The organism is Micropruina sp. (assembly GCF_047606665.1).
Lineage (GTDB): Bacteria > Actinomycetota > Actinomycetes > Propionibacteriales > Propionibacteriaceae > Micropruina.
Window position 1 is genome coordinate 1 of sequence record NZ_JASGEF010000068.1, and the last position, 57427, is coordinate 57427.

A 57427-nucleotide genomic window follows, 5' to 3' on the forward strand; every position below is an offset into this window, starting at 1 on the left:
CGAGGCCCGGCGCGAGGCGTCCGAGGCACGCGCCGAGGCCGCCGACGCGCGCGCCGAGGCGTCCGCCACCCGTGCCGAGCTGGCCCGTGCAGGAACCGACGTCGAACGTGCCCGCGTTGAGGCCGCGGACGCCCGCGCCGCGGCGTCCGCCGCGCAGGCCGATGCCGCCGAGGTCGCGGCACAGCTGGCCGCCGCCGTCGCCCAGCGCGATGCCGCCACCCAACGCGCCGAAGAACTGGCAGCCGACCGCGAGTCGCTGGTCGCCCAGTTCAAGGTGCTGTCGGCCGAGACCCTGGAACGCCAGGGCAAGGCTGCCGACGACACCGCCGAAAAGCGGCTGCGAGCCACCGAACTGCTGCTCAAACCCGTCCACGAGACCCTGGAGGCGTTTCGCACCCGGCTGGGCGAGGTCGAGCAGCAGCGGGCGGTGCTGGCCAACGAACTCGCGAATCAGGTCCGCAACGTCCAGGCGACCGGCGAGCAGTTGCGGCTGGAGACCCGCGCCCTGGCCACCGCGCTGCGCAAGCCGCACGTCCGCGGCAACTGGGGCGAGCAGCAGTTGAAGCGAGTGGTCGAGTTGGCCGGCATGGTCGAGCATTGCGACTTCGTCACCCAGCAGACCACCAGCACCAGCGCCGAGCAGGTGATCCGGCCCGACTTGAAGGTGCTGCTGGAAGGCGACCGCTACGTCTGGGTCGACTCCAAGGTGCCGTTGGCCGCCTTCCTGGACGCCAACGAGACCGACGACGAGCAGGCCCGCGAGCACGCGTTGAAGCAGTTCTCGAAGAACGTGCGCAGCCATGTCGACCAGCTGTCCGGCAAGGACTATTTCAAGTCCGACCTGGGCACCCCCGAGTTCGTGGTGATGTTCGTGCCGAGCGAGGCGTTGGCGGCTGAGGCGCTGAGCCGGCAGCCCGACCTGCACGAGTACGCCTCGCGGCGCAACGTCATCCTGGCCACGCCGACCACACTGATCGCGCTGCTGCGGGCCGTCGCGTATGGCTGGAAGCAGGTCGCGCTGGCCGAATCGGCCGCCGAGGTGTTCGAGTTGGCCCGCGAGCTGTACGACCGGCTGGGCACCCTGGGCGGCCACTTCGACAAGGTCGGACGCATGCTGGGCGCCTCGGTGACCGCCTACAACCAGGCGGTCGGCTCGATCGAGGGACGGGTGTTCCCGACCGCCCGCCGGCTGCGCGAGCTACATGTCACCGGCAAGGAGTTGGCGCCGGTGAAGGCAGTCGACGCCGCCGTCCGGCCGTTGACCGCCCCCGAGCTGATCGACGACGCCGTCCAGGTCACCCCGCTGATCGGCGGACGTCCCGACGATCCCGAAGAGCTGACTCGGCCGCAGCCGGCGCTGGACGAACTGATCGCCGGCGAGCTGGAACCGCCGGCACCGTCTCGGCGGCGACGCACCGCGGGATGACCCGGCGACGAAGGGAAAGAATGGATCAATGAGCGTCACCGCGCAGGGCAGCAGCACCACCAGCCTCACCGCGCAGAGCGTCGAGGAGGCGGCCGAACGATTGGCCGGGGTGGTGATCGAGACCCCGTTGCAGTTCAACAAGCGGCTGTCGGACGCCACCGGCGCGCAGGTCTGGCTCAAGCGGGAAGACCTTCAACCGGTCCGTTCGTACAAGCTGCGCGGCGCCTACAACCTGATCAGCCAACTCGACGCGGCCGAACGCGCCGCGGGAGTGGTGTGTGCCAGCGCCGGCAACCACGGCCAGGGTGTCGCCTTCGCCTGCGCCCGGCTGGGCATCCAGGCCAAGATCGTCGTTCCGACGACTACCCCGCGGCAGAAGCGGCAGCGGATGCGCCAACTGGGCGAAGGCTGGACCGAACTGATCGTCCATGGTGAGACCTATGACGAGGCGGCCGCCCGTGCCGACGAGATCGTCGCCACCGAGGGCCGCACCATGGTGCCGGCCTTCGACGACATCCGGACCATCGCCGGCCAGGGCACGGTGGCGGCCGAGATCGTGCGTCAGCTGGGACGCGCTCCCGAAACCCTGATCGTCCCGGTGGGCGGCGGCGGCATGATCGGCGGCTGCATGACCTGGCTGGCCGAACGGCATCCGGGCACCAAGGTGGTCGGTGCCGAACCGTCCGGTGCGGCGTCCATGGCGGTCGCGTTGGAGGCCGGACGCCCCCGCGACCTGGTCAAGCTGGACACCTTCGTCGACGGCGCCGCCGTCCGGCGCGTCGGCGAACTGACCTTCGACATCGCCCGCCGGCTGAAGCCGCACATGTTCTCGGTGCCCGAGGGCCGGATCTGTTCGGAGATGCTCGAGCTGTACCAGGTGGACGGCATCATCGCCGAACCCGCCGGCGCCCTGGCGTCCGCCGCACTGGGCGTCTACAAGCCCACACCGGGTCGGGTGGTGGTCGCGATCGTCTCGGGCGGCAACAACGACCTGTCCCGCTATGCCGAGATCGCCGAACGGGCGCTCGTCTACGAAGGTCGCAAGCACTACTTCCTGGTCAACTTCCCGCAAGAGCCGGGAGCCCTGCGCCGATTCCTCGACGAGGTGCTCGGTCCGGACGACGACATCACCCTGTTCGAGTACGTGAAACGATCGAACCGGGAGACCGGCCCCGCCTTGGTCGGCGTCGAACTGGGCGACCCCGCGGATCTCCAGAGCCTGCTGGATCGGATGCGGAGTAGCCGCCTGATCGTCGACCGGATCGCGCCCGACAGCCCGTTCTACCGATTCCTGGTCTGAGAGTTCCTGGCGATTGAGTTCGTCGAGCCAGGATCTCGACAAGCTCGATCGACGGCTGCTCAGGCCTGGGCGCGCCGCATGTCCTTGCGCAGCTCGGGGGGCAGCGCGAACACCAGGTTCTCCTCGGTGAGCCGCTCCTCGACAGCGGCGGGATACCCACGCTCTTCCAGGAAGGCCAGGACGCCCTGCACCAACTCGTCCGGGACCGACGCCCCGGAGGTGACACCGACCTTCCCGACACCGGCCAGCCAGGACTCATCGATCTCGCCGGCATTGTCGACCCGATGGGCAGCCTTCGCACCGGCCTCCAACGCGACCTCGACCAGACGAACCGAGTTGGACGAGTTCCGCGAGCCGACCACGATCACCAGGTCGGAATCCGCCGCGATCTGCTTCACCGCCGACTGCCGGTTCTGCGTCGCGTAGCAGATGTCGTCGCTGGGCGGATCGATCAGGTCGGGGTACTTCTCCCGGAGCTTGCCGACGGTCTCCCAAGTCTCATCGACGCTCAGCGTGGTCTGCGACAGCCAGGCCACCCGCGCCGGGTCGGCGACCTCGATCGTGACGACGTCCTCGGGATGCTCCACCAAGGTGATGTTCTCGGGCGCCTCACCGGTGGTGCCTTCGACCTCTTCGTGGCCGGCATGGCCGATCAACAGAATCTGCAAACCCTGATTGGCGAACCGGCGGGCCTCGTTGTGCACCTTGGTGACCAGCGGGCAGGTGGCGTCGATGGTCTTCAGGCCCCGCTCGGCGGCCTGGGCATGGACGGCCGGCGACACCCCATGCGCCGAGAACACCACGGTCGAGCCCTCCGGCACCGCGTCCAGTTCGTCGACGAAGATCGCACCGCGGGCTTCGAGGTCTTCCACCACATGCCGGTTGTGCACGATCTGCTTCCGCACATAGACCGGCGGCCCGTACAGATCGAGCGCCCGCTCGACCGTCACCACTGCGCGGTCGACCCCCGCGCAATACCCGCGGGGGGCCGCGACGATGACACGTTTGGAGTCGGACACGACCGCAAGTCTATCGATCGCGTCGCGCTCTCTCCTCCACCGCCCGATCCTCGCGCTCCCCGAACCTGAGCGCTCCCGGGCGAGTTCAGCGAGCGCCAAATAGTTCGGGGAGCGCGGAAGTGTGGGGGTCAAGTGGTGTCAGCCCCGGCCAGTATGGTCAGGGCCATGGCCCTGACCAGCAGCCCCGAACAGCCGCAACCGCTGCGGACGATCCTGGCCGCGACCAAGAGCTGGGTCGAGCGGCTCGGCAGCGTCTGGGTCGCCGGGCAGCTGCTGGAACTGAAACGCCGCTCCGGCGCAGCTACCCACTTCCTCACCCTGCGGGACGCCTTGGCCGAGGTCTCGGTCACCCTCACCGCGTCCACCGGCGTCCTGGACGCCGCCGGCCCGATCGCCGAGGGCATGGAGGTGGTCGCTCTGGTCCGGCCCACCGTGTGGAGCCGCAACGGCTCACTGACCTTCGAATGCGGCGACCTGCGCGCCTCCGGCGAAGGACGGCTGCTCGCCCAGATCGAACGGCGCAAACGCATGCTGCAAGCTGAAGGGCTGTTCGACCGAGCCCGCAAACAGGCCCTGCCGTTCCTCCCACGGGCGATCGGCCTGATCACCGGCGAAGGCAGCGCCGCCGAACGAGACGTCCTGCAGGTCGCCCGCGGCCGCTGGCCCGCCGTCCGGTTCGTCGTCAAACACGCGTTGATGCAGGGACCCTCGTGCGTCGAGCAGGTCCGGGACGCCCTGACCGCTCTCGACCGCGACCCGGACGTCGAGGTGATCGTGATCGCCCGCGGCGGCGGCTCGCTGCAAGAGCTGCTGCCGTTCTCGGACGAATCCCTGGCCCGTGCCGTCTTCGCCAGCCGGACGCCGGTGGTCAGCGCGATCGGCCACGAACCAGACACCCCGATCCTCGACCTGGTCGCCGACATCCGCGCCGCCACCCCGACGGACGCCGCCAAGCGGATCGTGCCCGACGTCGCCGACGAGCGGGCCCGTGTGACACAGGCCGGTCAGCGGGTCCGGGCGGCCATGCTGCGCCTGCTCGACCGCGAGACCCAGTTCCTGGCCACCGTCCGCTCCCGCCCGGTGCTGGCCGACCCGCTCGGCCCGGTCGCCGTCCAGGCCGGACAGGTCGCCGAACTACGGGCCCGCGCCGAGCGGGCGATCCGCGGCCGGCTGCGCGAAGAGGCGTCCTGGGTGGAGCATGCGCTCGGCCGGGTCCGTGCCCTCTCGCCGAGGGCGACGCTGCTGCGCGGCTACGCGATCGTCAGCACGGACGCCGGCGAACCGGTCGATTCCACCACCATCGTCACCACGGGCGACACCGTCGTCACGATGCTTGCCGACGGCCTGTTCCGGGCCGAGGTCACAGAAGTGGAAAGCAGGAGGGAATCCGATGACTGAACAGCCGCAGAGCTACGAGCAGGCCAGGCAACGGCTGGTCGAGGTGGTGCAGGCGTTGGAGGCCGGCTCGGTGCCGCTGTCGAAGGCGATGGAGCTCTGGCAGGAAGGCGAGGCATTGGCCCGTCGCTGCGAGGAATGGTTGGACGGCGCTCGCGCCACCATCGAAGCAACGGCGGCCCCCGTCCGATCCGAGGCATCTTCGGAAGGCTGAGCGCCTGCAATCGCTCACTCGCGTTTGGTCGCCGCGGTGGTGAGGGAGTGCCGCGCCGCCCCCTTACGGCCCGCTGACGCGTGCCTCCAGACGCCCACCTACCTGCCGCGGTCCTCCCTCACCACCGCTTCAGCGTCACCTCGGCATCGGAAGAGCGAATCCGGCAGTTGAACACAGATAGCGGGCGATTAGCCAGATATCCAACGGTTAAGGTGTCGCGGTGCCCGAACTGCTCGAAGAGATCCCCGATCTGACCGGTCACCGGCGCCGCACGCTGGCGGTGTTGTCGGCCGGACAGGTGCTGAGCGGGATCAGCTTCGGCGCCACCGTGTCGCTGGGCGCCGTCCTGGCCGCCACCATTTCGGGCGACGACGCGCTCTCCGGGCTGGCAACGGCGGCGATCACCCTGGGCACCGCGACCTTCTCGATGCCGCTGGCCGCGATGGCCGGACGCCGCGGCAGAGGGCCGGCGCTGGCGTCCGGAATGGCGGTCGCCCTGATCGGCGTCGGTCTGGTGATCGGGGCCGTGGCGGTCAGATCGTTCCCGATGCTGCTGATCGGCTTCGCCTTGGTCGGCGCCGGCCAGTCCGCCAACCTGCAGGCCCGGTTCGCCGCCACCGACCTGGCCACGGACGCCTCCCGCGGCCGCGACCTGTCGCTGGTGGTGTGGTCGACCACCCTCGGCGCCGTCCTCGGCCCGAACCTGGTGGGTCCCGGCGAGACCCTCGGCCAGCTGGTCGGCATGCCCGACCTCACCGGTCCCTACCTGTTCACCATCGTCGGTCAGCTCGCCGGCACCGCGCTGTACTGGTTCGGCCTGCGGCCCGATCCGCTGCTGCTCGCACAGCGGATCGCGATCCGGGACGCCGTGACGGGCACCTCGGTCGAGCGGGCCGATCGTCCGGTCGCGGCCCGCTACGCGATGCTCGCGGTGGTCGGTGCCCACACCGTGATGGTGTCGGTGATGGCGATGACGCCGATTCACCTGCTGCACCACGGGGCCACGCTGACCATCGTGGGCCTGACCATCAGCCTGCACATCGCCGGCATGTACGCGCTCTCGCCGGTCTTCGGCCTGCTCGCCGACCGTTGGGGACGGCTCCGGACGATCGCGCTCGGCTACACGACGCTGGCCGCCAGCGCGGCGGTGATCGCGCTGGGCGCGTCCGACCCGCGGTGGGTGACGGTCGCGCTGATCCTGCTCGGTCTGGGCTGGAGCGCCGCCACGGTCTCCGGTGCCGCACTGCTCACCGAGGCGTCCGCGCCCAGCCTGCGAGTCCGCCGGCAGGGCCGCAACGACGCGGCGATGAGCCTGCTGGGCGCCATCGGCGCGATCGCCGCCGGCGGTGCGCTCGGCTGGTTCGGCTTCGCCGGACTGGCGCTGTGCACCCTTCCGCTGATAGTCGCGGTGGTTGTCCTGGCTCCTCTCGGACGCCGCTGACCGACCGACTTGACTCTAATTTCTAGTCATTTAGACTAATAAATGTCATGCCCGGACCGGAAGAGAGATGAATCAGATGTACACCTACGACTGGCGCCTGGTGACGAGCCTGCCCGACGGGCGCGCTCACAAGCGCGCCACGAACCTCGCGAGCGAGCTCCGCGAAGAGCTGGCGGCCCAGCTTTCGCAGTGACCCACGACGAACCAGGTGAACCTGGCGTGAGGGCCCCCGTCCGATCCGGACGGGGGCCCTTCTCATGTCATGTCGCTCGGGACGATGTCGCGACTCAATCCTCCAGTGTGGTCAGGTCGCCCTCGTCCTGGCCGAGCGCGCGCGCCTTCAGGACGCGGCGCATGATCTTGCCCGAACGGGTCTTCGGCAGCTTGTCGGGGAAGTCGATGGCGTCCGGTTTGGCGATCGGCGACAGATGGGACGCCACATGCGCCCGCAGCTGCTCGGCCAACTCCTGACTGCCCTCGACACCCACCCGCAGGGTGACGAAGGCGTGGATGGCTTGGCCTTTCACCTCGTGCGGCAGTCCGACCACGGCGGCCTCGGTGACGTCCGGGTGCGAGACCAGCGCCGACTCCACCTCGGCGGTGCCGAGCCGGTGACCGGAGACGTTGATCACGTCGTCGGTGCGGCCGATGATCCAGAAGTAGCCGTCGGCGTCGCGGCGGGCGGCGTCCCCGGCCAGGTAGACGCCGGGGTACTTCGACCAGTACGTGTCGATGTAGCGTTGGTCGTCGCCGTACAGCGTCCGGCACATGCCCGGCCACGGATTCTTCAGCACCAGGAAGCCCTCGTCGCCGTCCGACACCTCTTCGCCGGCCTCGTTGAAGATGGCGGCGTCCTGGCCGAAGAACGGCTTGCCGCCCGAGCCGGGCTTCTGCGGCTCACCGGGCACCTGGGTGATCTGGAACATGCCGGTCTCGGTCTGCCACCAGGTGTCGATCACCGGGCAGCGCTCTTTGCCGATCACGCGGTGGAACCAGTGCCAGGCCTCGGGATTGATCGGCTCGCCGACCGAACCGAGCAGCCGCAGCGACGACAGATCGTGCCGGTTCGGCCAGGCCTCACCGAAGCGCATCAGCGACCGGATCGCGGTGGGCGCAGTGTAGAACTGGGTGATCCCGTAGTACTCGACCAGCTGCCACCAGCGGCTCGGGTACGGGTAGGTCGGCCCGCCCTCGAACATGAACGTGGTGGCACCGGTGAGCAGCGGCCCGTAGACCAGATAGGAATGCCCGGTCACCCAGCCGGGATCGGCGGTGCACCACCAGCGATCTTCAGGACGCATGTCGAAGGAATACTTCAACGTGGTGTAGATGCCGACCATGTAGCCGCCGTGGGTGTGCAGGATCGCCTTCGGCTTACCGGTCGAGCCGGACGTGTACAGAATGTAGAGCGGATGCTCGGAGTCGAGCTTTTCGGTCGGGCAATTCCCCTTGGCGATCGGCAGCGCCTGCAGGTCGTGGTACCAGTGATCGCGCAGCGGATCCATGGTCACCGACGACCCGGTCCGCTTCACCACGATGACGTTCTCGACGGTCGGCGAGAATTTCACCGCCTTGTCCACGATCTCTTTCAGCGGGAAGACCTTGCCGTTGACCCAGGAGCCGTCGGCGGTGATCACCAGCTTCGACTTGGAGTCGTCGATCCGGTCAGTCAGCGCGTCGGAGGAGAACCCGGCGAAGATCACCGAATGAATGGCGCCGATCTTGGCGCAGGCCAGCATCGCGAAGAACACCTCGGGAATGCGCGGCAGGTAGATGGTGACCCGGTCGCCCTTGACCACACCCATGGCCTTGAACACGTTGGCCATCTGGTTGACCTGCCGATTGAGCGAGAAGTAGCTGAAGGTGCGATGCTCCTTGCCGTCCTCGCTCTGCCAGATCAGCGCCAACTTGTTCTTGTTCGGCCCGGCGACCTGCCGGTCGAGACAGTTGTGCACGATGTTGACCTCGGCGCCGGTGAACCACTTGAAGAAGGGCGCGTTCGAGTCGTCGATGACGTTCTCCCACGGCGAGAACCACTCCAGTTCGCGGGCCCGGTCGGCCCAGAACCCCGCGGGGTCGGCGAGCGCCTCGGCCCGGAGCTTGTCGGGGTCGGGGACGTGGGATTCGGCCGCGATCGAGGGATCGGGGTAGACGACGTCGCCTTCGAGCTGTGCCATTGCGGGCTTCTCCTCCGTTGGAGCGGGTTGACGTTGCGAGACTAATCCCGCCGGGCACTCCGTGGAAGGACCGCACCCCACGGTGTTCCATGTCGGACGCCCCACGCCACCGTCGGCGTCCGGGGACACGCCCGGCCGCGGAACCTACCCTGGACCGATGGACGAGGCCGATTCCGACCGGGTACGACAGGAACTGCTGGCGGTGGAGCCGCTCACCCACCGGCTGCCACCCGGTTCCGGCCAGGACGCCGTCGAAGCCCTGCTCGCCACGGGCTACTGGGAGGTCGGGGCGTCCGGCGCGGTCTACCGGCGCGACCTGGTGGTCGAGGTGGTCACCCAGCGGTACGCCGACGGCAGCGATCCGGACGACGACGCTTGGCGCGTCGAGCAGTTCGCGGCCCACCCGGTCGCGGACGCCGTCTGGCTGGCCAGCTACCTGCTCTTCCAGGGCGATCGGCGCACCCGGCGCGCCACCCTGTGGGAGCGGACGCCGGACGGCTGGCGAGCGCTCTACCACCAGGGCACCCTCGCCCCCGCACCCGAGCGGTGACCGGAAGAACCGTCCCCGGTGATCCAGAGCGCGGTACGCGGGGACGGTTCTTTTCGTTCCACAAGGCGCTGTTTGTGGAACGAAAAGAACCGTCCCTCCGTACCACTTACCGGAGGGTGGTGGCGAACGCCTCCAGCGCCTCGTAGGGCAGGTCGCCGCTGATCACCACGGTGCTCTGATCGTCGCTGCGGACCAGCGCGCGGGTGCGGTCGTCGTCGCTGACGAATCGTTGCCAGCGCACGCCGTCCAGGATGCTTTCGCCATCGGCCCGGCCGTTGCGGCTGGCGGTCCGGATCAGGCCTTGCGGGTCGGCGTCGCGCTGGTCGAGCCCGATGTAGATCTGGTCGGGGGTGAGGAAGCCGAGTTGAAAGGTGTCGCCGACCGCTGGCTGCCGGTCGAGCCCGGCCTCGCCCTTCGGCGTCCAGCGGGCCCGGACGGCCGTCCAGGTCTCGGGAAGGTTCTCCGGCGCCGCCACCGGGTACGGCGCCTCGGCACGTGCCGTGGCCACCACCGGCTGCCAGTCGACGGCGCGCACCTCGGGCTCGGGGATGCGGCTGAACCAGAGGTAGATCAACACCACCGGGATGAGCAGAGCGGCCACGGCGACCACCATCTGGGGCACGGTGGGACTCGGACGACGGGCTGCCACCCGCCTATTCTCCACCACTACGCTCACCGACATGTCACGGATCCTGCGCGCGGCCACTGTCGTCGGCGGTCTGGTCACCGCCAACGTCCTGACCGGACGCCTGATCACCGGTCCACTGCGCGATCTGCCGGTCGAGCATCGGCTGAATCATGACCTTCGCCGCCGCGGCGGCGACACCGCGAGGCGGCTGGCCGCAGCCGCCTCGCAAAGCTCGGACACCGCGCCCGCCGTCGGGATGGCGGTGGGCCTCACCGCGCTGTTGTTGGCCCGCGGACGCCGCGCCGAGGCCGCCGTCCCCGCGCTGGCGATGGCATTGGCCTCACTCACCCACGTGACCAGTTCCGCCCTGGTCGGACGCCCTCGGCCGGCCCTGGAGCGGCTCGGCACCCGGCAGCCGACGTCCAGCTTCCCCAGTGGGCACGTCGGCGCGATGACCGCGTTGGCCGTGGTATTGGGGCGAGCAGCCGACATCCTGCCGCGGACGGCAGCGGTCAGCGTCCGGGTCGGCCTGGTCGGCTACCTGGGACTGCTCGGCTGCTCCCGGCTGTACAACGGCCAGCACTATGCCAGTGACGTCCTGGCCGGATACGTCAACGGCTGCGCCTGCGGAATGCTCGCGCGGCAACTGCTCAGCTCCGACGGCGGCGACCGGTGAGCCAGCTGCCCGCGGTCGAGATAGCACGGGCGGCCACCCCTCAAGGCGAGATCGCGCTGCGCCGGCGCGGCGCGGTCGTCGAGCTGATCGTCAACGGGGTTTTCGCGATGGACTCGGCCGAGGTGGCCAGCGAGATCGCCCTCGCGGACGCCGCCGGCCCGGCCCCCGGACGGGTGCTGGTCGGCGGTCTCGGCCTGGGCTACACCGCGGCCCGGCTGTTGGACAACGGCGTCCGCCACATCGATGTCGTGGAGCTCGCCCGGCCGCTGATCGACTGGGCGGTGCAGGGGGTAACCGACCAGTTGGAACGGGTCGCCCACGACCCGCGCGTCCAGCTGCATCACGGCGATGTCGCCGAGTGGCTGCCGCGGCGCCCGGACGCCTTCGACGCGATCCTGCTCGACGTCGACAACGGACCCGCCTTCCTGATCCACGACCGCAACGCCCGGATCTACGCCGCCGACTGGCTCCGTTCCGCGCTAGACCGGCTGGCGCCCACCGGGGTGCTGGTGATCTGGTCCGAGGACGCCGTCCCGGCCCTGGCCTGGACGCTGGCCACGCTGGGCAACCTGGAGGAATCGGTGGTCGCCGTGCAGCGCGAGGGACGCCGCTTCGACTACGTCCTGTACCGACTGCGCCGGGGCACTAACGTGCAGTCATGACCCGCATCCCCGGCGCCGTGCTCACGGTCTCCGATCGGGCCAGCAGCGGCGGCTACGCCGACCGCTCCGGCCCGCTCGCGGTCAGCCTGCTCGCCGCACACGGCATCGACGCGAGTCTGACGGTGGTGCCGGACGATCCGGCCGAGATCCGCCGCGGCATCCGGGCCGCGATCAAGCAGGGCGCCCGCGTCGTCCTCACCACTGGGGGCACCGGGATCGGGCCCCGTGACGTCACCCCGCAAGTCACCGCCGAGATGCTGACCCTGGCACTGCCCGGTGTGGTGGACGAGATCCGCCGCCGGGGCGCCGAGCACGTCGCGACCGCAGTGCTGTCCCGTGCCGAGGCCGGCATCGTGACCTCCACCAAGCGGCCGTCCGCATTCGTGGTGAACGCCCCCGGCTCGACCGGCGGCGTCCGGGACGCAGTGGCCGTGATCGGGCCGCTGGCCGGCCACCTGATCGACCAGCTGGACGGCGGGGATCACTGAATCTGTATTGCCTGAGACTGAGGAAGCGCTGATCATTCACGTCATCGGGCTCCGACCCGGGATCTCAGGCGGTTAGCGCGTCCAGTCACCGCTGCGTCCGCCCGATTTGGCGATGATCCGGCAGTCGGCGATCACCGCGGAGCGGTCGACGCCCTTCACCATGTCGACGATCGCCAGCGCGGCGACGGTAACCGCGGTGAGGGCCTCCATCTCCACCCCGGTGCGGTCGGCGGTCCGGACGGTGGCGGTGATCGCCACCCCGACGTCGGTGATCGCCAGGTCGAGCACCACGCCGTGCACGCCGATGACATGGGCGAGAGGGAGCAGATCGGGCACCTTCTTGCTGGCCGCGATGCCGGCGACCCGTGCGACGGCCAGCACATCGCCCTTGGGCACGGTGCCGCTGCGCAGCGCCTCGACCACCCCGGCCGAGCAGGCGACCAGGCCGGTGGCCGTCGCCTCGCGGACGGTGGGCCGCTTGCCGGTGACATCGACCATCCGGGCGGCGCCGGAGTCATCCAGGTGGGTGAAACGCATCCGCTCACACTGCCATGACTTCGAGCAGATCGCCGACGCCGACCGCCTCGCATTCCTCGGGCACGATTGCCAGGGCGTCCGCAAGGTGCAGCGACGCGACCAGGTGCGAGCCGGAACCGAGCGGGTGGCTGAGCCGGACGCCGGATGCGGCGGTGACGACCGGGACATACTGCCGGCGTCCGGCCGGCGACGGCCAGGCGTCCAGTGCCGGCAGCAGCCGGCGCGGCACCGATCGCCGGACGCCGGCGAAGGCGTCCAACAGCGGACGCCCGAACACCTGGAACGACACGAACGAGCTCACCGGATTGCCAGGGAAGGCCAGCACCGGGACGCCGTCGAACATTCCGCAGCCCTGCGGCTTGCCAGGTTGCATGGCTACCGAGCAGAACTCCAGCGCGGCACCGAGCTGGCGCAGCGGCTCGTAGGCACCGGCCGACACTCCCCCGGTGGTGAAAACGACATCGGAGGCGGGCAATGACGCCAGCAATGCGGCCAGCGCGCCCGGATCGTCCCCGCTGCGCTCCACAGCGACGACCTCGGCACCGGCGGCAGCGGCCAGCGCCGCCACCATCACCGAGTTCGAGTCCGGGATCTCCCCGGCTGCCAGCGCACGACCCGGTGCGACCAGTTCGGCCCCGGTCGCCACCACCGCCACCCGCGGACGCCGCCGCACCGGCAGCAGCCCGTAGCCGATGCTCGCCGCGGCGCCGATCGCCGCCGGTGTCAGCACCGCGCCGGCCGGCAGCACCGGGTCGCCGGCCGCCAGATCGTCGGCCGCCCGCCGGACGTGGCGTCCGGGACCGACCGATTCCAGGACGCGCACCCGGAGCGGCAGCGGTACCGCGCCGGCCTGCTGATCGGTCTGTTCGACCGGCACCACCGCGTCGGCGCCCGGCGGCACCCGTGCCCCGGTCATCACCCGGACTGCGGTGCCCGGCGCCACCGCCGGAATATCGCCGCCGGCCGCCGCACTCTCGCCGACCACGATCAGCTCGGCAGGGACGTCCGAGACATCGGCAGACCGAACGGCGAAACCATCCATCGCGGAGTTGTCGAACGGCGGGACAGCGAATCGTGCCGTCAGGTCCTGGGCCAGAATTCGACCGAGGGCGTCCGCCAATCCGATCTGCTGCGTGCCCAACACGCGGCCGGCGGCGAGATTTACCACCCGGTGACGATAATCTTCAACAGAGATCATCTGTTACCCCTGGAGATTTCGGCCACCCCCAAGGCACGGTCATTTTGCATACGCTCAACATAACCTCAGGCTCTGCTCATCGCGGCCTGATACTGTCACGCCAGCACTCGTGGACTGGGGGGCCGCGTTGAGCGAAAGATCATGGAGCACGCCGTTGGCGGCGCTGTTCGTCACGCTCGGATTGGCGCTGACCTGTCTTCCAGCAGCGGCCGACCCCCTCGCTCCCCCCAGCACCTCCGTCACCACGCCGTCCCCCACTCTGGGTAGCAGCGCGCAGCAGGAAACGGCCCAGCCCTCGATCCCGGCACCATCGCAGAGCCCGACCGAGCCCGCGCCGGCGCTGCAGCCGGTGCTCGGCGAGCCCACCGCGCGGGCCACTCTGATCGCAGCCTCCTGGACGCCGGTTGCCGATGCCGTCGGCTACCGGGTTCAGCTGAAGACCAGCGCCGGCGGTGCCGCCACGCAGGAACTCACCACCACCCGGACCGCGGCCGCCTTCGGCGCGCTGAAGGCCCACACCGACTACTGGGTGCAGGTCTACGCGGTCGGCGCCGACGGGCTCCCGCTCGGGACGGCGTCCGCTGAGGTCGCGGTCCGCACGCCCTACCCGTTCCTCGCCCCGGTGCTGCAGACCACGACGCCTTCGTCGGTCCGTGCCGAGCTGTCATGGGCGAAGCCGGCCAAGGGTGCACACCTGCAACTGGAGTGGACCGCGCCGAAACGCAAGCCGAAGCGGAGCCAGCCCAGCGGCACCCGCCTGGTCGCCCGCAATCTGCGTCCGGGCACCACCTATCGGGTGCGGGCGCGGCTGGTAGACAGTCGGACGCCGCTCAGCGACTGGAGCGCGTCCCAGAAGGTGGTCATGCCCGACGGCGATCCGCTGCGGGTCGGCAGCTACAACATCCAGTGCGCCAACTGCCGCGACTGGCAGCCGCGCCGCCGACAGGTCGCCGCCACCATCGTCGACGCCAAGCTCGACGTCATCGGCATCCAGGAGGCCTCCCACGCCCTGGTCAAGGGCACCAAGCGGACGCAGTTCGAAGACCTGGCCCGGCTGCTGGCGCCCTCGGGCTACCGGCTCACCAACCTGAACCGGTTCAACTGCCGCAACGCGGACAGCCAGAAGAAGTGCCGGCCAGTCTCCCGCGGCGCCTCCGGTGCGGTCCGGATCGCCTACAACCCGGCCACCGTGCGGTTGATCAGCCAGGGCTCCCAGCAGCTGGCCGATCTGCCCGGCATCGGACGCGACCGCTACGTCGCCTGGGCGATCTTCGAGCACCGGATCAACGGCAAGCGGTTCCTCTTCACCAGCACCCACCTGGAGCCGCGCAACGACACCCCCGGCTCGCGGACGTTCTACCGGATCCGCAAGGCACAGGCACAGCACGTCGCCCGCACCATCGCCGCCCACCGCGGCAAGCTGCCGGCGATCGCGGTGGGCGACTACAACTCGACCAAGTGGGACGTGCCGTCCAACGCCCCCTACGACGTGATGCGGGCAGCCGGCTTCGTCGACCCGCTGGGCAACTCCTACCAGTCGATCAACCGCACCTCAGGCGCCACCGTGCAGAAGCGGATCAACACCGAATACTCCAGCTATAACAACCTGCAGCGGGACGGCCGCCGCACCGACGGCGTCAACGGATCCAACCCCGACTACATCTTCGTCACCCCGATGCAGGTCGTCGACTACGAGACGGTTGTCGCGCTGAACGGCAACGGCACCCTGCGCGGCACACCTCCCTCGGATCACAACCTGATCCGTGCCACCGTGCTGCTGCCCTGATTGATCGGCGTCCTTGAGCTTGTCGAAACCCTTGTCAACGACACATGACTCGGGGTTGTCGACAGGCTCGCCCCCACACACCGATCGCCAGCCGGCGCCTCCTGATCGAGACCTTCTCAGTCTCATCCCAGAGTTGAGATTCGACTGGCGCGCCGCTACTTAGTCCCGGTAGGTTCTGTCGGGTCCAACCGTTCCATCCACCCCCAGGGAAATCCTGAGGTGAGATGTGCGCACACTGACGACCCGCCGCCTGCTGGGGCTCGCTCTGGCACTGGTGACGCTGACCGCCGCCGGCCTGTTCGGCACCGCGCCGGCTGCCGAGGGCCGGTGGGTGGCTCCGGGAGCACCTTCCGCCAGCACCCGGTCGACCACCGCCGTCGCGGTCTCCTGGACACCGGTCTGGGGCGCTCCCCGCTACCGGCTGAAGTACTCCACCGACGCATCCTTCAGTTCGGCGGCATTCCTGACCACCACCAACCCGGAGGCCGAGTTGGCCGGGCTCCGGCCCGGCACCCGCTACTTCATCGCTGCCGCCGTCGCCAAGACCACCGGCGATCCACTGAGCGGCTATGGCAAGACCGGGTCCGTCGTCACCCGTGACGCGACCAGCCAGTACGCCGTGCTGCCGCCCAGTGGGCTGCAGGCGACCGCCCGTGACAACACCTCGCTGACGCTGGCCTGGAAGGCCCGCTCCGGCGCCGGCAGCTACGAGGTGCGGTATGCCACCAAGTCGAGCATGTCGCAGGCACGCTCCACCAGCGCCTACGGCACCACGCTGCGGCTGACCGGCCTCAAGAAGAACACCACCTATTGGGTGCAAGTGCGGGTGAAGTCGAGCAAGGGCGCGATCATCAGCACCTTCGGCAAATCGCTCAAGACGCGCACCACCTCCAGCACCACCGTCGCCCCGCTGCGGGCCGCCACCTACAACGTGCTGTGCGCCAACTGCTCGGCCAAGTACCCGTGGTCGAGCCGGCGCAATCGCCTGGTGAATGCGATCAAGGCACAGGACCTGGACGTGCTCGGCGTCCAGGAAGCCTCCCAGGGACTGACCACGGGCGCCGACGGCAAGCGGAAGGCACAGTTCGACGATCTGCTCTACCTGCTCGGCTCGCGCTATGCGATCACCAATTCCCATCGCTACAACTGCCAGAAGTCGACCAGTCCCAACAACTGCGCGGTGCTCAACCGCGGGGCCTCCAACGACGTGCGGATCATCTACAACGCCCAACGCGTCGTCGCCCTGCGCACCGGTTCGGTCCAGTTCGCGGCCCAGGCGGCCGGCGACACCAAGCGCTTCCTCGCCTGGGCGGAGTTCCGCCAACGTTCCACCGGCAAGCGCTTCTTCGTGATCAACACCCATCTGGACCCGCGTGACGACGCGACCGGCTCGAGGTTGCACTACAACCTGCGTGTCTCCCAGACCCGCGAGTTGGTGGCGACGATCAAGAAGCAGAACATCTCCCGGCTGCCGGTGATCATCTTGGGCGACTTCAAGGTGAACAAATACGCCGAGCCGAACAACGCGCCCTACGACATCATCACCGGCGCCAGCTATGTCGATCCGCTCGGCAATACCTACAAGTCGACGGTTCCCGCCCGTTCAGCGACCGTCGAACGCCGGATCGGCACCGAGTACAACACCAAGAACAACCTGGAATCGACGGCCCCCAAGTCGGCGTACATCAACGGTTCGGTGATCGACTACGTGTTCGTGTCGCGAGGCGTCCGAGTAAGCGAGTGGCAGACGGTGGTCGATGTCGACTCCACCGGCAGGTTCGTCGCGACGCCGCCGTCCGATCACAACATGGTGCGAATCACCGCATACCTGCCCTAGCCGGGGATGCCCGAGGGACCGCTTGTCGAGACCTGAGCCATGTGTCGCTGGCAAGGGTTTCGACACGCTCAATCAACAGTGTCGACTTCCCAACGGCGCTGCCGGGAGAGAAGTGCGTCAGTCGTCCTGACTCAGCTCCGATTCGTTCAACGAGTCGTCTCTGGAGGTCTTGACCCGGAACTGGTTGCGGATGCCGGCCGCATGATGTGCGGACTCGATGGCCAACCGTTCCCCTTCCGCGATGAAGGCCGCCAGCGGCCCGTCGGGAAGGTCGCCGAGCACGTAGCGCTTCATCTCCAGGCGCGCCGTCCGGAAGGAGTCGGCACCGAGAATGTCAGCCATGATCGTCGAGAACTGGGTGAAGTCAGCGTCCAGCAGATAGCTCGTCGCCTGGGTAGGGAAGGTCTCGACGAAATCGGTGGGGGCCATCCGGCGCGGATTGGTGATCACGATCGGACGTTCGGTGTACAGGAAGTCGGTGACGACGCTGGAGATGTCCGAGACCAGGGCATCGGCCTGGTCGAAGGCGTCGTAGAGGGTCATCGGCGATGCGGGATCGACGAACACGTGGTCGCCGCCGGCCGCGGCGAGCATGTCTGCGATCTCCACCCGTGCGGCGATCATCCCGGGCCGCTGGACGCCGGAGTTGGGGTGCGGCTTGAACAGGATCCGGACATCGGGATAGTCGGCCAGAATGCGGCGGATGAGCGTCGGGCCCATCGTCTCCAGCGAGGAGTAGTTCGACTCCTCGTAGTACCCCTCGAAGGTCGGGGCATAGAGGACGGTGAACCGGCCGCCGCCGGTGCGCGGGCCGACCGCCAGCGCGTCCACCTGCGGACGCCCCACGATCGCGTAGCGGTCGCGCGGAATGTCGATGCCGGCCGCTTCGTACCGTTCGATGGCGGCAGCGCCGGCCACCCAGAGCCGGTCGTACACCCGTGCCACCGGGTTGGCACTCGTCGACTTGTCGGAATCGCCGTGGTTGAGGAAGACGTGCCGGACGGACGCCTCGCGCAGCAGATGCACGTTGCGTCCCGCGTTGGCGAGGTAATAGGCGATCCGCACCGTCGGACGGGTCAGCTCTTCCACATGGCGGGTCTTCGGCGCATAGACCACGGGCAGCCGGGTGGGCTGGATCTGACCGAGGTGGCTGGACTCCCGCACCACCACGATGCCGTTGGCAGGCACCCGGTCGAAGGTGCCGAGCCATTGGTTCAGGATGTACTTCGCCTGCCCCGGACCGGCGGACATGTAGACGATGTGGGTCGGGTTCCACCGGTCGAGGAACTCCATCAACTCGGCGACCGACCGCTCGGTGTTCTGCTCAGCACCGAGCCGCCGCACCACCACGGACTCCACAACCGCCCAGCCCAAGCCCAAGACGACGCCGGCGACGGCCACCCAGACCCACCAGCCGCCGTCCATCCGCGGCGCCACCACCACCAGGGCGGCGACGACCAATTGGATGACCAGCAGCGGGATCGGGACACGGTGCGCGTTGAGGTAGATCCGCGCATAGCGGATCGCCTCCGGCGTCTGCCGACCGCCGGGCACGAAGAGCATCGGCGGCTGCCGGCGGGCCAAGGAACGAGCCGCCACCCGATGCAGCAGGTCGGCGAAATAGCTGGAGAGCAGCACCACCAGCTGGACCGATGCAGGCACCTCCAGCCCGTCGCGGGCGACGACCGCGGCCATGGCCGCCCCATACAGCAGGTTGCGGGTGGCGCTGTCGGCACGCATCCGGTGCAGCAGCACGGTGCGCCGGGCGAGCGCGCTGGTGGCGACCCAGTCGGCGACCGTCATGGCCAGGTAGGCGATCAGCCCAAGCCAACTCCAGCCGGCCAGCAGGGCCACCACCATCACCGCGACGCCGCCACCGATGATCGGCAGGTACAACGCGCCGATCCGGGCCCGCCATTCGCCCACCCGGCCGGTCGTCGCGTCCGCGCCGAGCACGGCAACCGCGAACTCGGTGGAACCGCCCAGCCAGATGCGCTGCGCGGCGCCCTGCCGGCTCACCTTCGGCTTTGTCTCGTCATTGCCTGTCACTCGCCCGATTCCCCTAGGTCTCGTCTGTCGCGCCCGTCACCCGCACGCCGCTCAGACCGCACGCCCCCGCCCGCCGATCGGACAGCTGGACGACGAGCGGGCCGGAGGCGGCACACCTGTGGTCAGCTGATCCGGTACGACGTGGAGGTCGCAGTGCCGGTGCTGTAGCCGTACTTCGTGGCGTATACCTTGACGCTGATCGATTTGCCGCGATCGGCGCTCGTCAGCGTATAGGTGGATTTCGTCGCACCGGAGATGTTCACGCCGTTGCGCCGCCACTGGTAGCTCATCTTGGCGTAGGTGGTCGGGTACTCGCCAGCCAGCCACGCCTTGGCGTGTGCGGTGAGCTTGTGTCCCTTGGACTTCTTGCCGGTGATGGTGACGCCGAACTTCTGCCGGAAGCTGGCGTTCTCCAGATTGGCCGGGACCTTGGACGCCTTGACGGCGTTCTGCGAGTCGGAGTACTGGTAGCTGGTCACCGTCCCGCCGGACACGGTGACCTTGATCGACCGGGCCTCGAAACCGTCGCCCAGGTTGTAGACGAAACGCAGCCACCAGGTGCCGTTCGGGATGCCGCGCAGCGCGTAGCCGCCGTCGGACTCGTTGCGAGCCTGCGCGATCACCTCGCGGCTTCCGGTGTTGCCGTTGCGGAGGCTGACATCGACCATTCCGGCCTTGGCGATCGGCTTGTTACCGGCGTCGTAGATCGTGCCGGTGACCGTGGCTCCCTTGGTCAGCGTGACAGCCGGAGCAGTGGTGGTCTGATCGTAGTTCACCTTGACCTGGGTGGCCTCGGACGGAATCCGTCCGCCCTGCGAACCGCTCGCCGCCCACAGCGAGGTGAAGCCGGCATTGCCGAGGTAGGTGGCCTGCACTCGGTAGCTGCCGGGCCTCACGGTCAGCGTGTACTTGCCTCCACTGACATTGGCGGTGTCCACCAGCCGCCCGCTGGTGCCGTAGGCGTTCACCACCACGTCGGAGGACGGCGGGCCGGACACCGTGCCGACGATGGTGCCGAATTTCGTGGGTGTCTTCGCCTGCTGCGAATCGGAGTAGTCGGACTTCTGCCGCTTCGACCCGTCGACCACCCGGACGCGCACGTAGTAGTCGGTGTTGTCGGTCAGGCCCTTCAGGGTCTGCGTCGTCGACGTCGTGGTCGCCGCGTACTTCGCCGACCGGCTCATCGTCCGGTTCAACGCGTACTGGATCTGGTAGAAGTAGCCGGTCTTGAAGTTCCCCGGAGCCTTCCAGCTCAGGGTCAGACTCTCCGCCGTCCGCGACTTGAGGATCACGTTCAACGGGGCCTCCACCGGATAGTTGGAGGTGGTCACCGTGACCGACGCGGTCGAATACGGGCTCATCCGCACGGCGGGGCTGGTTTTCGTCGCCGCCAGCAGAACCGCGACCTTGATCTTGTACCTGGTGTTCTTCTTCAACCCGCTGACCCGGCCGTTGCCGTCGGAGTTGTCCGAGTCGGAGCTGATCGAAGCGCCGCCCTTGGTCGGTGTCGCGATCAGCCGGTAGGCCGGCGCACCGAGGACATAGGGCCAGGCCAGATCGACGAAGGTGCCGCCCACGTTGGTGGTGGCGAGCGAGGTCGGCGCCGTATACAGGTACTTCGGCGTGGCGCTCTTCACATCGCTCCACACCCGCGACGAGGTGCCGTCGTTCACCGCGACCCGGAAGTAGTACTTCTTGTTCCGAGTCAGGCCCTGAACCCAGTAGTCGGTCGTGGTGGTCTTGACGGTCGTGGCGCTCTTGAACGACGAACTGGCCGCGTACTGCACGTCATAGGCCTTGGCGCCGGCAACCGACGTCCAGGTCAGTTCGACCGTGTCCATGCCCTGAGAGGTGGCCGCGAAACCGGTCGGCTTCTTGGCCGCGGCGACGGCCAGCGGCACCACGACCGCCGATCCGACCAGCACGATCAGTGCGGCGATCAGCGCGATGATCCAGCGCGGCCCAGGAGCGAGCCGGGAAGACGATGACTTCAGCTGGTCGGACACTTCGTGGCCCCCTTACTCATCTCGTACCACCCGGCCAGGAACTCGCCGTACAGCCGGCGGGCGTCCGCCACGTGCGTCGAATCGGCGGCCCTGGTGTCGACGGTGATCACGTGCTCGTCGCTGTATCGAAGGCCCGAGGTCGACATATTGGTCGTGCCGAAGAGGGCCCGGCCGTAGTTGTTGGAGTCGGAGCCGATCAGCACCGTCTTGGTGTGCAGCCGTACCGCCGAGCATTTCACCGGGATGTCGGCCTTGTAGAGCAGCTTGGCGGTCGCCGGGGTGAGGGTCGGGGCGCCGCCGCCGTTGGAAATGACGATCTGAGTATTGCAGCCGCGCTTCTGCAGCCGGGTGACGGCCTCCACCAACTGCGGGGCGCGGTTCTCGCTGAGCCGGAACATCGCGACGCGAATGGTGTTGTCGACCTTGCAGTCGACGTCATCGAACTGCTGACTGTAGAAGTCGCGAGCGGTCTGCGGCTGGGGGCTGAACGACACCGACACACCCGTCCCGTCGCCGCCGTCATGCCGATAGATGCTGTCGACCCACACGCTCCGCTGCGAATACAACGTGTTCTGCAGGGACGCCGGGAACGCGCTCTTCGTCGAACAGGTCGGGTTGTCGGCGCAGACCATCATGCCCTTGAACCGATCCGAGAACAGGTTGTACACGGTCTTGTTGTCGTACAGCACCGTCCCCTCGTTCCAGTAGGTGCGCACCTGGCCGCGCGAGATGTTGGCCGAACTGGAGTAGACGATCGGGTGCGTGCCGCCGTCATTGTCCCAGATGGTGTTACTGATGGTCAGGAACTTCTCGTGGTTGATCGAGTTCGGCCGCACCTTCGACGAGCCGTAGTCGAAGCAGCCGTACTTGCACCACTTGAGCGTCGATATGCCGCCGAGACGGGTGATCACCTGCTTCTTGGCGAACGACGAACTGATCGATCCTCCGTCGGAGACGATCTGGATCTTCACATTCCGCTTCTTGTAGACGTATTCGAGCGCGTCCCAGACCACCTCGGGGTCCGATTCTGGACGGATCGCCGTTCCGATGGCCCGGAAGAAGAACATGCCGAGTTGGATGGTGGAGCCCGACTTCGCGCCGCAGACGACCTGAGCCAGACGCTTCAGCGTCTCCCAGGGGGTCTGGTTGTCGGCGTCCTCGTAGCCGCGCTGATCCATGTCCTTGATGTTGAACCAGACCTCATACGGACGAGGTGAGCTCTTCAATGTGGGACAGGCGGTATCGGTCGGCACCTTGAGCAGGCCGTCGTCGTCGGTCGTGAAGTCGAATGCCACTGCGGGAAGAGTGCCGCAGACCACCAACAACGCGACCAGTCCAGCGAACCACCTCCCTCTCTTCCACACCGTGGGGCGACTCGACGTGTCTGGTTCACGCATGAAGCAACACCGTTTCTTTGTATCTTCCCGTTCAACGTGAGCGCCCACGCTGCTCACAGGAGCAGGTGGCGGGCGCGCCGGCCAGGTCAGCATACGTGAAGTCCCGCGCGCGCCTGACCACTACAGGCCGCGCGGCGTGGTATTCACAGCTGGCGAGGCCGCGCCGAGGAGCACACCGAGTACTCTTGGCGCACCGTGCCGCGAACCGATGGGAGGCAACGATGAAGGCATGCTGGCGGGTGCTGCTGGCATTCTGCCTAGCCGTATCGGGCGCGCTCGCTCTCCCGACGCCGCGGGCAGCGGCGGCAAGTTGGGTGGTGGGCGCCGAGCCCGGGATCCGCCAGGTGGTCAAACTCGCCCCCGGACGGGTGACCGTCGCCTTCAGCCACGCGGTCTTCAACCAGGATCCGCGGCTCTACGTCCTGGACGCCGTCGGCGAGCAGGTGTCGATCGGCTCGGTCGCCGTCGAGGGAGCCACGATCTCGGTCCTGTTGCGGTCCGGGCTGCCGCAGGGGACCTACACAGTCGAGTTCAAGGTGGCCTTCTCCGACGGCGATGTCCGGGGTGGCACCTTCCAGTTCGCCTACGGCGCGGCCGACTGGACGAAGAAGACCTCCTACTGGGTCGGCGAGGACGCCGAACCCGACATCCACAAGGGCGAGAACCCCGACCGGCCACGACGCTCCGAGGATCCCAGCGCCACCCCGAGCGAGAGCCCGACCTCGCCGGCCCCTACCGAGCCGACGCCGACCTTGTCCGAGGAGCCGTCGCCCTCGCCGTCGGCGTCCGCCGAACCCAGCGCCACCCCGCGCGTCGAGAACGGCGACTCGTCCGGGGCATGGCTGGTCGGCGGACTGCTGGTGGCGGCCGTATTCTGCGGGGTCTCGGCGTTCCTCTGGCTGGGCCGCCGAAAGCCATGACGGGCACGGATCTGGAAGAATCTCCCGCGAGAACCTCGGACTCGCCGGCGAGGCACATCCAGCCGAGGCCGGGCCGCACGCCCGGCGTCCGAGGCACACAGTCATCCTGACGGAGGAAGCATGAGGGTTATCACCTACGGCACGTTCGACCTGTTCCACGAGGGCCACCGCCGGCTCCTGGAACGCGCGAAGGCCTTGGGCGACTACCTGATCGTCGGCGTCACCACCGACAACTATGACGATTCCCGCGGCAAGCTGAACGTGCGGCAGAGCCTGATGGACCGCATTCGCAACGTGCAGGACAGCGGTCTCGCCGACGAGATCATCATCGAGGAGTACGAGGGCCAGAAGGTCCAGGACATTCAGCGGCACGGCGTCGACATCTTCGCGATCGGATCGGACTGGCTCGGCAAATTCGACTACCTGAACGACTACTGCAAAGTGATCTACCTGGAGCGGACGAAGGGCGTCTCGAGCACCCAGCTGCGCAACGAGACCGGTGGCGTCATCCGGGTGGGCGTGGTGGGCTCCGGACGGATCGCCGCCCGGTTCGTGGCCGAGGCCCGCTATGTCTCGGGCGTGTCGGTCGAGGCGGTGTACAGCCGGCGGCTGAGTTCGGCGCAGTCGTTCGCTGAGCGTCACGAGCTCGAATGGGCCAACGAGACCTTCGCGGACATGCTCAAGCATGTCGATGCGATTTATGTCGCGACTCCGCACGACACCCACTACGACTACGCCAAACAGGCCATCGAGGCCGGCGTCCACGTGTTGTGCGAGAAGCCGATGACGCTGGTGAAGGCTCAGACCGAAGAACTGTTCGAGTTGGCCGCGAAGCACGAGGTCGTCCTGCTAGAAGCGGTCAAGACGGCCTTCGCGCCGGGATTCCAGCGGATGGTCGCGGTCGCGCGCAGCGGCTCGATCGGCCAGGTCCGTTCGGTGGACGCCACCTTCACCAAGCTCGTTGCCAGCGGTCGCGAACTGCATGGGGACGACGGCGGCAGCATCTCTGAGCTGGCCACCTATCCGCTGCTCGCGGTGGTCAAGCTGCTCGGCACCGACTTCACCGACGTGGCCACCCGTTCACTGCGGCCGGACGGCTCCGAGGTCGAGGTGTTCAGCCGGATCGACATCGACTTCCCGTCCGGGATCGCTTCGGCCCGGACCGGGATCGGCGTGAAGGCCGAGGGCGAGCTCATCGTCGCCGGCAGCGCCGGCTACGTCTACGTGCCGGCCCCGTGGTGGCTCACCGAGTACTTCGAGACGCGCTTCGAGGATCAGTCGAAGAACAAGAAGTACTACTACAAATTCGATGGCGACGGGCTGCGCTATGAGCTCGCCGAGTTCGCGTTCATGATCCGCAACCACACCCCCGAGTCGTTCAAGCTCCGCGCCGCCGAGTCGATCGCCATCGCGGAGATCATCGAACGCGCGCGGGCGACCGCGTCCGTCTTCCACTGACCGGGAAGTGGGGCTCGCTCCAGTCGATCCCCCTGTGGGTGGGCTTGTCGAAATCCCTTTCCGCAGCCGTTCCCTGGGTCAGCGCCTCGCTTCCTCGTAGGCGCTGACCACCTCTTCGCAGGGGCCGTCCATCGTCAGCACGCCCTTGTTCAGCCACAGCACCCGCTCGCAGGTGTCGCGGATCGACTTCATCGAATGCGACACCAGGAAGATCGTGCCGGCCTCGTCGCGGATCTCCCGGATCCGGGCCTCGCTGCGCTGCCGGAAGCGCCGGTCGCCGACAGCAAGCGCCTCGTCCACGATGAGGATCTCGTGGTGACGGGCCGCCGCGATGGCGAATTTCAGCCGGGCCTGCATGCCTGAGGAATAGGTCTTCATCGGCAGATCGATGAAATCCTCCAGTTCGGCGAATGCGACGATGTCGTCCCGCATCTCGCTGATCTCCTTCGCCGAGAAGCCCATCGCGAGCCCGCCCAGGACGATGTTGCGTTCGCCCGACAGGTTCGGGATGAGTGCCGCCCCGACGCCGAGCAGGTTCGGCCGGGCGGCGGCGTAGACGGCGCCCGACTCCGGCGGCGTGAGGCCGGTGATCGCCCGCATCAGCGTCGACTTGCCCGAGCCGTTCGACCCGATCACGCCGATCGACTCGTTCTCGTAGGCGACGAACGACACGCCCTTCAGCGCGTGCACCTCGCGGACACCGCGCCGGGTGCGGGAGAGCAGGCCGCCCCCGATGTTGCGGGCCACCTTTCCGCTGCCGTAGGCGCGGTAGGTCACATGCAGCTGGTCGACGATCACCGCCGGACGCCGGTCGGGGTCCAGCACCAGCGTGCCCTCAGTCACGTCCGTACCTTTCCTCGGCGACCCAGAAGAAGACCAGTCCGACCACGAAGGTCAGCACCGCATAGATGGAGAAATACAGCCAGAAATTGGGGTTGTAGGGGACGTCGTTCATGAGGACGCCGCGGGCCATCTCGAGCACCTGGTAGAGCGGATGAAAATCGTAGATCGCGATCACCCAGGGATGGGAGTCGAAGATCCGGTTGACGTCGAACAGCACGCCGGAGGTGTAGAAGAGAATCCGCGAGACGAACGGCAGCACCTGGGTGAGGTCGCGGACGTGCACAGTCAGCCGGGCGGCGATCATCGCGACGCCGGCGTTGAACAGGGTGTAGAGCCCCAGCAGCGGTATCAGCAGCAGCCAGTCCCAACTGGGCCGATGCCCCAAGAACGGCAACGCCACCAGCAGCAGCACGATGGACGGCATCAGCGACAGGAATTGCTCCATCACCTCGGCCACCGGCAAGGTCAGCCGGGGGAAGGCGAGCGATTGCACCAGTGCCCGGTTGCCGGTGATCGACTTGGCACCGTCGGAAAGGCTCTTGGAGAAGAACTGGAACAGAAAAACGCCGATCACCACGTGCGCCACGTAGTCGGCGGGACGCCGGTCGCTCTGCAAGAAATAGAAGATGGTGCCGTAGACGAATGCGTTCAGCACCGGCTGCAGCAATAGCCAGACCACGCCGAGCCGGTTGTCATCCAGCCCGGCACGCAGCCGGAACTGCGCCATTTTGACGATGAACTGGCGACGGTCCCAGGTCTGCTTCAGATAAGAGCCCAGCTTGGGACGGGCCCCCACCCGGTGCAGCCCGCGGTCAGCTGCCAGTTGGGCCACGGTCATGTGCGGACGCACCTCCAGATCTGGGCGGGGCCGATTGCCCCGAGATGCCTCCCGCAGTCTAGCGGTGGCCCGTCAGAACACGTGCGAGCCGCTCGCCAGACCTGTTCATTGCGAGTGAACGGGTTGGCGTGAGCCTGGACGGCAAAGGCCCGAGGGGTCACACCGCAGGCGACCCCTCGGGCCTTGATTGTCCCGAAAGCGCTCTACGAGCGGTGCTTCAGGTAGTAGCCCACCAGGTTCTGGGTGGACGGATCCTGCGCCTCGAGCGCGGCGGCGTCGCCGGCGACCGCCGGCGCGATCTGCAGCGCCAGCTGCTTGCCCAGCTCGACACCCCACTGGTCGAAGCTGTCGATGCCCCAGATCACGCCCTGCACGAAGGTGATGTGCTCGTAGAGCGCGATCAACTGGCCGACCACCGACGGGGTGAGCGCCGGCGCGATGATCGAACTGGTCGGCCGGTTGCCGGGGAACACACGGGCGCTGACGATCGCCTCCGGCGTCCCCTCCGCCCGGACCTCGTCGGCGGTCTTGCCGAAGGCCAGCGCCTTGGTCTGGGCGAAATAGTTGGCCAGGAACAGTTCGTGGACGTCGGTCTCGCCGTCCTTCAACGCGTGCGTCGGGTTGGCGACCGCGATGAAATCGGCCGGGATCAGCTGGGTGCCCTGGTGGATCAGCTGGTAGAAGGCGTGCTGGCCGTTGGTGCCCGGCTCGCCCCAGAAGACCTCGCCGGTCTCGGTGGTCACCGGCGAGCCGTCCAGCCGGACGCCCTTGCCGTTGGACTCCATGGTCAGCTGCTGCAGGTAGGCGGCGAACCGGTGCAGGTACTGCGCGTACGGCAGGATCGCGTGCGAGGACGCCTTGAAGAAGTTCACGTACCAGACGTTCAGCAGGCCCATCAGCAGCGGGACGTTCTGCTCGGGGTCGGCGGTGACGAAATGCTGATCGAGGGCCCGGAAACCGCTCAGCAGTTCGGCGAAGTTGTCCGGGCCGAGGGTGAGGATCAGCGGCAGGCCGACCGCGGAGTCCACCGAGTATCGGCCGCCGACCCAGTTCCAGAAGCCGAACGCGTTGGCCGGGTCGATGCCGAACGCCTCGACCCGGTCGAGCGCGGTGGAGACGGCGACGAAGTGCTTGGCGACCGCGTCGGCGCGCTGCTCGTCGGAGCCGTCGATGGCGCCGGACGCAGTCAGCGAGTTGAGCAGCCAATCACGTGCCAAGCGGGCGTTGGTCAGGGTCTCGAGCGTGGTGAAGGTCTTGGAGGCAACGACGAAGAGCACCGTCTCGGGGTCGACGTCCTTGGTCTTCTCGGCGACGTCGGTCGGGTCGATGTTGGAGACGAAGCGGGCCTGGATGCCGGGCGTCACATAGGGCTTCAGCGCCTCGTAGACCATCACCGGGCCGAGGTCGGAGCCGCCGATGCCGATGTTGACGATGGTGGTGATCTTCTTGCCGGTGACGCCGACCCACTCGCCCGAGCGGACCCGCTCGGCGAAGGCGTACATGGCGTCGAGCACCTCGTGCACCTGGTCGACGACGTTGGCGCTGTCCACCTCGAGGACCTCGCCCTTGGGGCGCCGCAGGGCGGTGTGCAGCACTGCACGGTCCTCGGTCACGTTGATGTGCTCGCCGCGGAACATCGCGTCGCGGTGGGCGGCGACGCCCACCTCGTCGGCGAGCTGCACCAGGGCGTCCAGCACGTCGTCGTCGATCAGGTTCTTGGACAGGTCGACATAGAGGTCGGCCGCCGTGAAGGAATACCGGGTGGCCCGGTCGGGGTCGGCGGCGAAGGCGCCGCGCAGATCGGGGACCAGCCCTTCGTGTAGCTGCTGGAGCCGCGTCCAGGCCGCGGTCGTGGTGGGGTCAACGGGAGTCTGCATGGCATGCAGCCTAACCAGGTCACGCGCTGCCGGTCATCCGGAAACGAAGGATCTCCCGCTCAGGGATTTCGACGGACGGCCCGGACGCCCATGCCGAGGCCTCGACTCAGTTCACAGGCTGTGGAGCAGGAGGCTGGGGCGAACCTTCTGGATCAACTCGAAGTCGCTGTCGAGATGGAGGACGACTGCGCGATGCGACAGGGCGGTCTCGGCGATGAAAAGGTCACCGATCGCTCGGCGGTGCCACATGCTGCCGTGGTTGGCGAGGTCGGATTGCAGTCGCAGCACGCGGGCAAAGATGTCGGCGGGTGCTTGGACGACGTGGAACGCCTCGCGCAGTTCGGCGTTCTGGGTGTTGTAGTCGCGGGCCGACATTGCTGAGTAGAGCCACTCCAGCATGCCCATCCCGCAGATCGCCAGTCGTGCGGGGCTGATCCCTGCCGGCAGTGGGGATCGCGAGACGAACATGGGCGCTCTTGTCGACGATCCAGAGGTTCAGCGCCATGCTTCGCCAGATAGCAGGACATCGAGGTCGACCCCTTTTGCGGCGCTGGCGAGGTGCCGGTCCAGAAGGTCCTGGCGACGCTGCTCGTCGTGACGGCCCTGGGCGATCAGCAGTCGCAGACCCTGCTCCACCGTGGACCGCAAGGTGCCGCCGGTCGCGTCGACGGCCTGCGCGGCGAGGGCCTCGTCAAGTTCGATGGTGGTGCGCTTGACTCCCATGCGTACATATTGGCTGACTACGAGCACATATCGGAGTCCGAGAACTGCCCCCGTTCAGCGGGCCTTGACCGCCACGTGCACGTGGTCCATGTGGTTGGCGGTGGCGCTGCCGCGGTCGGGCATGTGCCGCCAGGTCGGACGGTAGGGCGTCCAGATCTGCTGGCGATAGATGATGTGGTCGACGCCGAACTCCTTGGCGTGCGCCACCAGGAAGTCGCGGATCGCGTAGCCCTGGGACGTGTTGGAGTAGGTCATGAAGTCGATCGCCCGGCCGAACTGGTGCACCGACAGGCTGTGCGCCCGCCAGCCGCCGACGTTCTTCACGTCCCAGCGGGCCATCACCGCGCGGTAGACGACCATCGCCTCCGGCTTCAGGCCGAGCACCGAGCCCGAGGGCACCTTGCGGGTGGCGTCGGGCGCGTTCGCGTCCGCGACCTTCTCGGGGGTCGGCTTCGAGTTCGCCAGCACCGATTTCAGCACCCAGGCGTCGCGGCCCTTGAACTGCACCTTGCGGTACTTGCCGTCGATCTCGGGGGTGACGGTGACCTTGTCGGCAGCGTCCAATGCGGCCAGCTTCTCGGCGTCGGCGGCCGGGCCGGCGAGCACGGACAGCTTGTCCTTGGCGTACATCGTCCGGGTGGGCCGCAGCGTCGGGCTGACCACTGCCTTGCTGGCGGCGGCGACGGCCAGCGCGTCTTCGGCGGCGATCGGCGGGCGGGTCACCTCGCGAGAGACCGAGGCGTCACGGACCGACACGTCAGGCGTGGTGGCCGGGGCGGCCACCGAGACCGCGACGGAGGTACCGGACATCGCCAGCGCACCGGCGGTCGCCGTGATCGCGAGACCCAGGAACGCAGCACCCACACGGTCGGCGGCCTTCATCCGGCGGGGACGGCCCGTCGCAGGCTTATCGATGGTGGCGTGATCGCCTGCACTCAGCTGCGAATCGGTGCCAGCAGGACCTCCGGCCCGTCGCGGCTGGTACATACGGTACAAACCCTCCTGAGAAACACTCGAACGGTCCCTAAAGCTACTCTAAGGATTCCGGCGGTCAAAATTGCGGCCTTGGCCGGCGGCCGGCCGACATTCCCCCGCCCACCGAATCTCGTAATTCATCATCCCGAGATCTCGGACGCCGATGCGCCGTCCGGACGAGTCCGGCGAGCATTGATCGGCGCTTGGCGAGAGCGGTGTCCATGCCTGCCGGACGCGGCGCTCAGTCGAACCGGTAGCCCTGGCAGCGATGCCGCAGTTCGGCCAGATCGGGATCGGCGACGACGTCGGCGTCGATCGCACGAGCCGGGCTGACCGCGATCGCTCCGGCGTCCAGCCACATCTCGCATTGGAAGCGCTCCAGCTTCCCGGTGGCGATCAGCGGCTCACCGGGGAACATCGCGGTGACCGTGCGGGCGTACAGCGAGCCCAACGCATCGCATGGGATCACCTGGACCGCCGATGGGGCCAGCGCCAACGCGGCGGCCACCTCTGCCGGAGTGAGTCCGCCGAGCACCATCGGGACGTCGCCGGCGGCCTCCCGCAGGGCCGCGGACGCGAACGGCGAGAGCAGCAGGTCGGGACCGTCCGCGGCGGCCTCGGCGACCTGCTCCGGCGTCCGCAGGTCGCTGACACCCAGCCGCGCCCGGCGTCCGAACACCTCGCGCAGCGGGGCCAACTCGGCCCGCCGCGCGAACGGGACGGTCCAGGCGGCGAGCCCCTCCTGGATCAGCACCTCGCCACCGGCCACCAGATCGTCGGGGTCTCCGAGCGGCAACTCGACGATCACCCGGCTGCCCGCCAACACCTCCAACCAGTCCATGGGGTCAGGGTAGAGGCGGATCAGGGCCTAGTGTGACTCCATGGAACTGAGCAGCGCCGCCATCCCCGCGGGCTCGACCATCGAGCTCGCCTACGCCGAGCCGTCCTGCGGCGGCCGGAACGTCAGCCCGGACCTGCGATGGTCCGACGCTCCCGAGGGCGCCGCGAGCTATGCCGTCACCTGCTTCGACCCCGACGCCCCGACCGGCAGCGGATGGTGGCATTGGATCGCCGTCGACATTCCCGCCGCGGTCACCGCACTGGACGCCGGCGTCCAGCCGCCGGCCCGCGAATGGGTGAACGACTACGGCTATTCCGGCTATGGCGGCCCCTGTCCGCCGCCCGGACCGGCACACCGCTACGTGTTCACCGTGCACGCCGTCGACGTCGAGCACCTGCCGGTGCCCGACGACGCGACCAGCGCCGCCTGCCGGTTCACCCTGCTCGCGCACGCCATCGACAGCGCCTCGTTCACCGCGACCTTCGCGGTGGAGGGCTGAGATGACGGCCGAGCCTCTGGCCCTCCCGGAGGACACCAAGGACTGGACCTGGGTGATCGCGCAGGGTTGCCCCGAATGCGGCTGGGCGCCGCCGCCGTCGACCGAGATCGCACTCCGCGTCCGGGCCACCGTGCCCCGCTGGCACGCGGTGTTGCGGCGTCCGGACGTCGCGGCGCGGACCCGGCCGGAGCGCTGGTCGGCACTGGAGTACGGCTGCCACGCCCGTGACGTCTGCCGGGTCTTCGACGGACGGCTCACTCAGCTGCTGACCGAGGACGAGCCGACCTTCGCCGACTGGGACCAGGACGCCGCCGCCCGCGACGGCCACTACTTCGCCGAGGATCCGGCGACGGTCTCCGACGCCTATGCCGAGGCCGCCGGACGGATCGCCGCGGGCTTCGACGCCGTGCGCGACGATCAGTGGCAGCGGCGCGGCACCCGGAGCAACGGTTCCGAGTTCACGGTCGCGACCCTGGGCGCCTACTTCCTGCACGATCTGGAACATCACCTGGCCGACGTCGCCGGCTGAGCCTCCGGCCCGGCCTTCGGGGCGAGCCTCTCCGCCCACCGGACGCGGCCGCGACCAGCGGGTGGTCGGGCGCGGCGAATCGGCAAGCCGCTGCTACGGTGATTGAGATTTCAAGGAAGGGTTTCCATTGTCCAACCCGACTCTTCAGGTGATCGTCGCCAGCACCCGTCCGCGCCGGGTCGGCCGGATGGTCGCCGACTACATCGGCGAACGCCTCGCCGACCACGGCGGCTTCGACATCGAGATGGTCGACCTCGCCGAGGTCAGCCTGCCTCTGCTGGACGAGCCGCACCATCCACGGCTGGGCCGCTACGAACATGAGCACACGAAGGCCTGGAGCGCGACGATCAGCCGCGGCGACGCCTACCTGATCGTGATGCCCGAGTACAACCACTCGTTCAGCGCCCCACTCAAGAACGCCCTCGACTATCTGAACACCGAATGGCGCGGCAAACCGGTCGCGGTGGCCAGCTACGGCGGCATCAGCGGCGGCACCCGTGCGGCCGCAGCGATCACCGAGGTGCTGGTCACCCTCGGCATGATCGTGTCCAGCGTCGGCATCGCGATCCCGATGGTCCAGTCGCATCTCGCCGACGGCCGGTTCACCGGCTATCCCCAGGCCGACCACACCATCGAGGCCACCCACGCCGCATTGCTGGAGCTGACCCACGGGCGAAACGCCGGCTGAGATGGCGATCCTGCTCGACCCGCCACGGTGGCCGGCCCACGGCACCGACTTCGGACACCTGGTGTCCGACGCGTCGCTGGACGAGTTGCACGCCTTCGCGCAGGCGGCCGGCATCCCGTGTCGCGCCTTCGACCACGACCACTACGACGTCCCCGTCGCCCGCTACCCGGACCTGATCGACGCCGGCGCCATCCAGGTGAGCTCCGGCGAGTTGCTGCGCCGGCTGGTGGATGCCGGATTGCGCGTCCGGCCACGGGACCGGACGCCGAAGCGTCCGGCGGCGCTGGCGTCCGCACAGGAATCCTGGCGAGGTCTGCTGCCGCAGGCCCCCGAACTCGGCGAGGAACTGCTGCAGCGGTGGTCGGAGCCGCACCGCCGCTACCACGACGTCCGGCACCTCGCGCAATGCCTGGCCGCACTGCAGCAGCTGGCGATCGAGGAGCCGATCGGGCGTCCGGTGCTGCTCGCCGCCTGGTTCCACGACGCGGTCTACAACGGCGAGCCGCACGACGACGAAGAGGCGTCCGCCGCGCTCGCCGACGAGCGACTGAGGCCACTGGTCGGCGCCGCGGAGGCGGCCGAGGCGGCCCGCCTGGTCCGGGCGACGATCGCCCACGACCCCGAGCCGGACGACCGCGACGCCGCGCTGCTGGTGGATGCCGACCTGTCGATCCTCGGCCAGCTGCGGGGCCGCTACCACGTCTATCTGCGCGATGTCCGCGAGGAATATTCGCGCTACGACGACCAGCAGTTCCAGCGGGGTCGGCTGACCGTCGTCCAGGGTCTGTTGAGTCGTCGTCCACTGTTCGCGACGGCGACCGGACGCCGACTCTGGGGCGCCGCCGCCGAACTCAACCTGACCGAGGAACGCGATCGGCTGCTGGGACGCGAGCCGCCCACCGCGCCCGGCAGCGACCCACGGAACCGGGACGCCACGGTTCGGTTATCGTGACCCGGTGCCTTCCTCCCCCGCTCATCCGTCCGCGATCCGGTGGGCCGCCGCAGCGGGCGCGATCCTCGCCCTGGCCGGCTGCTCGGCCACCGCGCCGGTTGCGCAGACCCAGTCGCCGGTCGCCACCCCGGCGCAGCCATCGGTGACCCTGGCTCAGCCGTCGGTGACCCTGGCTCAGCCGTCGACCACGTCGAGCCGGACGCCGACGGCCACGGCGACCTCGAAACCGTCTCCGACCAAGACGTCGACCGCACCCCCCACGGACCGCCGAACGGCCGCCCAGCGCAACCGGCCGTTCACCGTGAAGGGCATTCCGGTGGTGTCGAAGAAGCATCCGATCAACGCCTCTTACCGGCGCAGCAGCGTCACCTCGCCGTACGGGCTGACCCAGGAGACCCAGCTGGCGCTGACCCGGATGATCGTCGCGGCGCGCGCCAAGGGCGTCCGGCTCTTGGTCCGCAGCGGCTACCGCAGCTACTCGCTGCAGGCCCAGATCCTGTCCAGCAAGATCCGGGAGTATGGCAGCGAGACCCTCGCTCGCCGCTACAACGCCGCGCCGGGACGCAGCGAGCACCAGACCGGGTTGGCGGTCGATCTGTGGGACGGGGTGACCTGGGGCGTCGGCGTCCGTGCCACCAAGGCGGGCAAGTGGCTGTGGGCGAACGCCTGGCGCTACGGCTTCATCCTGCGCTACCCGAACGGCAAGGAGAAGATCACCGGATACGCCTTCGAACCCTGGCACTACCGCTACATCGGCACCAAGGCCGCCAAGGCGTTCGGCGCGAACAGCAACCTGACGCTCGAGGAGTATCTGGGGATCGCCTGACGGAGCCGCCGGCATTGGCGAGCCCCGGGAAGGACGATGGGTGCATCGCTAGGGGGACGCGGCCGGCCTACCACCCTGCTGCCGGCTCTTGGAAGTCACTTCCCCGGGCTCAATGGATGTGACTGTAGACGGACAGCCCGTGGGAACCAAGCGAATCTGGGAGACCTTGGGGAAATCACAGGATCGGCACGGCGACTGCCATAGATCGGCCGTCGGCGCCGTCACCCGCAGGGGTGACTTTCCTGCGTTTTACCTAGTCAAAATACGTTTTTCAGCTGTCGGCGGTGAGGCGCACGGGCCGGCCGCAACCGATTTCGGTGACCGCGACGGGCCATTCATGCGGCGCTGCGGCGCCATCGGCAATGCCCGGTCCAGTCCTTCTGAGAATATCCGCACAAGGCTGAGAGGCCGGCCTGTATCCTTCTCGGACCCCGTCCGACCAGGAGTGCCGATGACCAGCGAGCCGATCGCGGCCGAGGTGCTCGCCGTGATCGTGGCGCTCGTCGACGGCGAACCGTGCGTGCTCACCCTGCCCGACGCCCCCCGCCTGCCGGCCGGTCCGGTGCTGCCGGGCCATCGCTCGCTGCAGACCGCCGTCCGGGCCTGGGTCGAGGAGCAGACCGGGCTCAGGATCGGCTACCTGGAACAGCTCTACACGTTCGCCGACCGCGATCGCGAGGACGGCGGCACCCGGACCATCTCGGTCTCCTACCTCGGCCTGGTCCGCGAACTGCGGGCCCGCGCCGGCCAGTGGCGGCATTGGTATGCGCTGTTTCCCTGGGAGGACCAGCGCACCGGCGACGACATGGTCACCGGCACCGTGGCGCCTGCGCTGGGTCCGTGGCTGCGCGAGGGCGGACGCGCCGCCCGGCGGCAGCGCTGCGCCATCACCTTCGGGCTCGCCGGACGGCCCTGGCAACCCGACCTTGCCCTGCAGCGCTACGAGATACTGTACGAGGCGGGGCTGGTGCCCGAGTCGCCGGCCGAGCGGCGCCGAGAGGTGCTGATCCCCGGCGAGCGTCTGGATGGCGACCACCGCCGAGTGCTGGCGACCGGTGTCGCCCGACTGCGGGCCAAGATCCAGTACCGCCCGGTTGTGTTCGAACTGATGCCACCGCAGTTCACCCTGGGCCAGCTGCAGTGCTGCGTGGAGGCCCTGGCCGGCCGGGTGGTGCACACCCAGAACTTCCGGCGCCTGGTCGAGCAGCAGCAGCTGGTGGAAGAGACCGGCGGCCTGGCCGGCACCCGCGGACGTCCCGCCCGGCTCTACCGGTTCCGCCGCGAGGTGCTGCAAGAGCGTCAGGCGGCCGGCACCAAGCTGCCCGCGCCGCGATCCCGCTGAGCGACAAGTCACACACCACTGTCGGCCCAGACCCGGTCACACCCCTGAATTGCACCCCCTTTTGCTCACATGTAGCATAAGGGTGTCTCTTACCGAGGAGGAGCCGATGAGCACCACCCTGATCAGCGCCGAAGACCTGTTCCGCCGTGTCGACCAGGTCGTCCCGGCCGTCGAGTGGGCCACCATGGCCGACGACGTGAACGCCATCCTGCGACTGAAGGCCGAACTCAACGCGGTGATCCTGGCCCACAACTACATGCGTCCGGAGATCTTCCACGGGGTCTCCGACATCGTCGGCGACTCGCTGGCACTGGCCCGCGAGGCCACCGAGGTGGAGGCCGACGTGATCGTGCTGGCCGGCGTCCACTTCATGGCCGAGACGGCAAAGCTGCTCAATCCGAGCAAAACCGTGCTGATCCCCGATCTGCGCTCGGGCTGCTCCCTGGCCGAGTCGATCACCGCCGAAGACGTCCGCGAACTGCGCCGGCAGCACCCCGGCGTCCCGGTGGTCACCTACGTGAACACCTCGGCCGCGGTGAAGGCCGAGAGCGACATCTGCTGCACCTCGGGCAACGCGGTGCGGGTCATCGAGAGCCTGGGAGTGCCCGAGGTGATCATGATCCCCGATCAGTTCCTGGCCGCGAACGTGGCCCGGCAGACCGGGGTGAAGGTGATCACCCATCCGGGCGCCTGCGAGGTGCACGAGCGGTTCACCCCCGCCGACATCCGGCAGATCCGGGCCGACTACGCCGGCGATGTGACGGTGCTGGCCCACCCAGAATGCCCGCCCGAGGTGGTCGACGAGGCAGACTACGCCGGTTCGACCGCGCAGATGATCGGTTTCGTGGCCGACCGGCGTCCGAAGCGGGTCGCATTGATCACCGAGTGCTCGATGAGCGACAACGTGGCACAGGAGTACCCCGACGTCGAGTTCGTCCGGCCGTGCAATATGTGCCCGCACATGAAGCGGAACACGATGGCCTCGATCCGGCACGCCCTGGAGACGATGACCCACGAGGTGACCATCGACGCCTCCGTCGCCGACCGGGCACGCCTGGCGGTGGAGCGGATGCTGGCCGTAGGAGCGAAGTGAACGCCCGCGAGGTCGTCATCGACGGCCCGGTGATCATCGGCGCCGGACTGGCCGGGCTGAGTTGCGCCATCGAACTGGCCCCGGCCGGCTGCCTGGTGCTGTCGGCTGGCGCACTCAGCACCGGCACCTCGACCGGCTGGGCACAAGGCGGCGTGGCCGCCGCTGTGGGTCCGGACGACTCCCCCGACGACCATGCCGCCGACACGCTGGCCGCCGGAGCCGGCCTGTGCGACGAGACGGTGGTGACTTCGATCACCGCGGCGGCGCCGGACGCCATCGAGTGGCTGGCTCGGCAAGGGACCCGCTGGGATCGCAATCCGAACGGCTTGCTGCGGCTGGGCCTGGAGGGTGCGCACGGACGCCGTCGCATCGTCCACGCGAACGGCGACGGGACCGGTGCGGAGTTGCTGCGCACCGTGGTCGACGCCTCCCGCCGGCTGGATTCAGTGGCGATGTGGGAGCATGCGCCGGCTCGCCGGGTCGTGGTCGAGGGCGGACGGGTCGTCGGCGTCGAGGTCGACACCCCCGCCGGTCCGGTGCTGCTCCGGACGCCTGCCGTGGTGCTGGCGACCGGCGGCGTCGGCGGGCTGTTCAGCCACACCACCAACCCGCTGAGCTCGCGCGGGCAGGGGTTGGCGCTGGCCTTCCGGGCCGGTGCGGCGCTGCGCGATCTGGAGATGGTGCAGTTCCATCCCACCGCCCTGGACGTCGCGATCGATCCGATGCCTCTGGTCAGCGAGGCGGTCCGTGGCGAGGGCGCGATCATCGTCAACGAACGCGGCGAATGGGTGCTGGCCGATCCGCTGTCGGCCCGCGATGTGGTGTCGCGCGGCGAGTGGGCGCAGCTGCAAGCCGGACACCGGGTCTTCCTGGACGCCCGCACCTCCCCCGGTGCGCGGTTCGCCGAACTGTTCCCGTCGATCCACGCCACCGCGGTCGCCGCCGGTCTCGACCCAGCGCGCGATCTGCTGCCAGTGCGTCCCGCCGCGCACTATCACATGGGTGGCGTGCTAGTAGACGCCCACGGCGAGAGCACGGTGCCGGGCCTGTTCGCCGCCGGCGAGGTGGCCTCCACCGGTCTGCACGGGGCGAATCGGCTGGCGTCCAATTCGCTGCTGGAAGCGGTGGTCTGCGGACGCCGGGTCGCCCAGCACCTGGTGTCCGAGTACGGCGGCGAGACCGGGACATGCCCGGTCCCGGTGCCCGAATGGGGGGCGCGGGACTGGCAGGCGTCCGGGCCGCTGGTCGAGCGGATCCGCGGCCTCGTCACCGCCGGCGCCGGGGTGCTACGGGACGCCGCCGGGCTCCGCCGTACGCTGCGCGCGCTGCAGCCCCACCTGGACGACGACGGCGGGCTGGTCGGCTATCTGGTGGCGCACGCCGCGCTGCAGCGTGCCGAATCTCGCGGCGGGCACACCCGCACCGACTTCCCGCAGACCGCCGAACCCCGGCACACGCTGATCACCCTCGATGACGTGGAAGGCATCGCCGCATGAGGAACCTGCCCCGGCTGCTGATCGAACCGATCGTCCGGGCCGCGCTTGCCGAGGACCTGGGCCGGGCCGGCGACCTGACCACCGACAGCATCATCGCCGCAGACGCCGTCGCCACCGTCCAACTGGTCGCCCGCGACCGCGGCGTGCTGGCCGGGCTGCCGCTGGCCCAGTTGGCCTGGGAGCTGATCGAGGACCGGATCGCGTGCGACGTCCACCTGCCCGACGGCTCCCGGCTGGAGCCGGGCAGCGTGATCGCCACGGTGCACGGCCCGGCCCGCGGCCTGCTGACCGGTGAACGGGTGGCGCTGAACTTCCTCGGACATCTCTCCGGGGTGGCCACCGGCACCGCCACCATCGCCGACGCGATCGCGCACACCCATGCGAAGGTGGCCGACACCCGCAAGACCATTCCAGGGTTGCGCGCATTGCAGAAGTACGCGGTGGTCTGCGGTGGCGGCTCGAATCACCGGTTCGGACTGGACGACGCGGTGCTGATCAAGGACAACCACATCGCGGTCGCCGGCGGCATTCGCGCGGCGGTCGAGGCGGCACGGGCGCACGTCGGCCACCTGCAGAAGATCGAGGTCGAGGTCGACTCACTGCAGACGCTGGCCGAGTTGCTCGAGGTCGGCGCGGACGTCGTCCTGCTCGACAACATGGGCCCGGACAGCCTGCGCCAGGCGGTGGCCATGGTCGGCGGCCGGATGGTGACCGAGGCGTCCGGACGGATCACACCGGAGACCGCGGTGCCGATCGCCGAGGCCGGGGTCGATCTGATCAGCGTCGGCTGGCTCACCCACAGCGCACAGGTGCTGGACATCGGGCTCGATCACGTGACCCGCTGAACCGGGCGCACTGTCGTTCCGCCTGTGGTAGGCCAGGGGCCGCAGCCAACGACCACGGCGCGAGGAGCAGCACGGAATGAATGACGTCTGGATGAATGGCGTCTGGCTGGGCAGCCTGATCAACCTGCGCAATCTGATGCAGTTGTCCGTCTGCGCCGACCGGCGGTACGGGCCGACCCACAACATGAGGCACCGCGCGCGAGATCCACGAGTCGCTGGTGCCGCACGGTCATCGACCCGGCAGTCCGGACGAGGTTGTGCTGCTGGGCTGGAGCGGTGGCGCCCAGATCGCGCTCGGCGCCACCTGGTACCGGCAGGCGTTGGGTCTGCATGTGTCGGTGCTGTCGCTCGGCGGCATGCTGTCCGACGACTGGCCCTGGGCCGGGTGGAACATCTGTGACACCTGTACGGCAGCAAGGTGATCGACACCATCGAGGAGATCCTGACCGCCCGCGGAGCGCCAAGAAGACTCGCAGGCGGCACCGATCCTGAGGGACCGGGGGCCGTCACTACTCGGATGACAGCACGAAATGTCTGCACTCAACGGGACCCGTTCAGCGGCGCCCGGCGGGAGGTCCTCGACGAGTGCAGAGATTTCGTGTTGTCGCCCCGCATCCCTCCAGCCGCGCGCACTCCCACGCCGAGACGATTCTTGCCACCCGCTCTCCGCGAGGCCTAGGGTCCGAGCAACACCCTCACCTGCGAGGAGGCAGCTGTGAGTCAGAGTCCCACCCAACGCCGTGCGGAACGTATTGATCAGACCCGCTCCGGTTTCGATCTCGTCGTCGTCGGCGGCGGGGTCAACGGGGCCGGCATCGCCTGGGACGCCGCCCTGCGCGGTCTCCGGGTGCTGCTGCTGGAGAAGGGCGACATCGGCTCGGGCACGTCCTCGTGGTCGAGCAAGATGATCCACGGCGGCCTGAAATACCTGGAGAAGTACGACGTCCCGCTGGTCCGCGAGTCGCTGCGCGAGCGGGAGTGGCTGCTGCAGGCGGCGCCGCACCTGGTGAAGGAACTGCGCTTCATCATTCCGTTCTACAAGGCGAACGCGCACTCGCCCGCCATCCTCGGGCTGGGCATGGTCGCCTACGAGGCGCTGAGCTTCGACAAATCGCTACAGCGGTTCTCGATGTGCACCCGCGATCAGCTGCTGCGCCGCGAGCCGGGGCTGAACCCCAACGGCCTGACCGGTGGAGCGATCTACTCCGACGCCCAGGTGAATTACGCCGAGCGGCTCAGTTGGGAGATCGCCGAGGCCGCGATCCGGGCCGGCGCCCAGGTGCTCACCCACTGCCGGGTCACCCGGCTGAACGTCAGCAACGGCAAGGTCGTCTCGGTCGACTTCCATGACGAGATCGGCGGCGGCGACCACACCGTCCCGACGGCTGCGGTGGTGAACGCGGCCGGGCCGTGGATCGACGACGTCTGGAGCAATGCCGCGGAGCTGAAGCTGCCCCGGATGAACGGGGGCACCAAGGGCACCCACCTGGTGGTCGACCCGTTCCCCGGCGCACCCAAGGACGCCTTCTACTACGAGTCCGAGGACGCCCGGCCGATGATGGTCATCCCCTGGATGGGCCGCTACCTGCTGGGCAGCACCGACATCCGGTTCGAGGACGACCTCGACATGGCGTCCGCCACCCCCGACGAATACGACTACATCCTGTACGAGACCAACAAGGTGCTGCCCGGCGCGAACCTCACCGTCGATGACATCCACTACTCCTACACCGGGGTGCGTCCGCTGCCCTACGTGGACGCCAACAACGTCGCCGACATCACCCGCCGGCACGACATCCGGCAGCTCCCCGGCTCGGACGGCCTGTACACGTTGGTCGGCGGCAAGCTGACCACTTTCCGCCAGGTCGGCGAAGACGTCGGCAACCTGCTGATGAAGCGGTTCGGGCTGAAGCGCAAGAGCGTCACCCACAACCTGCCGCTGCCCGGCGGCGGCCAACCGGACGCCGGCAAGATCCGTGCCCGGATCGCCGATTCGGGCCTGCCGGAGGTCACCATCGACCGGTTCGCCGGCCAGTACGGCAGCGCCGCCCCGGACGTCGCGACCTTCGTCACCAGCTCGGACGAGCGCCGCGAGGTGATCGACGAGGCGTTCGGCCTGACTGCCGGCGAGGTCGAGTGGGCGATCACCCACGAGGAGGCCTACCGGCTCGCCGACGTGCTCGCCCGGCGCACCATGATCACGCTGGAGAACAACCTGGGCCGCCCGGCGATCGAACCGGTCGCCGCGATCTGCGCCCGCGTCCTGGAGTGGTCCGACGACCGCCGGGACGCCGAGATCGCCGCCTACCACCACTACCTCACCCGATTCATCCCGCAGAAGGAGCAGAAAGCATGAGCGGACAGGGCCTGATCGTCGGGGTTGACCTCGGCCTCACCGGAATGAAGGCCGTTGCCTTCGATGACACAGGAAAGCCGCGCTTCCAGTCGCGGGAGGCGTCCATTCAGGACATGCCGAAGCCGTACTGGGTGGAGCGTGACGGCCGCGACTTCTGGGAGTTGTTCAGCAAGATGCTGCGCGGCCTGGTCGAGCAGGTCGAGGCCGCCGGCGAGACCATCGCGGTGGTCGGCATCGGCTGCCACGGCGACGGCGCCTGGCTGATCGACTCCAACGGCGACCAGGTGCGCCCCGGCATCCTCTCGCTGGACTCGCGCGCCATCCAGACTGCGGCCCGGCTCAACGCCACCGTCGGCGACGACCTGCTGCGAGTGACCGGCCAGCGGGTGGGTCCGGCGTCCCCCGGCGTGGTCCTGGCCTGGCTGAAGGAGAACGAGCCGGAGTCGCTGGAGAAGGCGCGCTGGTTCGTCTCGGCGAAGGACTTCCTGCGCGGCATGCTGACCGGCTCGTTCGGCACCGACCTGACCGAGGCCAGCACCGCCTTCACCGACGTGCACACCCAGCAGTACTCGCCCGAGGCATTCGTCCTGTATGGACTGGAGGAGCTCGAGGCCAAGGCGCCGCCGATCGCGGCACCCGGCGACATCGTCGGCGGCGTGACCCGGCTGGCGCACCTGGCGACCGGCCTGCCCGAGGGGCTGCCGGTGATCGCCGGCATGCACGATGTGGACGGCGGCGCGATCGGCGCAGGTGCGGTGAAGCCGGGTCAGCTGGCCGTGATGGCCGGCACCTGGAGCATCAACGAGGTGATCTCGGATCGTCCGGTGACCGGCGACACCTGGTTCTGCCGGGCGTTCGTCGAGCACAACACCTGGATGAACATGTCTATCTCGCCGGCCAGCTCGGCCAACCTGGAATGGTTCGTCACCACCCTGTGCGCCGTCGAGATGGACGCCGCGCGGCACGCCGGGCTGAATCCCTACGGCTTCATCGACCGGGAGGTCGGCGAGGTGGGCCTGGAGGATCCCGTCACCTTCCTGCCGTTCCTGTACGGCAACCCGATGGGCATCGACGCCTCCGCCTCGGTGTCCGGCCTGCGGGCCTGGCACAAGCGGGGACACCTGCTGCGCGGCATCTACGAGGGCATCGCCTTCAACCACCGGATCCACTGCGACCCGCTGGTCGAGGCGTTCTCGGTCGAGGACATCCGGGTGGTCGGCGGCGTGACCCAGTCGGACATCTGGCCCCAGCTGTTCGCCGACACCATGGGCAAGCCGATCCAGATCCCGGTCGGCGGCGAGGGCGGCGCCCTCGGCGTCGCGATGGTGGCCGCGGTCGGCATCGGACGGTTCGCGAACCTGACCGAGGCGTCCGAGGCGATGGGCACCACGACCAACACCGTCGAACCCACCGCCGAGGGCACCAAGCTGATGCAGGAGCGCTTCGAGCGCTTCATGGCCCTGGTCGACACCCAAAAGCCCTGGTGGGCGGAGCAAGCAGCGAAGTGAGCTAGCCACTGGTCGAGGCTTGCCAAGACCTCTGATCTGAGAACCGTCCCCGGTACGCCGGGGACGGTTCTCTTGGTCACCGGGGACGGTTCCTTTGGTCACCGGGCCACTGCTGGTCGAGCTAGTCGAGACCCCTTTCGCGGCCGTTCGCTGGCGTCTCGTCATCCCGTGCTTGACACGGGATCTCGGACCGACAGGTTCTCGCCGACCGAGCTCTCCCTGGGCGACTGGTTCGACAGCCTCGACCAGCGGCGATCGGGCCCGACTAGCGTGGCGGTATGAGTGGTCCCGGCAGTGTGATCGTGGTCGGCGGCGGGCCGGCCGGCATGGTGTGCGGGCTGTTGCTGGCCCGCGCCGGGCTGAGGGTGACCGTCCTGGAAAGGCACAACGACTACTTCCGGGGCGACACCGTCCACCCCAGCACCCTGACCCTGCTGGACGAGTTGGGCCTCGGTCCGGCCTTCGACCAACTGCCGCACAGCAAGCTGGAACAGGTCCGGGTGCCGGTCCGAGGCGGCGGCGACGTGGTGGTCTCGGACCTGACCCGATTGCGGCTGAACCGGCCCTACATCGCCATGACACCGCAATGGGACTTGCTTCATGTGCTCGCCGAAGCGGGCCGGTCCGAGCCGACGTTCGAGCTGCGGATGGGCACCGAGTTCATCGGATTGCTCCGCTCCGAAGGCCGGGTGGTCGGCGTCCGATGCCGTGACGAGGACGGCGAACACGACCTTCTCAGCGACCTGGTGATCGGCTGCGACGGACGCCGGTCCGACGTGCGGGCGGACGCCCTGCTGCCGCTGATCGAGCTGCCGGTGCATTTCGACGCCTGGTGGTTCCGGCTGCCCACCGAGGTCGCGGGCTCCAGCCTGGTACCGCGCGCCGCACCGGGCGCGGTCTTCGTGATGATTCCGCGGCGCGGTTACGTGCAGGCGGCCCGGCTGATCCCCAAGGGCAGCGACGCCGAGTTGCGAGCGGCCGGCATGGACGCGTTCCGGGAGGCGATCGCCGCGGCGGCACCCGAACTGGCCGACGCCGCGTCCGGATTGGAGTGGGACCAGGTCAAGTTGCTGGACGTCCGGGTCGACCGGCTGCGGCGCTGGTGGGCGCCGGGGCTGCTGTGCATCGGGGACGCCGCGCACGCCATGTCGCCGGCCGGCGGCGTCGGCGTGAACCTGGCGGTGCAAGACGGCGTGGCCGCCGCGCGGCTGCTGGCCGCCGCGCTGCTGGCGGGACGGCTCGCCGACGCCGACCTCGAAGCCGTCCAACACCGTCGCGAGTTCGCCGCGCGGGCCACCCAAGCCGGACAGCAGGTGGTGCATCGCGGCATCGATGCCTTGCTCGAAGGCGGCCAGCCTGACCGGATTCCTCCGGTCGGATCAACACGATCCCGAAAACCCGCTACTCGATTGCCCTCCGCCGGCGTGTCGCCCGGCTCTCGGCCATCGACTACGCGATTTTCGGGATTCTCCGGCGGCAACCCGCTGGAGGTGCCGCCGGCCGCGGCGTCCGTACTGCGCGCGCTGCCGTGGCTCACCTCCATCCCCGCCTACCTGATCGGGGTCGGCGTCCGGCCCGAGCATGCACCGGCCTTCGCCCGCCGCTGACGCACGAACCCTTCTGGATGCCTCAGGCCGTGGGATGGATCTCGATCCACTCCCCGTCCGGGTCGGTGAGGACCAGCTTCGGACCGGCCTCGTCAGAGGTCCGGGTGGGCTCCACACCGGCCGCCTCCAGGCGTGAGGCCAACTCGTCTAGGGCCTCATCGGTCTCGAAGCCGATCCGGACGTCGTACGGCGGCCCGAACAGATCGCCGTCCGGCCGAAGACCGCCTTCGGCATCGCGCGGCGCCGGCTCGCCGTAGTGGATGCCCAGGACGCCAGACCGTTCGCCGGCGCGCATCCCGATCCACCACGGGTCGTCGTAGGACGGCGCGGTGAAGCCGAAGGGATGGAAGTAGGACGCCTCGGCCTTCAGGTCGGGGGTCACGCAGACCGCGACCACGTCGAGGGTAGGCGGCGTCGTCGCCTCGTACACCCGGTAGCCGCCGTAGAGGTCGTCCTGGCCCTCGTTGAGCCCGATCACGTCACCGACCGCGACCTGGCCCGGCTCCGCGCCGATCGGAGGCGCGTGCCGCACACCGAGAGTGCATTGCTCGCCGCCGTCAGCCCGTCGGGCAAGGCACCCGCAAGCGCCGATGTCACCTACAGCGCGGCCGACCTCCTCGCCGCCTGGACTGTGCGATAAGGCACACCACCGCTGGCATCCAAGAAGGCAGGAACGACACCATCAGCGCATCACAGGACGCGGGCCGTCAGTCGCCACATACAGCCCGGCTTCAGCAGCCTCCCGTGCCATCGTGTCCAAGATCTCCCGGCGCCGGGCCTGCATCAGCCTCTGATATGCGACCAGATCCTGCAACTGCACGTAGCGATGCCGGCCTGGCTTGGACATCGGGATTTCACCCCGCTCAAGCAAACGCACCAGCGTGGGACGCGAGACACCCAGGAATTCAGCCGCCTGCTGCGTCGTCAGCCGGGCACTCTGCGGGATCACGCTCACCGCCATCCCCTGCATCAACGCCTCCGCAACCTGCACCAGCGCCGCGTGCAGAGGTTCGGGCAACTCGATCCGACTGTTGTCCGGCGCCACCAGCGCCGCTTTCGATGTCGGCGCGAGAATCCCACGCTCGGCCAGCGCCTGGACGAAGTCCACGATCTCCGCCTCGGCACCCTCAGGGAAGAACGTCCTGGCGTCGGCGGCTGCCTGATTTCGGGCCACGTTGACCACCTCCTCTGGCCGCCAGCCCACCAACCACCCACCCTCAAACGAACGAAACGAACACGCGGATCGACGTGGCAGATCGACGTGGCAGGTCGGGTCTCGCCGTCAAGCTCGACCGACGAAGATCAGCGCTTCCTTGGCGGTTTCGTGCGACGATCCCAGACGTGATCGCCGACCTACGCGGAGTGTTGCTGGACTTGGACGGCACCCTGCTCGATCACCGCGGCGCCGCCGACCGTGCTGCGATCGCCTGGGCACGGCAACTCGGCCTGGCGGACGACGGAGACTCGGTCGCACGCTGGCGACAGGCGGAATCGCAGCACTACCCGCAGTTCGAGCGCGGCGAGTGCTCATTCCAGGAGCAGCGCCGCCGTCGGGTTCGCGCCTTCTCATCCGCTCTGGCGGGAATCGACGACGCACGAGCCGACGCGTTGTTCGACGACTACGCCGCCCCACTACCGGCAGAACTGGCGGGCGCTCCCCGGCGCCGCCGAGCTGATCGGCCGAGCCTTCGCCAGCGGCTGCCGCGTTGGCGTCCTGACGAACGGCGACGAGGGCCAACAGCGCGAGAAGCTGGCGGCGATCGGGCTGCTGAGGCCTGATCTACGGGTATTCGCCTCGTCCACACTGGGCTGCGCCAAGCCGGAGGCACGAGCCTTCGAGCTGGCCTGCGGGGGTCTGGCGACAGCACCGTCGCAGACCGTCATGGTCGGGGACGACCGCGTCAAGGACGTACTGGGCGCCCGTGCCGCCGGCCTGCACGCTATCCACCTCTGCCAGGACGAAGCTTCCGCCGATGAAGGCATCGCCCGATCGCTGTGGGAAGCGGCTGATCTGATGTTCGGGGACGACTACCGCCGAGGCTGAACGACAAAGGCCTTTGGTCTGGCAATCCGATCCAGATGGCAGTTTCCCAGATCAGCCAAGAGCAGGGCCAGCTGGCCGTCCGACGGTGCGTCTACCATGCGATCCAACTCACGGCGATCAGTATCCATCCGACGAGCGCCCGGCCACGCCGACAGATCCTTCCAACGCGACACCAGTGTCAGCTATAGTCGACACATGGTGGAAGTCCTCACGACGCGACACTCTCATTCTCCTGCTGTGCGGCGGCGACAAATCAACACAGCAGGCAGACATTGACAGGGCACACCAGCTCGCTGCTGATTGGCACTCGGAGGAGGATGGATGATGACTAGCAAGACCGAGAAGTACACGTCGTTCAACCCGGCCGACTACCTCGACGGCATCGACGACGTCGCTGCCTACCTGGAGATCGCCCTGGAAGAATCGGCGGACGATCCGACAGCGGTGCCCCGCGCACTCGGCGTCATCGCACGCTCGCGGAACATGAGCGAACTCGCCCGACGCGTCGGCATGAGCAGGGATGGCCTCTACAAGGCCCTCTCCGCCGAAGGAAACCCGACCTGGTCTACGGTGCTCAAGGTCACCAACGCACTCGGGCTACGCCTCACCCTCCATCCGGTGGCGTAACCTCACGACGCAAAACCCACTCGCCGACCCGATGCCACGACAAGTACAGAAGCAATACGCAGGTCGCGCCGATGCGCGCCACGAGGACGGTCCTTCGCCCATTGGGAGAGAGCATGACAGAAGGCCCCTTCACCGCTACGAGCACGAGCATCTGTCTTGGAGGTCTGCGCTTATCCGCAACCTGGTTGCGGCGGCTACTATCCGTGGCCAGATCCTTGGGTCGGTGAGCGCGAGATCCTGAGGTATACCGCGGCGGTCCCGGACGTTGTCGATATCACCGGCCGTGTCCCAAAGGGCAAGGGCCGGGCCGTTGGTGTGTGCTGCGTTGCAGTAGACACCACGAACCCTCTCGCCGGCCACAGGCTGATCCTCGTAGATCGCACGGGCCCATTCCTGAGTTCTGGCCCTTGGGTAGTCACCGATGGCCAGAGACGGCAGAGCGCCGATCCGCATGGCTGCGCCTTGCCCTCGGAGATCGAGCACTCGCAACGGCGCGACCGGTCGGACCAGGGCAATCCGATAGCTCGGACAGACCCAGGCCTCCGGATAGTCTCCGAAGACCTCACCGAACGCGGTGATCAGATTGGCGGCCACATACAGCACCGACCGGGCCTCGGACGACAGCTGCGACTGGCCGTCGACGGTCGGCACGTGATGATCAAGCCGGTGCAAGGGCCCATAGCTGCGGTGAGCGATGCCGTCCGGGGTGTGGTCTGAACGGTGGTAGATCCGACACCAACGCCATGGCCGACGCCCTGTCGGGGTCCGCCATTGCCAGGTCCAGCCACGACCACCCGTGAGGGGACGTCTCGCTGTCGGTAGCGGGGCTACCACGCGGCGGCTGTCCCGATGCGCGCGGCCTTTATCACGTCCTCGACCTGACCGGCAGCAAGCCGATCCGCCGGTGTCGCTCCACCCAGATCGGGATGGCGCCGCGTGGCCCAGTTGGTCATCGAGACGACACCGCCTGGGAACGCTTCCCCCAGCCGGGCGAGGCCGGGAAGCACACCGCGTTCGGCGTCCGGGCTGAACTGCCACACGGGTAGCCGCCACTCTCGGCCCTTCTTCAAACCGATCACATCGCCGGTCCGAAGCCGGTCCAGGATCGCCTGCTCGGACACCTCCAGCAGCTCGGCAGCCTCTCCGCGGGTCAGGGATGCCTCGAGAACCCGGCGCCTCGCCTCATATTGAGCGCGCAGATTGGCCAGCGCCGCCTCCTTACGCTCCACCCGATCCGGCGCGCGCCCCCACAAGGTGGGGTCGAGGGCGTCCCCCGACTCATCGACGATCGACCGGACGAAACCCTTCCGCGCCTCCGCGGGGACGGTAGCCAGCACGCCTTCGAGCACAACAGCGAACTCGACCGACTCACCCTGCGCCAACGCACCCTTCTGGTCGCGGCCAGGAATCATCTTCGCCCGCTTGTCGGCGGCCCTGGCGGGCTTCCCGGTGACGACGCTCCGGCGATGGCGCCTGCCGGCGGCGCGCCTCGAGCGCCCCGCGGAGAATTGGGTCTTGATCGACATGACCCAAGAATATGCTTGACAAGTTAAACAAGGTAACACGGCCGACACGCCCAACCCAGGTCGTGGGAATCTGCAAACCTGTTCGGGGGAATCCGCGATGAGGTCCGGGGAAATCCGCGACCGCCGCGTAGGCTTGGGCCATGGCTGATGAGCTCCTGCGCCGCAACGCCACCCCGCTGGCGGAGGAGACGCTGGCCGACTCCCCGATCGCCGTGATCAGCGGGGCCCGACAGGTAGGCAAGAGCACACTCCTACACCAGCTCGTCCAGGATCGCGATGCTCGAGTGCTCAACCTCGATGATCTCGGCGACCGAAGCGCAGCCGAGGCCGACCCAGACGGGTTCGCCTCCCAGTACCCGCAAGGCCTCCTCGCCATCGACGAGGTACAGCGGGTACCGGAGCTGCTGACCTCGCTGAAGGCGTCCGTCGACCGCGACCGGAGACCGGGCCGCTTCCTCGTCACGGGATCCGCGGACCTCCTCTCCCTTCGTGGCGCGCAGGAATCGCTCGCCGGCCGGGCACAGACCATCCCGCTGGAGGGCTTCAGCCGCGACGAACTCGCGGGGCGCACCGCCGACTTCGCCTCCTTCGTGTGGTCGTTGCCCTCCATCGACACACCGAATGACCGCCACGGGATCACCCGCCGCGACTACCTCGAACTCGCGACCACTCCCACGTTCCCCGAGCTACGAGACCGCACAGACCGCGCACGGGAGCGATGGCTGTTCGGCTACACCGAGCGCCTGCTGGCAAAGGACTCCACCGACATCACCGGGATCCTGTATCCCGATCGGCTCGAGACGCTGCTCACGGTCATCGCGGCGCGCAACTCCGGGGAGTTCGTCGCCGCCCGCATCGGCCGCGAGATCAACGTCCCGGAGCGATCGATCCCGGCATACCTGCAGGCGCTCCGCAGCGTATTCCTCGTCCGGGTGATCCCCGGCTGGTCGAACAACATCGCGAACCGGGCGGTGGCCACGCCGAAGGTCGCCCTCACCGATACCGGCCTCGCGGCGCACCTCGTTGGCGTCGACGTCAATGGGCTCGAAAGGACCGTGTCATCCCCGCTCACCGGCGGACTCGTCGAGGGATTCGTGCTCGGCGAACTCGCGAAACAGCGCGCATGGTCGGCGAAGTCGACCCGTATGTTCCACTATCGCGACGACCACAGCCGAGAGGTCGACATCGTCCTCGAAGACCGGCGCCGCGACATCGTGGGGATCGAAGTCAAGACGTCGTCGAGTCCCCGCGCAGGAGACTTCAAGGGTTTGCAGTATCTCCGTGAACGGCTCGGTGAGCGATTCATCGCCGGCATTGTCCTGCACACCGGAGAGCGCTCGCTGCCGTTCGGCGACCGGCTCTGGGCACTGCCGATCGCAACCCTGTGGGACCACTGAGCCCCGCAGCCGCAACGATCGCCCCCTCGGATGTTAGATGACCCAATAGACCACACCTGGCCCCGCCGGGCCAGGTGTGAAAATGCTTGTCAGGAGGCGTTTCGGCTTGTCAACTGCCGAACACACCAAAGTGCGCGAGAGAGGAGTTGAACCTCCACGTCCTTTCGGACACACGGACCTGAACCGTGCGCGTCTGCCATTCCGCCACTCGCGCGTGCCGCTCGAAGCGACCCGGAAGAGAGTAGCACAGCGCGAGGCACCGTCCTGACCACCGGCGTCCGATCTCGGCCTCGACTCGCACTCCAGACCACCCCGGCCACCGCAAGCCTCGCTCAGGGGGTTCCACTACTCTGTGCGCATGGGAGTCTTCGATCGCGTCGAGAAGAAACTTGAGGGCGCCGTGAACGGCGTCTTCGCGCGCGCGTTCAAGGGCGACGTCCAGCCGGTCGAGATCACCGCCCGGTTGCAGCGCGAGTTGGACGCGGAGGCCAAGCTGCTCACCCGCGAGCGCCGACTGGTCCCCAATGATTTCACCGTCCAGTTGTCCCGGCACGACCACGATCGGCTGGCGCCCTACTCCAAGATGCTGAACTCCGAGGTGATTCCGCAGCTCAACGAGTACGCGGCGAGCAAGGGCTACATCTTCAACGGCCCGGTCACCATCGACTACCAACTGGACGCCAGCCTGCCCACCGGACGCTTCACCGTCCGCAGCGCGGCGGTCGCCGGCGTCGACGGTTCGGACGCCTCCGCGACCCAGATCCGGCGGGCCGCACTGGTTCTCGAAGTGAACGGCGTCCGGCACCCGCTGAGTCCGCCCGGCCTGGTGATCGGACGCGGCACCGAGGCCGATCTGCGGATCAACGACCCCGGCATCTCCCGCAAGCACGCCCGGATCGTCGTCCAGGGCGACGGCGACAGCCAGCTGATCGCCATCGAGGACCTGGGCTCCACCAACGGCATCGTGATCGACGGCCAACGCGTCCGGCACGCCCCCCTCGGCGCGGGCAGCCGGATCGAGATCGGATCCACCCGCATGTCGATCACCTCACCGAGTTCCAATGTCTGACCTCGTCGTCCTCGCGCTGAAGCTGCTCTTCCTGGCGCTGCTGTGGCTGTTCGTCCTCTTCGTGGGCAACGTGATCCGCACCGACATGTTCGGCCGCAAGCTGGCCACCAACGAGGCCGGCGAACTGCAGCCGGTGCGTGAGCTGAAGAAGCAGAAGCGGCGCGCCTCCCGTCCGGCCAAGAAGCTGCCGAGCCAGCTGCGCGTCTCGCACGGCAAGCAGGAGGGGCTGACCCTGCCGCTCGGCGAGACCGTCAAGATCGGCCGGGCCGCCGACTGCCAGCTGATCCTGGACGACGACTATGTCTCCACCCGCCACGCCCAGATCGTCCGCACCGACACCGGCTATGTCGTCGAGGACCTCGGCTCGACCAATGGCACCTACGTCAACAACGAACGGATCACCACCGCGACCCCGTTCGGCACCGCCGACACCCTGCGCATCGGCCGCACGCTGATGGTGGTGGAGAAGTAGCCATGACGCTCACGTTGTCCTACGTGGCCCGGTCCGAGATCGGCCTGGTCCGCAAGAACAACCAGGATTCGGCCTACGTCTCCCCCACCATGCTGATGGTGGCCGACGGCATGGGCGGCGCGGCTGCCGGCGACCTGGCGTCCGCCGTGGCGATCGGCGAGCTGCGCGAATCGGACGGCGACCTCGGCGGCACCGACATGCTGGAGGTCGTCGCCGGGGCGATCGCGCACGCCAACGAGCGAATCCGCGACCTGGTCGCGCACGACCCGTCTCTGGACGGCATGGGCACCACCGTCTGCGGCCTGCTGTTCGACGGCGAGCGGCTCGCCGTCGCCAACATCGGCGACTCCCGCGCCTACCGGCTGCGCGACGGCCACTTCGAACGGATCACCCGCGACCATTCCTGGGTGCAGTCGCTGGTCGACGACGGACGGATCACCGAGGCCGAGGCGCTGCTCCACCCGCACCGCTCGCTGATCCTGAAGGTGCTCAACGGCCAGCCGAACCACCAGCCCGACCTGGAGATGAGCGACGTCAAGGCCGGCGACCGCTACCTGATCTGCTCCGACGGGCTGTGCGGCATGGTCACCGACGCCGCCATCGAGAAGCTGGTCGGCGGCACCGATCCCGATCAGGTGGTGGAGCAGCTGATCAAGATCGCCTACGACGAGGGCGGACTCGACAACATCACCATCATCCTGGCCGACGTGGTCGAGGACGGCGTCCCCGGCCCGACCATGGTTCTGGGCGCCGCAGCCGAGATCGACACCGAGATGGCCCCGGACGAGGCCGAAGACACCCGTCCATTGCCGACCGAAGGCGCCGAGCCCGCCGATCCGCAGGCCGAAGAACGAGCCGAACAGGCCCGCTACCAGCCGACCACCCGCGGGCGGGCGTCCGCCTGGGTGAAAGTGGTGCTCGGCATCGTGCTGCCGCTGCTGGTGCTGGGCGGCGGCGTCTTCGGCTGGTACTCCTTCACTCAGACCAAGTACTTCGTGGGCGACTCCGACGATCAGGTGGCGGTCTTCCGCGGCGTCCCCGACCGGGTGTTCGGCATCAACCTGAGCACCGTTCTGCAGGTGCACAACACCCACGTCAGCGACCTGCCGCTGTTCTACCAAGAGAAGGTGCGTGCAGCGATCGTGGTGCCCGACCTGGACGCCGCCAACACCGCCACCGAAGAGCTGCGGGTGATCGCCCAGCATTGCATCGCCCAACGCGAGGACCGTGCCCGCACCACCACAGCACCCAAACCACCGAATCCGGCCGTCAGCCCGTCCGTTTCGGCCACCACATCGCCAAGCCCCGGCGCCTCGCCGTCCGCCAACTCGTCGCCCAGCGCCGAGCCCACCCCCAAGGCCCCCGAGGACTGTTGACCATGGGCGAAGTCGTCGTCTTCCGCAAGCGGCGCGGTGTCGAACTGGTGATGCTCATCATGGGAATGGGTCTCGCCGTCGGCGGCTACGTGCTGGTCGACCTCAACGCGCTCGGCGAGCTGCCGGACAACTGGTACCGGACGCCGGCGCTGTACCTGCTGCTGGGCCTGGCCGCGCACGTGGTGATCCGCTGGCGCCTCCCCTACGCAGACCCGCTGTTGTTTCCGCTGGTGTATCTGCTGAACGGCCTGGGTCTGCTGATGATCCACCGGCTCGACCTGGGCGGCACCGAACGGACCCATTCGGCCGAACTTCAGCTGACCTGGCTGGCGATCTCACTGGCGGTGTTCGCCGTGGTGCTGTTCGTGCTGCGCGACCATCAGGTGCTGCAGCGGTTCCCCTACCTGACGTTCCTGGCCGGCCTGATCATCCTGCTGATGCCGCTGCTGCCGGTAATCGGCTTCGAGAACCACGGCGCCCGAATCTGGATCAAGGTCGGCCCTTACAGCTTTCAGCCCGCCGAGTTGGCCAAGATCGTGCTGACCATCGCGTTCGCGTCCTACCTGGTCGAGAAGAAGGACGTCCTGGCGCTGGCCGGCGCCCGCTTCGTCGGCATCGACCTGCCCCGTCCGCGCGACCTCGGCCCGATCACGATCATGTGGCTGACCAGCCTGGCGGTGCTGGTCTACCAGAAGGACCTGGGCACCTCGCTGCTGTTCTTCGGCTTGTTCGTGATGATGCTGTACGTGGCCACCGAACGGCCCAGCTGGCCGATCCTGGGCACACTGCTGTTCTGGGGGGGTGCCTTCGTCGGCTGGCTCAGCTATACGCACGTCCAGACCCGGGTCGCGGCCTGGCTCGACCCGCTCTCCGACTGGGATCGGAACTACCAGATCATCCAGGGCCAGTTCGGGATGGCCTGGGGCGGCCTGTTCGGCACCGGCCTCGGTCTGGGACGCCCGAACCTGACCCCGCTGGCCAAGAACGACTTCATCGCCGCGGCGCTCGGCGAAGAGTTGGGCGTGGCCGGACTGATGGCGGTCATCGTCCTGTACGGGGTGATCGTGATGCGTGGCCTGCGGGCCGCGCTGACCGCGTCCGAACCGTTCAGCAAGCTGCTCGCCGCCGGTCTGTCGTTCGTGTTCGCACTGCAGGTGTTCGCGATCATCGGCGGCGTCACCCGGCTGCTGCCGCTGACCGGCCTGACCACCCCGTTCGTCTCCCAGGGCGGCTCGTCGCTGATCGCCAACTACGCGATGATCGCCCTGCTCATGGTGGTCACTCACCGGGTGCGGCGTCCGGCGCCGCCGGCCGAGGAGCCGTTGCAGTCGCTGGCTCATGACACCACCCAGATGATCGCCGTGCCCAGCCGTCCGGTCGACCCCCGGCCGGCCCCGAGCCCGGTTCAGGGCCCGGCCGGCACGCCGGTGAGCGTCGACGCGCCCACTGCGCCGGTCCGGACGCCGGTGAGCGCCGACGAACCCACCACCGCGATCCCGGCACCGACTGGACCCGACGAACCCACCACCGCGATCCCGACGGGCGGCGTCCCGGCGTCCGATGACGATGTCCGGCCGGGCGGGAGGCTGCCATGAACCGTCCGATCCGCCGCGTCGCCCTAGTGTCGATGCTGATGACCCTCGCTTTGCTGGTGAACATGTGCGTCAGCTATCTGGTCCGCCAGGACTCGCTCAACGCGCAGGCGCAGAACCGCCGGGTCACCGACGCCGCCTTCGCCCAGGATCGCGGCGCGATCATGGTCGGCAACACCGCGGTCGCCGAGACCGTCGCCTCGAAGGACCAGTTCAAATTCCAGCGGCGCTACCCGCAGGGCGAGCTGTACGCGCCGATCACCGGCTACTTCTCCTACCTGTTCGGCGCATCCGAACTGGAGAACTCCTACGGTCCGCAGCTCTCCGGCAGCGACAGCTCGCAGTTCGTCAACCGGCTGATCGATCTGGCCACCGGGGCGAAGCCGAAGGGTGCCAGCATCCAGACGACTCTGAACGCGAAGGCCCAGCGGGCTGCCGCCAACGCGCTCGGCGACAAGAAGGGCGCCGTGGTCGCGCTGAACCCGAAGACCGGGGCGATCCTGGCGATGGTGTCGTCGCCGACCTTCGACCCCAACACGCTCGCCACACACAATCTCGGCAACTCGCAGAAGGCCTGGAACTCGCTCACCAAGGACAGCGCCAAGCCGATGTCGAACCGGGCCACACGGGAGATCTTCCCGCCCGGCTCGACGTTCAAGGTGATCGTCTCCGCCGCCGCCCTGGAGGCCGGCTACGAGCCCGACAGCGAACTCGACAGTTCGTCCTACACGCTGCCGGGAACCAAGACGACGATCGACACCACCTGCGGCAACCAGGCGACGCTGCGCCAGGCGCTGGTCTCGTCGTGCAACTCGGCGTTCGCCCGGCTCGGCGTGAAGCTCGGCGCGGACGCGCTGCGCGATCAGGCCGAGAAATTCGGCTTTGGCATCAAGCCGCTGTCCGACATCGGCTCGGCAGCCAGCCGGTTCCCCGACGAGATCGACACTCCGCAGACTGGGCTGGCCTCGATCGGCGGATTCGACGTAGCGGCCACCCCGCTGCAGATGGCGATGGTGGCGGCCGCCGTCCGCAACGACGGCGTCGTGATGCAGCCCTACCTGGTCGAATCGGTCCGTTCGGCCGATCTGCAACTGCTCAGCCAGACCCGGCCGTCTCAGCTGCGACTGGCGACCAGTTCGTCCAATGCGGCCAAGCTGCGGCAGATGATGGTCGACGTGGTGAACAACGGCACCGGCTGGCGGGCGAAGATCTCCGGTGTCACGGTCGGCGGCAAGACCGGAACCGCCAACTCCGACAACGTCCGGACGCCATACGCCTGGTTCATCGCCTGGGCGGAGGACCCGAACGTGGCCGTCTGTGTCTTCGTCCAGGACGCCGAAATGGAGGCCACCGATGTGGCCGGCGGGCGAGTCGCGGCGCCGATCGCGAAGTCCGTGATCGAGGCGCTCCGGTGACCCCGGCGGCGTCCTCGGCGAGAATGAACAATCCGACGACGAGGAGACAACGGAATGGGTGACGAACCCAGGATGCTCGGCGGGCGCTACGAACTCGGTCCGCTGCTGGGCCGAGGCGGTATGGCACAGGTGCGCCGCGCTCGCGACATCCGGCTCGGCCGACAGGTGGCGGTCAAACTGCTGCGCACCGACCTGGCCGGCGACCCGACCTTCCAGGCCCGCTTCCGGCGCGAGGCGCAGGCTTCGGCCGGGCTCAACCATCCCAATATCGTCGCCGTCTACGACACCGGCGAAGAACAGGATCCGGCCTCCGGGGTGTCGGTGCCGTACATCGTGATGGAGCTCGTCGAGGGCCACACCCTGCGCGAGCTGCTCCGCGACGGCGACAAGATCCTGCCCGAGCGGGCGTTGGAGTTCACCGCCGGCGTCATGGACGCTCTGGCCTATTCGCATCGGGCCGGCATCGTGCATCGCGACATCAAACCGGCCAATGTGATGCTGACCAGCGCCGGCCGGATCAAGGTGATGGACTTCGGCATCGCCCGCGCCGTCGCCGACACCTCGGCCACCATGACCCAGACGGCGGCGGTGATCGGCACCGCCCAATACCTGTCCCCCGAACAGGCCCGCGGCGAGACGGTGGATGCCCGCTCCGACATCTACTCAGCCGGCTGCCTGCTCTACGAGCTGCTGGTCGGACGTCCGCCGTTCCGGGGCGACTCGCCGGTGTCGGTGGTCTACCAGCACGTCCGCGAGCACCCCGTGGCGCCCAGCCAGCTCGACTCGCAAGTCACCCCCGAGATGGACGCCATCGTGCTGAAGGCGCTCGCCAAGGACTCCGGCCAGCGCTACCAGACGGCGTCCGAGATGCGCGACGACATCAACCGGCTGCTGGCCGGGCAGGCCG

The 57427-nt window shown here is 68.4% G+C and carries 54 protein-coding genes, 1 tRNA gene and 1 pseudogene (1 of these 56 cut by a window edge); 36 read left to right on the forward strand and 20 right to left on the reverse strand.

Translation table 11 applies throughout. The annotated features are described in order from the left end of the window. Window positions 1–1426, forward strand: a 1426-nt coding sequence (locus QM619_RS16115) for a DNA recombination protein RmuC (protein ID WP_415111076.1), incomplete at its 5' end; no start/stop codon positions are given. Between the two features lie 28 nt (window positions 1427–1454). Further along, window positions 1455–2726 (forward strand): threonine ammonia-lyase IlvA, encoded by a 1272-nt coding sequence (ilvA, locus tag QM619_RS16120; protein WP_415111079.1) that lies wholly within the window; start codon window positions 1455–1457, stop codon window positions 2724–2726. A gap of 59 nt (window positions 2727–2785) precedes the next feature. Here ilvA and QM619_RS16125 read toward each other — a convergent pair whose 3' ends face one another. Next, window positions 2786–3745: a 4-hydroxy-3-methylbut-2-enyl diphosphate reductase gene (locus QM619_RS16125; protein ID WP_415111082.1), complete on the reverse strand. Its 960-nt coding sequence runs from the start codon at window positions 3743–3745 to the stop codon at window positions 2786–2788. A 165-nt stretch (window positions 3746–3910) separates the two neighbouring features. Here QM619_RS16125 and xseA point away from each other — a divergent pair, with 165 nt between their 5' ends. The 3 genes from xseA (at window position 3911) to QM619_RS16140 (ending at window position 6795) form a co-directional block, all read left to right on the forward strand. Next, on the forward strand, window positions 3911–5143 hold the full coding sequence (gene xseA / locus QM619_RS16130) for an exodeoxyribonuclease VII large subunit (RefSeq protein ID WP_415111085.1): 1233 nt from the start codon (window positions 3911–3913) through the stop codon (window positions 5141–5143). Then, window positions 5136–5354, forward strand: a complete 219-nt coding sequence (locus tag QM619_RS16135) for an exodeoxyribonuclease VII small subunit (RefSeq protein ID WP_415111088.1) — start codon at window positions 5136–5138, stop codon at window positions 5352–5354. Before xseA ends, QM619_RS16135 begins: the two co-directional genes overlap by 8 nt. Window positions 5355–5574: 220 nt before the next feature. Continuing rightward, window positions 5575–6795, forward strand: coding sequence for an MFS transporter (locus QM619_RS16140; RefSeq protein ID WP_415111091.1), 1221 nt, complete (start codon window positions 5575–5577; stop codon window positions 6793–6795). 287 nt (window positions 6796–7082) lie between these two features. On the opposite strand, the gene acs is transcribed toward QM619_RS16140, so the two are convergent. After that, window positions 7083–8972, reverse strand: coding sequence for an acetate--CoA ligase (gene acs / locus QM619_RS16145; RefSeq protein WP_415111094.1), 1890 nt, complete (start codon window positions 8970–8972; stop codon window positions 7083–7085). Between the two features lie 157 nt (window positions 8973–9129). On the opposite strand from acs, the gene QM619_RS16150 reads away from it, so the two are divergent. Then, window positions 9130–9522, forward strand: coding sequence for a DUF4440 domain-containing protein (locus QM619_RS16150; protein ID WP_415111097.1), 393 nt, complete (start codon window positions 9130–9132; stop codon window positions 9520–9522). Window positions 9523–9628: 106 nt separating this feature from the next. On the opposite strand, the gene QM619_RS16155 is transcribed toward QM619_RS16150, so the two are convergent. Next, complete coding sequence (locus QM619_RS16155; RefSeq protein WP_415111100.1) at window positions 9629–10204, reverse strand: DUF4245 domain-containing protein; 576 nt, start codon at window positions 10202–10204, stop codon at window positions 9629–9631. Between QM619_RS16155 and QM619_RS16160 the strand changes: the two genes are divergently transcribed. The 3 genes from QM619_RS16160 to QM619_RS16170 are packed head-to-tail and all read left to right on the forward strand — an operon-like array spanning window position 10203 to window position 11976. Beyond that, on the forward strand, window positions 10203–10826 hold the full coding sequence (locus tag QM619_RS16160; protein ID WP_415111103.1) for a phosphatase PAP2 family protein: 624 nt from the start codon (window positions 10203–10205) through the stop codon (window positions 10824–10826). The genes QM619_RS16155 and QM619_RS16160 overlap by 2 nt on opposite strands. After that, window positions 10823–11488 (forward strand): spermidine synthase, encoded by a 666-nt coding sequence (locus QM619_RS16165; protein WP_415111106.1) that lies wholly within the window; start codon window positions 10823–10825, stop codon window positions 11486–11488. Before QM619_RS16160 ends, QM619_RS16165 begins: the two co-directional genes overlap by 4 nt. Then, complete coding sequence (locus QM619_RS16170; RefSeq protein ID WP_415111109.1) at window positions 11485–11976, forward strand: MogA/MoaB family molybdenum cofactor biosynthesis protein; 492 nt, start codon at window positions 11485–11487, stop codon at window positions 11974–11976. The genes QM619_RS16165 and QM619_RS16170 overlap by 4 nt, the downstream gene beginning before the upstream one ends. A gap of 72 nt (window positions 11977–12048) precedes the next feature. Here QM619_RS16170 and moaC read toward each other — a convergent pair whose 3' ends face one another. Further along, window positions 12049–12513, reverse strand: a complete 465-nt coding sequence (gene moaC, locus QM619_RS16175; protein ID WP_415111112.1) for a cyclic pyranopterin monophosphate synthase MoaC — start codon at window positions 12511–12513, stop codon at window positions 12049–12051. Between the two features lie 4 nt (window positions 12514–12517). Beyond that, window positions 12518–13711: a gephyrin-like molybdotransferase Glp gene (gene glp / locus QM619_RS16180; RefSeq protein WP_415111115.1), complete on the reverse strand. Its 1194-nt coding sequence runs from the start codon at window positions 13709–13711 to the stop codon at window positions 12518–12520. A gap of 127 nt (window positions 13712–13838) precedes the next feature. On the opposite strand from glp, the gene QM619_RS16185 reads away from it, so the two are divergent. Both QM619_RS16185 and QM619_RS16190 read left to right on the forward strand, forming a co-directional pair. Continuing rightward, window positions 13839–15497, forward strand: a complete 1659-nt coding sequence (locus QM619_RS16185; protein ID WP_415111118.1) for an endonuclease/exonuclease/phosphatase family protein — start codon at window positions 13839–13841, stop codon at window positions 15495–15497. A 226-nt stretch (window positions 15498–15723) separates the two neighbouring features. Continuing rightward, the gene (locus QM619_RS16190) at window positions 15724–17334 is read left to right on the forward strand and encodes a fibronectin type III domain-containing protein (protein WP_415111120.1); all 1611 of its coding nucleotides are present in this window, start codon (window positions 15724–15726) and stop codon (window positions 17332–17334) included. A 117-nt stretch (window positions 17335–17451) separates the two neighbouring features. Here the strand turns inward: QM619_RS16190 and QM619_RS16195 are convergent, their stop codons facing one another. The 3 genes from QM619_RS16195 to QM619_RS16205 form a co-directional block, all read right to left on the reverse strand. Beyond that, a complete protein-coding gene (locus QM619_RS16195) occupies window positions 17452–19383 on the reverse strand; it encodes a CDP-glycerol glycerophosphotransferase family protein (RefSeq protein ID WP_415111123.1) in 1932 nt (643 codons plus the stop codon). Between the two features lie 122 nt (window positions 19384–19505). Continuing rightward, window positions 19506–21389 carry a fibronectin type III domain-containing protein gene (locus QM619_RS16200; protein WP_415111126.1) on the reverse strand — a complete coding sequence of 628 codons (1884 nt, stop codon included), beginning with the start codon at window positions 21387–21389 and terminating at the stop codon, window positions 19506–19508. Next, window positions 21374–22684, reverse strand: a complete 1311-nt coding sequence (locus QM619_RS16205; protein ID WP_415111129.1) for a phospholipase D-like domain-containing protein — start codon at window positions 22682–22684, stop codon at window positions 21374–21376. The genes QM619_RS16200 and QM619_RS16205 overlap by 16 nt, the downstream gene beginning before the upstream one ends. 323 nt (window positions 22685–23007) lie before the next feature. Between QM619_RS16205 and QM619_RS16210 the strand changes: the two genes are divergently transcribed. Beyond that, on the forward strand, window positions 23008–23706 hold the full coding sequence (locus QM619_RS16210) for a copper resistance protein CopC (protein ID WP_415111132.1): 699 nt from the start codon (window positions 23008–23010) through the stop codon (window positions 23704–23706). 120 nt (window positions 23707–23826) lie between these two features. Beyond that, a complete protein-coding gene (locus tag QM619_RS16215; RefSeq protein WP_415111135.1) occupies window positions 23827–25164 on the forward strand; it encodes a Gfo/Idh/MocA family oxidoreductase in 1338 nt (445 codons plus the stop codon). 78 nt (window positions 25165–25242) lie between these two features. On the opposite strand, the gene QM619_RS16220 is transcribed toward QM619_RS16215, so the two are convergent. The 7 genes from QM619_RS16220 to QM619_RS16250 form a co-directional block, all read right to left on the reverse strand. Continuing rightward, the gene (locus QM619_RS16220) at window positions 25243–26007 is read right to left on the reverse strand and encodes an ABC transporter ATP-binding protein (RefSeq protein WP_415111138.1); all 765 of its coding nucleotides are present in this window, start codon (window positions 26005–26007) and stop codon (window positions 25243–25245) included. Further along, window positions 26000–26845, reverse strand: coding sequence for an ABC transporter permease (locus tag QM619_RS16225; protein ID WP_415111141.1), 846 nt, complete (start codon window positions 26843–26845; stop codon window positions 26000–26002). The genes QM619_RS16220 and QM619_RS16225 overlap by 8 nt, the downstream gene beginning before the upstream one ends. Window positions 26846–27048: 203 nt before the next feature. After that, window positions 27049–28722, reverse strand: coding sequence for a glucose-6-phosphate isomerase (gene pgi / locus QM619_RS16230; RefSeq protein WP_415111144.1), 1674 nt, complete (start codon window positions 28720–28722; stop codon window positions 27049–27051). Between the two features lie 111 nt (window positions 28723–28833). Beyond that, window positions 28834–29190 carry a PIN domain-containing protein gene (locus QM619_RS16235; RefSeq protein WP_415111147.1) on the reverse strand — a complete coding sequence of 119 codons (357 nt, stop codon included), beginning with the start codon at window positions 29188–29190 and terminating at the stop codon, window positions 28834–28836. Between the two features lie 27 nt (window positions 29191–29217). Further along, a complete protein-coding gene (locus QM619_RS16240; protein ID WP_415111150.1) occupies window positions 29218–29445 on the reverse strand; it encodes a type II toxin-antitoxin system VapB family antitoxin in 228 nt (75 codons plus the stop codon). 54 nt (window positions 29446–29499) lie between these two features. Beyond that, the gene (locus QM619_RS16245; protein WP_415111153.1) at window positions 29500–30327 is read right to left on the reverse strand and encodes a hypothetical protein; all 828 of its coding nucleotides are present in this window, start codon (window positions 30325–30327) and stop codon (window positions 29500–29502) included. Between the two features lie 334 nt (window positions 30328–30661). Then, entirely contained in the window at window positions 30662–31261 is a 600-nt protein-coding gene (locus QM619_RS16250; protein ID WP_415111156.1) for a hypothetical protein, read from the reverse strand. Between the two features lie 40 nt (window positions 31262–31301). Here QM619_RS16250 and QM619_RS16255 point away from each other — a divergent pair, with 40 nt between their 5' ends. The 13 genes from QM619_RS16255 to QM619_RS16315 all read left to right on the forward strand — a co-directional run bounded on the left by QM619_RS16255 (window position 31302) and on the right by QM619_RS16315 (window position 45002). Then, complete coding sequence (locus QM619_RS16255; protein WP_415111159.1) at window positions 31302–31760, forward strand: YbhB/YbcL family Raf kinase inhibitor-like protein; 459 nt, start codon at window positions 31302–31304, stop codon at window positions 31758–31760. Between the two features lies 1 nt (window position 31761). After that, entirely contained in the window at window positions 31762–32289 is a 528-nt protein-coding gene (locus QM619_RS16260; RefSeq protein ID WP_415111162.1) for a DinB family protein, read from the forward strand. Between the two features lie 127 nt (window positions 32290–32416). Further along, a complete protein-coding gene (locus QM619_RS16265) occupies window positions 32417–32977 on the forward strand; it encodes an NADPH-dependent FMN reductase (RefSeq protein WP_415111165.1) in 561 nt (186 codons plus the stop codon). A 1-nt stretch (window position 32978) separates the two neighbouring features. Next, a complete protein-coding gene (locus QM619_RS16270; protein ID WP_415111168.1) occupies window positions 32979–33929 on the forward strand; it encodes a DUF4031 domain-containing protein in 951 nt (316 codons plus the stop codon). Window positions 33930–33933: 4 nt separating this feature from the next. Continuing rightward, window positions 33934–34755: a D-alanyl-D-alanine carboxypeptidase family protein gene (locus QM619_RS16275; RefSeq protein WP_415111171.1), complete on the forward strand. Its 822-nt coding sequence runs from the start codon at window positions 33934–33936 to the stop codon at window positions 34753–34755. 451 nt (window positions 34756–35206) lie between these two features. Next, window positions 35207–36097, forward strand: a complete 891-nt coding sequence (locus QM619_RS16280) for an NUDIX hydrolase (RefSeq protein WP_415111174.1) — start codon at window positions 35207–35209, stop codon at window positions 36095–36097. 106 nt (window positions 36098–36203) lie between these two features. Then, window positions 36204–37190, forward strand: coding sequence for a quinolinate synthase NadA (gene nadA, locus QM619_RS16285; RefSeq protein ID WP_415111177.1), 987 nt, complete (start codon window positions 36204–36206; stop codon window positions 37188–37190). After that, window positions 37187–38686, forward strand: a complete 1500-nt coding sequence (locus QM619_RS16290; RefSeq protein WP_415111180.1) for an L-aspartate oxidase — start codon at window positions 37187–37189, stop codon at window positions 38684–38686. The genes nadA and QM619_RS16290 overlap by 4 nt, the downstream gene beginning before the upstream one ends. Next, window positions 38683–39531: a carboxylating nicotinate-nucleotide diphosphorylase gene (nadC, locus tag QM619_RS16295; RefSeq protein ID WP_415111183.1), complete on the forward strand. Its 849-nt coding sequence runs from the start codon at window positions 38683–38685 to the stop codon at window positions 39529–39531. The genes QM619_RS16290 and nadC overlap by 4 nt, the downstream gene beginning before the upstream one ends. Before the next feature lie 218 nt (window positions 39532–39749). Beyond that, window positions 39750–39953 (forward strand): hypothetical protein, encoded by a 204-nt coding sequence (locus QM619_RS16300; RefSeq protein WP_415111186.1) that lies wholly within the window; start codon window positions 39750–39752, stop codon window positions 39951–39953. Between the two features lie 293 nt (window positions 39954–40246). After that, window positions 40247–41887: a glycerol-3-phosphate dehydrogenase/oxidase gene (locus QM619_RS16305; RefSeq protein WP_415111189.1), complete on the forward strand. Its 1641-nt coding sequence runs from the start codon at window positions 40247–40249 to the stop codon at window positions 41885–41887. Continuing rightward, the gene (locus QM619_RS16310) at window positions 41884–43395 is read left to right on the forward strand and encodes an FGGY-family carbohydrate kinase (protein WP_415111192.1); all 1512 of its coding nucleotides are present in this window, start codon (window positions 41884–41886) and stop codon (window positions 43393–43395) included. Before QM619_RS16305 ends, QM619_RS16310 begins: the two co-directional genes overlap by 4 nt. A 278-nt stretch (window positions 43396–43673) precedes the next feature. Further along, window positions 43674–45002, forward strand: coding sequence for an FAD-dependent oxidoreductase (locus QM619_RS16315; RefSeq protein WP_415111195.1), 1329 nt, complete (start codon window positions 43674–43676; stop codon window positions 45000–45002). A 22-nt stretch (window positions 45003–45024) separates the two neighbouring features. On the opposite strand, the gene QM619_RS16320 is transcribed toward QM619_RS16315, so the two are convergent. Beyond that, window positions 45025–45534, reverse strand: coding sequence for a VOC family protein (locus QM619_RS16320; RefSeq protein WP_415111198.1), 510 nt, complete (start codon window positions 45532–45534; stop codon window positions 45025–45027). Window positions 45535–45684: 150 nt separating this feature from the next. Further along, entirely contained in the window at window positions 45685–46176 is a 492-nt protein-coding gene (locus QM619_RS16325) for a helix-turn-helix domain-containing protein (protein ID WP_415111201.1), read from the reverse strand. 167 nt (window positions 46177–46343) lie between these two features. Between QM619_RS16325 and QM619_RS16330 the strand changes: the two genes are divergently transcribed. From QM619_RS16330 to QM619_RS16340, 3 genes are all read left to right on the forward strand, one after another. Beyond that, a complete protein-coding gene (locus tag QM619_RS16330) occupies window positions 46344–46781 on the forward strand; it encodes a hypothetical protein (RefSeq protein WP_415111308.1) in 438 nt (145 codons plus the stop codon). Next, window positions 46678–47046, forward strand: a complete 369-nt coding sequence (locus QM619_RS16335; protein ID WP_415111302.1) for an HAD family hydrolase — start codon at window positions 46678–46680, stop codon at window positions 47044–47046. The genes QM619_RS16330 and QM619_RS16335 overlap by 104 nt, the downstream gene beginning before the upstream one ends. Before the next feature lie 324 nt (window positions 47047–47370). After that, window positions 47371–47673: an addiction module antidote protein gene (locus tag QM619_RS16340; RefSeq protein ID WP_415111204.1), complete on the forward strand. Its 303-nt coding sequence runs from the start codon at window positions 47371–47373 to the stop codon at window positions 47671–47673. Between the two features lie 135 nt (window positions 47674–47808). On the opposite strand, the gene QM619_RS16345 is transcribed toward QM619_RS16340, so the two are convergent. Beyond that, a complete protein-coding gene (locus QM619_RS16345) occupies window positions 47809–48324 on the reverse strand; it encodes an RES domain-containing protein (RefSeq protein WP_415111207.1) in 516 nt (171 codons plus the stop codon). A gap of 176 nt (window positions 48325–48500) precedes the next feature. After that, complete coding sequence (locus tag QM619_RS16350; protein ID WP_415111210.1) at window positions 48501–49199, reverse strand: hypothetical protein; 699 nt, start codon at window positions 49197–49199, stop codon at window positions 48501–48503. 140 nt (window positions 49200–49339) lie between these two features. On the opposite strand from QM619_RS16350, the gene QM619_RS16355 reads away from it, so the two are divergent. Further along, window positions 49340–50596, forward strand: coding sequence for an ATP-binding protein (locus tag QM619_RS16355; RefSeq protein WP_415111213.1), 1257 nt, complete (start codon window positions 49340–49342; stop codon window positions 50594–50596). A gap of 131 nt (window positions 50597–50727) precedes the next feature. Here QM619_RS16355 and QM619_RS16360 read toward each other — a convergent pair. Then, window positions 50728–50810, reverse strand: a tRNA-Leu gene (locus QM619_RS16360). Window positions 50811–50954: 144 nt separating this feature from the next. Here QM619_RS16360 and QM619_RS16365 point away from each other — a divergent pair. The 6 genes and pseudogenes from QM619_RS16365 to pknB form a co-directional block, all read left to right on the forward strand. After that, window positions 50955–51665 carry an FhaA domain-containing protein gene (locus QM619_RS16365; RefSeq protein WP_415111216.1) on the forward strand — a complete coding sequence of 237 codons (711 nt, stop codon included), beginning with the start codon at window positions 50955–50957 and terminating at the stop codon, window positions 51663–51665. Then, complete coding sequence (locus tag QM619_RS16370) at window positions 51658–52137, forward strand: FHA domain-containing protein (RefSeq protein WP_415111219.1); 480 nt, start codon at window positions 51658–51660, stop codon at window positions 52135–52137. Before QM619_RS16365 ends, QM619_RS16370 begins: the two co-directional genes overlap by 8 nt. Window positions 52138–52139: 2 nt before the next feature. After that, window positions 52140–53513, forward strand: coding sequence for a protein phosphatase 2C domain-containing protein (locus QM619_RS16375; RefSeq protein WP_415111221.1), 1374 nt, complete (start codon window positions 52140–52142; stop codon window positions 53511–53513). Between the two features lie 2 nt (window positions 53514–53515). After that, a pseudogene (locus QM619_RS16380) lies at window positions 53516–54859 on the forward strand (FtsW/RodA/SpoVE family cell cycle protein); the annotation flags it as partial. Window positions 54860–55104: 245 nt separating this feature from the next. After that, window positions 55105–56520 carry a peptidoglycan D,D-transpeptidase FtsI family protein gene (locus QM619_RS16385; RefSeq protein ID WP_415111224.1) on the forward strand — a complete coding sequence of 472 codons (1416 nt, stop codon included), beginning with the start codon at window positions 55105–55107 and terminating at the stop codon, window positions 56518–56520. A 54-nt stretch (window positions 56521–56574) separates the two neighbouring features. After that, window positions 56575–57427: the beginning of a Stk1 family PASTA domain-containing Ser/Thr kinase gene (pknB, locus tag QM619_RS16390; RefSeq protein WP_415111227.1), read on the forward strand. The gene runs 941 nt beyond the window's last position; the window shows 853 of its 1794 coding nt (coding positions 1–853); the start codon lies at window positions 56575–56577; its stop codon lies beyond the right edge, outside the window.

What these genes read in the sequence shown, in the direction of transcription:
- ilvA (WP_415111079.1), top strand. Translation starts at nt 1,455, where the DNA reads ATGAGCGTCACCGCGCAGGGCAGCAGCACCACCAGCCTCACCGCGCAG.
- xseA (WP_415111085.1), top strand. Translation starts at nt 3,911, where the DNA reads ATGGCCCTGACCAGCAGCCCCGAACAGCCGCAACCGCTGCGGACGATC.
- QM619_RS16135 (WP_415111088.1), top strand. Translation starts at nt 5,136, where the DNA reads ATGACTGAACAGCCGCAGAGCTACGAGCAGGCCAGGCAACGGCTGGTC.
- acs (WP_415111094.1), bottom strand. Translation starts at nt 8,972, where the DNA reads ATGGCACAGCTCGAAGGCGACGTCGTCTACCCCGATCCCTCGATCGCG.
- QM619_RS16150 (WP_415111097.1), top strand. Translation starts at nt 9,130, where the DNA reads ATGGACGAGGCCGATTCCGACCGGGTACGACAGGAACTGCTGGCGGTG.
- QM619_RS16160 (WP_415111103.1), top strand. Translation starts at nt 10,203, where the DNA reads ATGTCACGGATCCTGCGCGCGGCCACTGTCGTCGGCGGTCTGGTCACC.
- QM619_RS16155 (WP_415111100.1), bottom strand. Translation starts at nt 10,204, where the DNA reads ATGTCGGTGAGCGTAGTGGTGGAGAATAGGCGGGTGGCAGCCCGTCGT.
- QM619_RS16170 (WP_415111109.1), top strand. Translation starts at nt 11,485, where the DNA reads ATGACCCGCATCCCCGGCGCCGTGCTCACGGTCTCCGATCGGGCCAGC.
- moaC (WP_415111112.1), bottom strand. Translation starts at nt 12,513, where the DNA reads ATGCGTTTCACCCACCTGGATGACTCCGGCGCCGCCCGGATGGTCGAT.
- glp (WP_415111115.1), bottom strand. Translation starts at nt 13,711, where the DNA reads ATGATCTCTGTTGAAGATTATCGTCACCGGGTGGTAAATCTCGCCGCC.
- QM619_RS16210 (WP_415111132.1), top strand. Translation starts at nt 23,008, where the DNA reads ATGAAGGCATGCTGGCGGGTGCTGCTGGCATTCTGCCTAGCCGTATCG.
- QM619_RS16215 (WP_415111135.1), top strand. Translation starts at nt 23,827, where the DNA reads ATGAGGGTTATCACCTACGGCACGTTCGACCTGTTCCACGAGGGCCAC.
- QM619_RS16225 (WP_415111141.1), bottom strand. Translation starts at nt 26,845, where the DNA reads ATGACCGTGGCCCAACTGGCAGCTGACCGCGGGCTGCACCGGGTGGGG.
- pgi (WP_415111144.1), bottom strand. Translation starts at nt 28,722, where the DNA reads ATGCAGACTCCCGTTGACCCCACCACGACCGCGGCCTGGACGCGGCTC.
- QM619_RS16235 (WP_415111147.1), bottom strand. Translation starts at nt 29,190, where the DNA reads ATGTTCGTCTCGCGATCCCCACTGCCGGCAGGGATCAGCCCCGCACGA.
- QM619_RS16240 (WP_415111150.1), bottom strand. Translation starts at nt 29,445, where the DNA reads ATGGGAGTCAAGCGCACCACCATCGAACTTGACGAGGCCCTCGCCGCG.
- QM619_RS16245 (WP_415111153.1), bottom strand. Translation starts at nt 30,327, where the DNA reads ATGAAGGCCGCCGACCGTGTGGGTGCTGCGTTCCTGGGTCTCGCGATC.
- QM619_RS16250 (WP_415111156.1), bottom strand. Translation starts at nt 31,261, where the DNA reads ATGGACTGGTTGGAGGTGTTGGCGGGCAGCCGGGTGATCGTCGAGTTG.
- QM619_RS16255 (WP_415111159.1), top strand. Translation starts at nt 31,302, where the DNA reads ATGGAACTGAGCAGCGCCGCCATCCCCGCGGGCTCGACCATCGAGCTC.
- QM619_RS16260 (WP_415111162.1), top strand. Translation starts at nt 31,762, where the DNA reads ATGACGGCCGAGCCTCTGGCCCTCCCGGAGGACACCAAGGACTGGACC.
- QM619_RS16270 (WP_415111168.1), top strand. Translation starts at nt 32,979, where the DNA reads ATGGCGATCCTGCTCGACCCGCCACGGTGGCCGGCCCACGGCACCGAC.
- QM619_RS16280 (WP_415111174.1), top strand. Translation starts at nt 35,207, where the DNA reads ATGACCAGCGAGCCGATCGCGGCCGAGGTGCTCGCCGTGATCGTGGCG.
- nadA (WP_415111177.1), top strand. Translation starts at nt 36,204, where the DNA reads ATGAGCACCACCCTGATCAGCGCCGAAGACCTGTTCCGCCGTGTCGAC.
- nadC (WP_415111183.1), top strand. Translation starts at nt 38,683, where the DNA reads ATGAGGAACCTGCCCCGGCTGCTGATCGAACCGATCGTCCGGGCCGCG.
- QM619_RS16310 (WP_415111192.1), top strand. Translation starts at nt 41,884, where the DNA reads ATGAGCGGACAGGGCCTGATCGTCGGGGTTGACCTCGGCCTCACCGGA.
- QM619_RS16315 (WP_415111195.1), top strand. Translation starts at nt 43,674, where the DNA reads ATGAGTGGTCCCGGCAGTGTGATCGTGGTCGGCGGCGGGCCGGCCGGC.
- QM619_RS16340 (WP_415111204.1), top strand. Translation starts at nt 47,371, where the DNA reads ATGACTAGCAAGACCGAGAAGTACACGTCGTTCAACCCGGCCGACTAC.
- QM619_RS16350 (WP_415111210.1), bottom strand. Translation starts at nt 49,199, where the DNA reads ATGTCGATCAAGACCCAATTCTCCGCGGGGCGCTCGAGGCGCGCCGCC.
- QM619_RS16355 (WP_415111213.1), top strand. Translation starts at nt 49,340, where the DNA reads ATGGCTGATGAGCTCCTGCGCCGCAACGCCACCCCGCTGGCGGAGGAG.
- QM619_RS16365 (WP_415111216.1), top strand. Translation starts at nt 50,955, where the DNA reads ATGGGAGTCTTCGATCGCGTCGAGAAGAAACTTGAGGGCGCCGTGAAC.
- QM619_RS16370 (WP_415111219.1), top strand. Translation starts at nt 51,658, where the DNA reads ATGTCTGACCTCGTCGTCCTCGCGCTGAAGCTGCTCTTCCTGGCGCTG.
- QM619_RS16375 (WP_415111221.1), top strand. Translation starts at nt 52,140, where the DNA reads ATGACGCTCACGTTGTCCTACGTGGCCCGGTCCGAGATCGGCCTGGTC.
- QM619_RS16385 (WP_415111224.1), top strand. Translation starts at nt 55,105, where the DNA reads ATGAACCGTCCGATCCGCCGCGTCGCCCTAGTGTCGATGCTGATGACC.